The organism is Escherichia marmotae (assembly GCF_002900365.1).
GTDB lineage: Bacteria > Pseudomonadota > Gammaproteobacteria > Enterobacterales > Enterobacteriaceae > Escherichia > Escherichia marmotae.
This window is the reverse complement of the sequence record NZ_CP025979.1, coordinates 3501327-3558997: the sequence shown is the minus strand read 5'-3', so window position 1 is coordinate 3558997 and position 57671 is coordinate 3501327. Positions and strand designations below refer to the sequence as shown.

Annotated in this window: 45 protein-coding genes, 5 tRNA genes, 3 rRNA genes and 2 riboswitches (2 of these 55 cut by a window edge); of the genes, 13 read left to right on the top strand and 40 right to left on the bottom strand. The window is 51.8% G+C overall.

Going from position 1 to position 57671, the window contains the following annotated elements:
- A protein-coding gene (zraR, locus tag C1192_RS18305) for a sigma-54-dependent response regulator transcription factor ZraR (protein ID WP_038354685.1) crosses the window boundary here: on the bottom strand, positions 1–1260 show its 5' portion. The gene continues 66 nt to the left of window position 1, outside the view; the window shows 1260 of its 1326 coding nt (coding positions 1–1260); its start codon is at positions 1258–1260; its stop codon lies off the left edge, out of view.
- Positions 1257–2654 (bottom strand): two-component system sensor histidine kinase ZraS, encoded by a 1398-nt coding sequence (zraS, locus tag C1192_RS18300; RefSeq protein ID WP_001211947.1) that lies wholly within the window; start codon positions 2652–2654, stop codon positions 1257–1259. The genes zraR and zraS overlap by 4 nt, the downstream gene beginning before the upstream one ends.
- A 237-nt stretch (positions 2655–2891) precedes the next feature.
- Here zraS and zraP point away from each other — a divergent pair, with 237 nt between their 5' ends.
- Positions 2892–3320 carry a zinc resistance sensor/chaperone ZraP gene (zraP, locus tag C1192_RS18290; protein WP_000828219.1) on the top strand — a complete coding sequence of 143 codons (429 nt, stop codon included), beginning with the start codon at positions 2892–2894 and terminating at the stop codon, positions 3318–3320.
- Position 3321: 1 nt separating this feature from the next.
- On the opposite strand, the gene C1192_RS18285 is transcribed toward zraP, so the two are convergent.
- From C1192_RS18285 to nudC, 6 genes are all read right to left on the bottom strand, one after another.
- Positions 3322–4017, bottom strand: a complete 696-nt coding sequence (locus C1192_RS18285) for a DUF1481 domain-containing protein (protein WP_038354688.1) — start codon at positions 4015–4017, stop codon at positions 3322–3324.
- Positions 4018–4029: 12 nt separating this feature from the next.
- Positions 4030–4302, bottom strand: coding sequence for a nucleoid-associated protein HU-alpha (gene hupA / locus C1192_RS18280; protein ID WP_001044513.1), 273 nt, complete (start codon positions 4300–4302; stop codon positions 4030–4032).
- Positions 4303–4488: 186 nt separating this feature from the next.
- Positions 4489–5079, bottom strand: coding sequence for a YjaG family protein (locus tag C1192_RS18275; protein WP_038354686.1), 591 nt, complete (start codon positions 5077–5079; stop codon positions 4489–4491).
- A gap of 42 nt (positions 5080–5121) precedes the next feature.
- On the bottom strand, positions 5122–5793 hold the full coding sequence (gene nfi, locus C1192_RS18270; RefSeq protein WP_000362400.1) for a deoxyribonuclease V: 672 nt from the start codon (positions 5791–5793) through the stop codon (positions 5122–5124).
- 9 nt (positions 5794–5802) lie between these two features.
- Positions 5803–6867 (bottom strand): uroporphyrinogen decarboxylase, encoded by a 1065-nt coding sequence (hemE, locus tag C1192_RS18265; RefSeq protein ID WP_000137657.1) that lies wholly within the window; start codon positions 6865–6867, stop codon positions 5803–5805.
- A 39-nt stretch (positions 6868–6906) separates the two neighbouring features.
- Positions 6907–7680 (bottom strand): NAD(+) diphosphatase, encoded by a 774-nt coding sequence (nudC, locus tag C1192_RS18260; protein WP_000373924.1) that lies wholly within the window; start codon positions 7678–7680, stop codon positions 6907–6909.
- Positions 7681–7773: 93 nt separating this feature from the next.
- Between nudC and C1192_RS18255 the strand changes: the two genes are divergently transcribed.
- The 7 genes from C1192_RS18255 (at position 7774) to thiH (ending at position 13846) form a co-directional block, all read left to right on the top strand.
- A complete protein-coding gene (locus C1192_RS18255; RefSeq protein WP_000934291.1) occupies positions 7774–8250 on the top strand; it encodes an Rsd/AlgQ family anti-sigma factor in 477 nt (158 codons plus the stop codon).
- Between the two features lie 51 nt (positions 8251–8301).
- Positions 8302–8402, top strand: a riboswitch (TPP riboswitch).
- A gap of 79 nt (positions 8403–8481) precedes the next feature.
- Positions 8482–10377, top strand: coding sequence for a phosphomethylpyrimidine synthase ThiC (gene thiC / locus C1192_RS18250; RefSeq protein ID WP_038354687.1), 1896 nt, complete (start codon positions 8482–8484; stop codon positions 10375–10377).
- Positions 10377–11012: a thiamine phosphate synthase gene (thiE, locus tag C1192_RS18245; RefSeq protein ID WP_024191932.1), complete on the top strand. Its 636-nt coding sequence runs from the start codon at positions 10377–10379 to the stop codon at positions 11010–11012. The genes thiC and thiE overlap by 1 nt, the downstream gene beginning before the upstream one ends.
- Positions 11005–11760 carry a thiazole biosynthesis adenylyltransferase ThiF gene (gene thiF / locus C1192_RS18240; RefSeq protein WP_001517536.1) on the top strand — a complete coding sequence of 252 codons (756 nt, stop codon included), beginning with the start codon at positions 11005–11007 and terminating at the stop codon, positions 11758–11760. The genes thiE and thiF overlap by 8 nt, the downstream gene beginning before the upstream one ends.
- Entirely contained in the window at positions 11744–11944 is a 201-nt protein-coding gene (gene thiS, locus C1192_RS18235) for a sulfur carrier protein ThiS (protein ID WP_001166252.1), read from the top strand. Before thiF ends, thiS begins: the two co-directional genes overlap by 17 nt.
- Position 11945: 1 nt before the next feature.
- A complete protein-coding gene (thiG, locus tag C1192_RS18230) occupies positions 11946–12716 on the top strand; it encodes a thiazole synthase (RefSeq protein ID WP_000944086.1) in 771 nt (256 codons plus the stop codon).
- Positions 12713–13846: a 2-iminoacetate synthase ThiH gene (gene thiH / locus C1192_RS18225; protein WP_001517534.1), complete on the top strand. Its 1134-nt coding sequence runs from the start codon at positions 12713–12715 to the stop codon at positions 13844–13846. The genes thiG and thiH overlap by 4 nt, the downstream gene beginning before the upstream one ends.
- A 241-nt stretch (positions 13847–14087) precedes the next feature.
- Here thiH and rpoC read toward each other — a convergent pair whose 3' ends face one another.
- The 13 genes from rpoC to C1192_RS18150 all read right to left on the bottom strand — a co-directional run bounded on the left by rpoC (position 14088) and on the right by C1192_RS18150 (position 28151).
- The gene (gene rpoC / locus C1192_RS18215; protein ID WP_000653962.1) at positions 14088–18311 is read right to left on the bottom strand and encodes a DNA-directed RNA polymerase subunit beta'; all 4224 of its coding nucleotides are present in this window, start codon (positions 18309–18311) and stop codon (positions 14088–14090) included.
- A gap of 76 nt (positions 18312–18387) precedes the next feature.
- Entirely contained in the window at positions 18388–22416 is a 4029-nt protein-coding gene (gene rpoB, locus C1192_RS18210) for a DNA-directed RNA polymerase subunit beta (protein ID WP_001314338.1), read from the bottom strand.
- A gap of 318 nt (positions 22417–22734) precedes the next feature.
- Entirely contained in the window at positions 22735–23100 is a 366-nt protein-coding gene (rplL, locus tag C1192_RS18205) for a 50S ribosomal protein L7/L12 (protein WP_000028878.1), read from the bottom strand.
- Between the two features lie 66 nt (positions 23101–23166).
- Positions 23167–23664 (bottom strand): 50S ribosomal protein L10, encoded by a 498-nt coding sequence (gene rplJ / locus C1192_RS18200; protein ID WP_001207201.1) that lies wholly within the window; start codon positions 23662–23664, stop codon positions 23167–23169.
- Positions 23665–23956: 292 nt separating this feature from the next.
- Positions 23957–24661, bottom strand: a complete 705-nt coding sequence (gene rplA / locus C1192_RS18190) for a 50S ribosomal protein L1 (protein WP_001096679.1) — start codon at positions 24659–24661, stop codon at positions 23957–23959.
- Between the two features lie 3 nt (positions 24662–24664).
- On the bottom strand, positions 24665–25093 hold the full coding sequence (gene rplK / locus C1192_RS18185) for a 50S ribosomal protein L11 (RefSeq protein ID WP_001085926.1): 429 nt from the start codon (positions 25091–25093) through the stop codon (positions 24665–24667).
- A 158-nt stretch (positions 25094–25251) separates the two neighbouring features.
- Positions 25252–25797 carry a transcription termination/antitermination protein NusG gene (gene nusG, locus C1192_RS18180; RefSeq protein ID WP_001287521.1) on the bottom strand — a complete coding sequence of 182 codons (546 nt, stop codon included), beginning with the start codon at positions 25795–25797 and terminating at the stop codon, positions 25252–25254.
- Between the two features lies 1 nt (position 25798).
- Entirely contained in the window at positions 25799–26182 is a 384-nt protein-coding gene (gene secE / locus C1192_RS18175) for a preprotein translocase subunit SecE (protein WP_001275702.1), read from the bottom strand.
- 229 nt (positions 26183–26411) lie between these two features.
- Positions 26412–27596, bottom strand: coding sequence for an elongation factor Tu (gene tuf / locus C1192_RS18170; RefSeq protein ID WP_000031784.1), 1185 nt, complete (start codon positions 27594–27596; stop codon positions 26412–26414).
- Positions 27597–27710: 114 nt separating this feature from the next.
- A tRNA-Thr gene (locus C1192_RS18165) sits at positions 27711–27786 on the bottom strand.
- A gap of 6 nt (positions 27787–27792) precedes the next feature.
- Positions 27793–27867, bottom strand: a tRNA-Gly gene (locus C1192_RS18160).
- A gap of 115 nt (positions 27868–27982) precedes the next feature.
- Positions 27983–28067, bottom strand: a tRNA-Tyr gene (locus C1192_RS18155).
- Between the two features lie 8 nt (positions 28068–28075).
- A tRNA-Thr gene (locus C1192_RS18150) sits at positions 28076–28151 on the bottom strand.
- 361 nt (positions 28152–28512) lie between these two features.
- Between C1192_RS18150 and coaA the strand changes: the two genes are divergently transcribed.
- Positions 28513–29463, top strand: coding sequence for a type I pantothenate kinase (gene coaA / locus C1192_RS18135; RefSeq protein ID WP_000023077.1), 951 nt, complete (start codon positions 28513–28515; stop codon positions 29461–29463).
- Positions 29464–29497: 34 nt separating this feature from the next.
- On the opposite strand, the gene C1192_RS18130 is transcribed toward coaA, so the two are convergent.
- The 9 genes from C1192_RS18130 to btuB all read right to left on the bottom strand — a co-directional run bounded on the left by C1192_RS18130 (position 29498) and on the right by btuB (position 41084).
- Positions 29498–30826, bottom strand: coding sequence for an IS4-like element IS4 family transposase (locus C1192_RS18130; RefSeq protein ID WP_103194765.1), 1329 nt, complete (start codon positions 30824–30826; stop codon positions 29498–29500).
- Between the two features lie 102 nt (positions 30827–30928).
- Positions 30929–31894 (bottom strand): bifunctional biotin--[acetyl-CoA-carboxylase] ligase/biotin operon repressor BirA, encoded by a 966-nt coding sequence (gene birA, locus C1192_RS18125; protein WP_000654622.1) that lies wholly within the window; start codon positions 31892–31894, stop codon positions 30929–30931.
- On the bottom strand, positions 31891–32919 hold the full coding sequence (murB, locus tag C1192_RS18120; RefSeq protein WP_038354867.1) for a UDP-N-acetylmuramate dehydrogenase: 1029 nt from the start codon (positions 32917–32919) through the stop codon (positions 31891–31893). Before murB ends, birA begins: the two co-directional genes overlap by 4 nt.
- A 134-nt stretch (positions 32920–33053) precedes the next feature.
- Positions 33054–33169: ribosomal RNA gene (gene rrf / locus C1192_RS18115) — 5S ribosomal RNA — on the bottom strand.
- A 93-nt stretch (positions 33170–33262) separates the two neighbouring features.
- Positions 33263–36167, bottom strand: a 23S ribosomal RNA gene (locus C1192_RS18110).
- Between the two features lie 195 nt (positions 36168–36362).
- A tRNA-Glu gene (locus C1192_RS18105) sits at positions 36363–36438 on the bottom strand.
- 85 nt (positions 36439–36523) lie between these two features.
- A 16S ribosomal RNA gene (locus C1192_RS18100) occupies positions 36524–38065 on the bottom strand.
- Together the 16S, 23S and 5S rRNA genes with 1 tRNA gene alongside form the textbook arrangement of a ribosomal RNA operon.
- Positions 38066–38437: 372 nt before the next feature.
- The gene (gene murI, locus C1192_RS18095; protein ID WP_000201835.1) at positions 38438–39295 is read right to left on the bottom strand and encodes a glutamate racemase; all 858 of its coding nucleotides are present in this window, start codon (positions 39293–39295) and stop codon (positions 38438–38440) included.
- Positions 39240–41084, bottom strand: a complete 1845-nt coding sequence (gene btuB / locus C1192_RS18090) for a TonB-dependent vitamin B12 receptor BtuB (RefSeq protein WP_000591341.1) — start codon at positions 41082–41084, stop codon at positions 39240–39242. The genes murI and btuB overlap by 56 nt, the downstream gene beginning before the upstream one ends.
- A 65-nt stretch (positions 41085–41149) precedes the next feature.
- Positions 41150–41340, bottom strand: a riboswitch (cobalamin riboswitch).
- 113 nt (positions 41341–41453) lie between these two features.
- On the opposite strand from btuB, the gene trmA reads away from it, so the two are divergent.
- The gene (gene trmA, locus C1192_RS18085) at positions 41454–42554 is read left to right on the top strand and encodes a tRNA (uridine(54)-C5)-methyltransferase TrmA (protein WP_038354770.1); all 1101 of its coding nucleotides are present in this window, start codon (positions 41454–41456) and stop codon (positions 42552–42554) included.
- A 39-nt stretch (positions 42555–42593) separates the two neighbouring features.
- On the opposite strand, the gene C1192_RS18080 is transcribed toward trmA, so the two are convergent.
- The 4 genes from C1192_RS18080 to C1192_RS18065 all read right to left on the bottom strand — a co-directional run bounded on the left by C1192_RS18080 (position 42594) and on the right by C1192_RS18065 (position 46232).
- Entirely contained in the window at positions 42594–42953 is a 360-nt protein-coding gene (locus tag C1192_RS18080; protein WP_000806410.1) for a YijD family membrane protein, read from the bottom strand.
- A complete protein-coding gene (gene fabR, locus C1192_RS18075; protein WP_001309117.1) occupies positions 42953–43603 on the bottom strand; it encodes an HTH-type transcriptional repressor FabR in 651 nt (216 codons plus the stop codon). The genes C1192_RS18080 and fabR overlap by 1 nt, the downstream gene beginning before the upstream one ends.
- Positions 43604–43706: 103 nt before the next feature.
- Positions 43707–45023 (bottom strand): citrate-proton symporter, encoded by a 1317-nt coding sequence (locus C1192_RS18070; protein ID WP_000125454.1) that lies wholly within the window; start codon positions 45021–45023, stop codon positions 43707–43709.
- Between the two features lie 42 nt (positions 45024–45065).
- A complete protein-coding gene (locus C1192_RS18065) occupies positions 45066–46232 on the bottom strand; it encodes a M20 aminoacylase family protein (protein WP_016249363.1) in 1167 nt (388 codons plus the stop codon).
- A 329-nt stretch (positions 46233–46561) separates the two neighbouring features.
- On the opposite strand from C1192_RS18065, the gene sthA reads away from it, so the two are divergent.
- Positions 46562–47962, top strand: coding sequence for a Si-specific NAD(P)(+) transhydrogenase (gene sthA, locus C1192_RS18060; RefSeq protein ID WP_000019889.1), 1401 nt, complete (start codon positions 46562–46564; stop codon positions 47960–47962).
- On the opposite strand, the gene oxyR is transcribed toward sthA, so the two are convergent.
- The 6 genes from oxyR to argC all read right to left on the bottom strand — a co-directional run bounded on the left by oxyR (position 47945) and on the right by argC (position 55416).
- Positions 47945–48862 carry a DNA-binding transcriptional regulator OxyR gene (gene oxyR / locus C1192_RS18055; protein ID WP_001025929.1) on the bottom strand — a complete coding sequence of 306 codons (918 nt, stop codon included), beginning with the start codon at positions 48860–48862 and terminating at the stop codon, positions 47945–47947. The genes sthA and oxyR overlap by 18 nt on opposite strands.
- A gap of 249 nt (positions 48863–49111) precedes the next feature.
- A complete protein-coding gene (locus C1192_RS18050) occupies positions 49112–50395 on the bottom strand; it encodes an MFS transporter (protein ID WP_000382161.1) in 1284 nt (427 codons plus the stop codon).
- A gap of 83 nt (positions 50396–50478) precedes the next feature.
- Complete coding sequence (gene manD, locus C1192_RS18045) at positions 50479–51693, bottom strand: D-mannonate dehydratase ManD (protein WP_038354769.1); 1215 nt, start codon at positions 51691–51693, stop codon at positions 50479–50481.
- A 501-nt stretch (positions 51694–52194) separates the two neighbouring features.
- Positions 52195–53568 (bottom strand): argininosuccinate lyase, encoded by a 1374-nt coding sequence (gene argH, locus C1192_RS18040; protein WP_001240113.1) that lies wholly within the window; start codon positions 53566–53568, stop codon positions 52195–52197.
- A 59-nt stretch (positions 53569–53627) separates the two neighbouring features.
- A complete protein-coding gene (gene argB, locus C1192_RS18035) occupies positions 53628–54404 on the bottom strand; it encodes an acetylglutamate kinase (protein WP_001362445.1) in 777 nt (258 codons plus the stop codon).
- A 7-nt stretch (positions 54405–54411) separates the two neighbouring features.
- The gene (gene argC, locus C1192_RS18030) at positions 54412–55416 is read right to left on the bottom strand and encodes an N-acetyl-gamma-glutamyl-phosphate reductase (RefSeq protein WP_038354768.1); all 1005 of its coding nucleotides are present in this window, start codon (positions 55414–55416) and stop codon (positions 54412–54414) included.
- Between the two features lie 153 nt (positions 55417–55569).
- Between argC and argE the strand changes: the two genes are divergently transcribed.
- The gene (gene argE / locus C1192_RS18025) at positions 55570–56721 is read left to right on the top strand and encodes an acetylornithine deacetylase (RefSeq protein ID WP_038354767.1); all 1152 of its coding nucleotides are present in this window, start codon (positions 55570–55572) and stop codon (positions 56719–56721) included.
- Positions 56709–57671: the 5' portion of a hypothetical protein gene (locus C1192_RS18020; RefSeq protein WP_158650418.1), read on the top strand. 291 nt of this gene lie beyond the right edge of the window; the window shows 963 of its 1254 coding nt (coding positions 1–963); its start codon is at positions 56709–56711; its stop codon lies beyond the right edge, outside the window. Before argE ends, C1192_RS18020 begins: the two co-directional genes overlap by 13 nt.

The window sequence follows — 57671 nt, the reverse complement described above, 5'->3', positions numbered from 1 at the left end:
GTTGCCGCCCGTTTTCTCCAGCGCCGCCAGAATCACCTCCTTTTCCACTTCCACCAGCGGCTGAATATCCTGACTTTGCACCAGCGGAATCGACGTACTGGCAATCGCCAGCGGCAGCTCGCGTTCGGAAATATATTCCCCGGTCAGTAGCACCACCGCCCGTTCCACTGCGTTTTCCAGTTCACGAATATTCCCCGGCCAGTCGTAATGAATTAGCAGATCCATCGCCTGCGGCGTAAAGCCTTTTACCGCCTTGCGATTACGTTCAGCAAAGCGCTGCAGAAAATGATCTGCCAACAGAGGAATATCTTCCCGCCGTTGACGTAGCGCCGGCACTTCAATCGCCACCACGTTCAGTCGATAGTAGAGATCCTGGCGAAAACGCCCGGCATTCACCTCTGCGGCAAGATCGCGATGGGTCGCGGCAATCAGCCGGACATCGACAGAAATAGTCTGGTTGCTGCCAACACGCTGGACTTCACGCTCCTGAATGGCACTCAGCAGACGAACCTGCATCATTGGAGAAATATCGCCAATTTCATCGAGAAACAACGTGCCGCCGTCCGCCTCAACAAAGCGCCCTTCCCGCCGTTTATCGGCACCGGTAAACGCCCCTTTTTCATGACCGAACAATTCGGACTCCAGTAAGGATTCGTTGAGTGCCGCACAGTTGAGCGTTACCAGCGGTTTTTCACTACGTGCGCTACTGGCGTGAATTGCTCTGGCAACCAACTCTTTGCCGGTGCCAGAATCGCCGTGGATCAACACCGTTGCTTCCGATGGTGCGACGAGGGCTATTTCACTGAGTAAGTGTTGCATCGCCGGGCTTTTCCCAACCATCCCAAACTGGCTGGCTAGCACGGTAGGCGTTTCAGAAGCGACAATCTGCGTATGAGCAAGCGCCTTTTCCAGCGTTGCCTGCAAGTTATCGAAATCCAGCGGCTTGATGAGATAATCCAGTGCCCCGGTTTTCAGCGCTTCTACCGCCGTCTCGACGCTGGAGTAAGCGGTCATAATCAGCACCGGAATTGCCGGATTTAACGCTTTAATCTCTTTCAGCGTGGCGATGCCGTCCATCTCCGCCATTCGCACATCGCAAAGCACAAGATCAAAAACCTGTTCCCGCACCTGCTCCAGCGCCTGTCGCCCGCTGTTCGCCAGCGCGACGTTATAGCCCCAGCCACGTAGCAATGCCTGCAAGATGGTGCAGTGGCTAATGTCATCATCCACCACCAGAATATCGATGTTATCGTGCTTCATCCTTGTGGGTCCTTACGATTAATATTCACCGGAAGCCAGAGGGTGAATGTTGCACCTTTCCCCTCCTGGCTGGCGACCTGAATTGTACCACCGTGTTGTTCAACAATATTATGCACAACCGCCAGCCCCAGCCCGGTGCCTTCGGCTTTGGTGGTGAAGTACGGGGTGAAGATAGCCTCCAGTTGATCTGCCGCAATTCCCTTACCGCTGTCGGTAACGTTAATTTTCACGCCATTGCCGCTTTCACTTGCCGTCACACTAATCACGCCATGCTCACCAATAGCCTGAATAGCATTGAGATAAAGATTTAACAGTACCTGAGTCAGTCTGTCCGGGTCGGCCTGAATTTCCGGCAACCCGTTGTTAGCGTTAAAGCACAACTGTATCTCACGACTCTGAGCGTCCTGGCTCACCAGTTGTAATGAATGGTTAATCAGGGTATTGAGCTCCACCGCCTGCAAAGCAAGGTGCGTTGGCTTGACCAGTTCCAGCAGTTCGCTCACCACGCGATTCAAACGGTCGGCTTCTTTCGCCATCACCTGCGCCAGTTGATGCGCTTCGCCCCCCGCGGGCGTGCGCTCGGCAAAATATTTCGCCAGTCCTTTAATCGATGAAAGTGGGTTACGGATTTCGTGGGCGACGCCTGCCGCCAGATGCCCCAGCGCCACCAGCTTCTCTTTGCGCTTCATTTCATCCTGCAATAACTGGCGCGAGCGAAGGTAACGGCGATACCAGAAGAATGACAACACGCTCGCCAGCAATACCGTCGCCAGAGCAAAGAGAATAATCAGGGTATTGCGCTTCTCCCCAATCTGGGTTGCAACCAGATCACTGGCATCAACAGCGATAAAAATAGCCTGTTGTGCATCTGCCTGTGGCTCAGGTTTGCCGTTACAGCGCGGCATATTATGCATCCCATGCCTCCAGGAGGCTGACATGGGCTGAAACAAACGATAGACCTCAAGCGCAGGCGTTTTTTCCGCGTCCTCAAGCAGTCGCCAGCGGGAGTTTTCCTCTGGCTTTAACTGCCGCATTTCATCAGGCGAATAGAGTGCACGCCCGACCATTTCTGGGTCACTGTGAAGAATGATAATGCCCTGCGCATCGGTGACCGCAAACCACAACACCCCTGGCTGGCCTGCCATCTCTTCCAGAAGTGCCTGTTGCTGCACATGGTGCATTCGCATCCCCATCCCTACGCGACTTCCTGACTCCAGAGCGCGAATGAGCACATTACCTTTTTCCAGTAATGCCTGGCGGTCAGCCTCGCTTGCCCGCCCATAATCGCGAATCACCGTCACCGCAAACAATCCCACCAGCCCAACAATGACTACGGGGAGGATCGCGCTTAACCATTTGGCTAATGTGTCTTTAGAACGTTGCATAAAACGCATCTTCTTCTTTGCCTGTTCATCCCTTTTTGACAGCACAAATCATGCCATCTTTTATTGCCCCCTACCCTGCGCTGTAACACAAACGCTTATCTTTCAATGAGTAAAAATGACTCGCTACCCACCACAAGCGGGTCATTTTTACTCGCTAACCGCGCCAGATTGCCCGTTACATCGGTGTTTCATCGTTGGCACGAAAGATGCAATACGTAAAGTAAGACAACCACTGGAGGATTAACCATGAAACGGAACACGAAGATTGCCCTGGTGATGATGGCGTTTTCAGCAATGGCGATAGGCTCAACAACTGCATTTGCCCACGGCGGACACGGTATGTGGCAGCAAAATGCAGCGCCTTTGACCAGCGAACAACAAACTGCGTGGCAGAAAATCCATAATGACTTTTACGCCCAAAGCAGCGCGCTGCAACAACAACTGGTGACGAAGCGTTATGAATACAACGCCCTGTTAGCCGCTAATCCACCGGATAGCAGCAAAATTAACGCAGTCGCCAAAGAGATGGAGACTTTACGTCAGTCATTAGATGAATTGCGAGTTAAACGGGATATTGCGATGGCTGAAGCGGGTATTCCACGCGGTGTCGGAATGGGCATGGGTTACGGTGGCTGCGGAGGTGGTGGCGGCCATATGGGTATGGGCCACTGGTAAATCAGAACGTCTTCTCGTTGGGTTGCCAGCGACAAAAATCAGAGTTTGCCACTAACAGTAATTGTGAACCCTCGGGCGCTTCCAGCCATGCCACGCTCACATCAACAGAAGAGCGGCTCTGGCGGCGCTCGATATGCGCTATCGCCTGCGAATCTAAATCAGGCTTAATGGTTTGCCCTTCGCAGGTAGTCACAGTCTGTTCCATCGCATGCCAGCGTCCCTGACGCAGTACCACTCTCCCCTGACGTAAGGCGTCGCTAATCTGGCGGATCTGGTCTGCACGATAACGGTATAAATCGATTTGATCGTTAGAAAGCTGCTGCTTTTGCCCGTCGGATTCACGTTGCATAAAGCTCAGGTCACCGCGCTCGTCAAAGCGTGCGCGGATATTCACCGGCGGTTTGCTGTAAACGTTGATATTGATAAGCGTGAGGTTATCACCCTGCCAGCGGTATTCACGGGTAGTGGTATCGCCATTGCGCCACGGACTGAACACGGCAAGCAGATGGATATTATCGCCGCTGTCTTTTCGCCAGATGCGCACTGCACCCTGGTCTTCGGCAAACCCACTGGCGGTAAAAGGGGGAAGTGAAGAGTTGTGGCTACAGGCAGAGAGAAACAGCACGCCTGCCAGCATCAATGTGCGACGCCAGAAAGACAAAAGGGGTGAAATCACCCCTTCGTTAAAACTGTTCACTGCCACGCAATCTTACTTAACTGCGTCTTTCAGTGCCTTGCCAGAAACAAATGCCGGTACGTTAGCTGCGGCGATTTTGATTTCTTTACCGGTCTGCGGGTTGCGGCCAGTACGCTCAGCGCGGTGGTTCACTTTGAAGGTTCCGAAACCAACCAGTTGTACAGCATCGCCTTCTTTCAGAGACTCAGTAATTGCAGCCAGAGTGGACTCCAGAGCAGCTTTAGCCTGGGTTTTGGACAGTTCTGCTTTCTCTGCAATTACATCAATCAGTTGAGTCTTGTTCATAAGTTATCCTTACAATGTGTTTATCGCTTGCTAAGCATCGAGTGCGACGGAAATGCCAGAATAGCACTCTCCTGCATACACGCACCGATAGCCACTTTTTTTCGCCCCCCAAATGTAGACCAGACGGGGGGCGAAAGGGAAGACTCCAGGTACGACAAATCAGGCGTTAATTCACGTTTTCTGGTCTTATTGCTGAAAAATTATACCAATATTGCTCTCACCCGCCTCACGCAGGTCTGCCCTAAGGCCTTTTATCAGCTCAATATCGCGTTCTTCGCACTCGGCTAAAAGTCGGAATATTTCCCACTGAATGTCCCATTCTTGCTCAACGGCCGGGTTTTCTTTCAGCTCTTCATCGTTCATTTCGCGACCAGCCTGGGTCATTTCCAGCATCGCAACGGTGGTGATGGAAGTCTTACTGACTTCCACAGCGTGTTCCAGTGTTTCGCCACTCAAACGCGAATGAACCAGTTCACTTAACGCCACGCAGGCATCGATTGCCGGATAAACACCGTACAGATCGAAATCATCTGCTGAAGGGATAGCTTCCTCAAATTTCTCCAGTTGACTGTCGAAATTCACTTTTGCGTCTTTGACAGTCAGCGTTTCCCAGATGAGATCAAGAATGCGACGGTAAATCTGCCCATCACCGAAGCCGGTTTGCTGGCAGAACATGGCGTAATTGGGGTACATGCGTTCGCATAAGCAGGCCATAAAAGTAACGTGCTGCCAGCTTTCCAGGCGCTCCAAGCGCAGATGAATCGGGTTTTGTAACATGTTGAGTTCTCAAATACGGAAATTATCCGCAGTTTACCTGAATTAGGGCTGATTTGCTGTATAGCGCACGAACGCCGGACGTTCCGAGGCCACAGCATCCGCCCAGCGCGTTGGTTCTGGCAGACGATAGCCTTTCATGCAGCGTTGTACCCACGCCAGCGCGCTATCCACGCTGATCCGATGACCAGTAGCAATAAACAGCGGATTACAGCGCGCTTTGCTACGCCAGACCCAGGCCAGTTGCTCGCCTTTGTCCATCAACGGCGACAGTGCGCCCGGTTCGCTGGAGAGTGGTTCGAATTTACCGCATAGCCGTTTTTTCGCCACGCCAATGGTTGGCACATCGACTAATAAGCCAAAATGACTGGCGACGCCAAGACGACGCGGATGCGAGATCCCATGACCGTCGACAAACACTAAATCCGGTTTTTGCGACAGCATCTCCCACGCTGCCAGCAGCGCAGGATATTCGCGGAAGGAAAGAAAACCAGGAATGTAAGGCATGGTGGTGGCGATGCGAGCCACTTTATACTCCACCAGCTCAAGAGTGGGATATTTCAGCAGCACTATCGCCGCTCGCGTCACATCTCCGCCCTGCTCAAACCCAACATCGGCTCCGGCGATCAGATCCGGAGGATCTTTATCGAGTCGATCCTCGCGGATCACAGAAGAGGCCAGTTCAAGTTGTTGAGCGCGTAATGACGCGAGATCCATAATCACTCCTTAACGGTGGTACTGTTCGGACAACCGATGTACTGCCTCCACAAAGACACCGGCATGTTCTGGCGGTACATCCTGGTGAATGCCGTGACCAAGGTTGAAGACATGACCTTCACCATGACCGAAACCGGCAAGAATTGTCGCCACTTCTTCTTCAATGCGGGCTGGCGGCGCATACAGCATCGATGGGTCCATATTGCCCTGCAACGCGACTTTATTACCCACGCGGCGGCGCGCATCAGCGATATCCGTTGTCCAGTCGAGACCCAGCGCATCGCAACCAGTTTCCGCCATCGCTTCCAGCCACTGTCCACCGCCTTTGGTAAACAGTGTTACCGGCACACGGCGGCCGTCGTTTTCACGCAGCAACCCATCGACAATTTTATGCATGTAGTAGAGCGAGAACTGTTGATAGTCACGTCCGGTGAGCACGCCGCCCCAGGTGTCGAAAATCATCACCGCTTGCGCACCGGCTTTGATTTGCGCGTTCAGGTACAGGGTGACGCTTTTCGCCAATTTATCGAGTAGCGCATGCAGCGCTTGCGGATCGGCATACATCATTTTTTTGATCACGGTGAAAGCTTTGCTACTACCGCCTTCCACCATGTAGGTCGCCAGCGTCCACGGGCTGCCGGAAAAACCAATTAGTGGTACTTCGCCTTTCAGTTCGCGACGAATGGTACGTACTGCGTTCATCACGTAACCCAGTTCATCTTCCGGATCCGGAATCGGCAGTTTATCGACGTCTGCTTTACAGGTGACTGGCGAGGTGAATCGCGGGCCTTCTCCGGCTTCAAAATAGAGTCCTAACCCCATTGCATCCGGAACGGTGAGAATATCGGAAAACAGAATCGCCGCGTCCAGCGGATAGCGACGTAGCGGCTGCAAGGTGACTTCGCACGCCAGCTCGGCGTTTTTGCACAACGACATAAAATCGCCCGCCTGAGCGCGAGTAGCTTTATATTCCGGTAGGTAGCGACCCGCCTGGCGCATCATCCATACTGGAGTGACATCAACGGGCTGGCGCAGCAGCGCCCGCAGATAACGATCGTTTTTGAGTTCGGTCATTTTGGCTGTTCCTTAGTGCGTCAGGCGGTCAGTGTATCATCACTCATACTCTGCCCGACACATCGCCACCGTATCTTCTATCAGACGGCGCGCCACAGTGCCCGGTGGTGGCAATAATGGTAAATCGTCGTAGCGATACCAGTTCGCCTCCAGCAGTTCTTTCGGATCAATCACGATGTCACCACTGTCATACTCCGCCATAAACGCAGTCATCAGCGACTGAGGAAACGGCCACGGCTGAGAGGTCACATAACGCAAATTCCTGACTTTGATGCCACTCTCTTCCATCACTTCCCGCGCGACCGCCTGTTCGAGGGTTTCTCCGACTTCGACAAATCCGGCGAGTACCGTATGGACACCGTTACGATGCCGGGTATGCTGGGCAAGTAGGATCGAATCATCGCGACGGATGGCAACGATAATGCAGGGAGCGATTTGTGGGTAGTAACGCTCACGGCAGTGGCTGCACAGCATCGCCCATTCGGTTTTGCTTGGGTACATTTCATGCCCGCAATATCCGCAGTATTTATGCGAACGGTAAAATTCCGCCAGTTGCACGCCGCGTCCGGCTAATTGAAACAGCCCGACGTCCAGATCAATAACCTGGCGCACCGAGCCCATATCATGGCGACGCTGCTGTTGTACCAGCCAAACAGGTTCTCCTTGCCATTCGCCTATCTGCAGTGCGCGCTGACCCACAAGATCAAAATTTGCCGCTTTGCCATATGGCAATTCTCCCTTCGGCAACCATAATTTTTGCTCATGGCTGACTATCCACCAACCGTGATCTAATTTTTCAATTATACGATCCATAGCTCTTGCACTACCTTTGCTTCACTGGCATGTTTAACATGTTTTTTACATTCTCACTGAGCAGTTTTTGAAGACAAACTTGCGGAGTCAATCATGCTTAACCAGCTCGATAACCTGACGGAACACGTCAGAGGAAGTAACAAACTGGTTGATCGCTGGCTACATGTACGTAAGCATCTGCTCGTGGCTTACTACAATTTGGTTGGCATTAAGCCTGGCAAAGAATCGTACATGAGGCTAAACGAAAAAGCCCTTGATGATTTTTGCCAGAGTCTGGTCGATTACCTTTCTGCCGGGCATTTCAGTATTTATGAGCGCATTCTGCATAAACTGGAAGGCAACGGGCAGCTCGCTCGCGCCGCGAAGATTTGGCCGCAACTGGAAGCCAACACGCAGCAGATTATGGATTACTACGATTCCAGTCTGGAAACCGCCATAGATCATGATAATTATCTTGAGTTTCAACAGGTTTTATCTGACATCGGTGAAGCGCTGGAAGCACGCTTTGTGCTGGAAGATAAGCTAATTCTGCTGGTGCTTGACGCTGCCCGCCTCAAACATCTTGCTTGAGTTATGCGCTGTTAACGCGTAATTTACATTCAACGCCCCGTTTGCGGGGCTAATTTCTTGTCGGAGTGCCTTAACTGGCTGAGACCGTTCATTCGGGATCCGCGGAACCTGATCAGGCTAATACCTGCGAAGGGAACAAGAGTTAATCTGCTATTGCATCGCCTTTGCGGCGATCATCTCTTGCTTCATCCGTCGTCTGACAAGCCACGTCCTTAACTTTTGGAATGAGCTATGTCTGCAACAAAACTGACCCGCCGCGAGCAACGCGCCCAGGCCCAACATTTTATCGATACCCTGGAAGGCACCGCCTTTCCCAACTCAAAACGGATTTACATCACCGGCACACATCCTGGCGTGCACGTGCCGATGCGTGAGATCCAGCTTAGCCCGACGCTAATCGGCGGCAGCAAAGAACAGCCACAGTACGAAGAAAATGAAGCGATTCCGGTCTACGATACCTCCGGCCCGTATGGCGACCCGCAAATCGCGATTAACGTACAGCAAGGGCTGGCAAAACTGCGCCAGCCGTGGATCGATGCACGCGGCGACACTGAAGCACTCACCGTTCGCAGTTCCGATTACACTAAAGCGCGACTGGCGGATGATGGCCTCGATGAATTGCGTTTTAGCGGCGTATTAACGCCAAAACGCGCCAAAGCAGGCCATCGCGTTACGCAGTTACACTACGCCCGCCGGGGCATCATCACGCCGGAGATGGAGTTCATCGCCATTCGCGAGAACATGGGGCGCGAGCGCATCCGTAGCGAAGTTTTGCGCCACCAGCATCCGGGTATGAGCTTTGGTGCTCGCCTGCCGGAAAATATCACCGCGGAGTTTGTCCGTGACGAAGTCGCTGCCGGACGCGCCATTATCCCCGCCAATATCAATCATCCGGAATCTGAGCCAATGATCATTGGTCGCAACTTTCTGGTGAAAGTGAATGCCAATATCGGCAACTCAGCGGTCACCTCTTCCATTGAAGAAGAAGTGGAAAAACTGGTGTGGTCCACGCGCTGGGGAGCGGATACTGTGATGGATCTCTCTACCGGTCGCTATATTCACGAAACCCGCGAGTGGATTTTGCGCAACAGCCCGGTGCCGATCGGTACTGTGCCGATCTATCAGGCGCTGGAAAAGGTTAACGGGATCGCTGAAGATCTTACCTGGGAAACGTTCCGAGACACGCTGCTGGAACAGGCCGAGCAAGGTGTGGATTACTTCACGATTCATGCGGGCGTTCTCCTGCGCTACGTGCCAATGACCGCTAAACGTCTGACCGGTATTGTGTCGCGCGGCGGTTCGATTATGGCGAAATGGTGCCTCTCCCATCATCAGGAAAACTTCCTCTATCAACACTTCCGCGAAATTTGTGAAATCTGCGCCGCTTATGACGTTTCGCTGTCGCTGGGCGATGGCCTGCGTCCCGGTTCGATTCAGGATGCTAACGATGAAGCACAGTTTGCCGAGCTGCATACGCTGGGCGAACTGACCAAAATCGCCTGGGAATATGACGTGCAGGTGATGATTGAAGGCCCCGGGCATGTGCCGATGCAAATGATTCGCCGCAATATGACCGAGGAGTTAGAGCACTGCCACGAAGCACCGTTCTATACCCTCGGGCCGCTGACTACCGACATTGCGCCGGGCTATGACCATTTCACTTCGGGGATTGGCGCAGCGATGATTGGCTGGTTTGGCTGCGCGATGCTCTGCTACGTAACGCCAAAAGAGCACCTGGGTCTGCCCAATAAAGAAGACGTTAAGCAGGGACTTATCACCTATAAGATTGCCGCCCACGCCGCCGACCTGGCAAAGGGGCATCCGGGCGCACAAATTCGCGATAACGCCATGTCGAAAGCCCGTTTCGAATTTCGCTGGGAAGACCAGTTTAATCTGGCCCTCGATCCGTTTACCGCCCGTGCTTACCACGATGAAACCCTGCCGCAAGAGTCTGGCAAGGTCGCCCATTTCTGCTCGATGTGTGGACCGAAATTCTGCTCGATGAAAATCAGCCAGGAAGTGCGCGATTATGCCGCCGCGCAAACCATTGAAGTAGGAATGGCGGATATGTCGGAGAACTTCCGCGCCAGAGGCGGAGAAATCTACCTGCGTAAGGAGGAAGCATGATGTATCAGCCTGATTTTCCTCGTGTACCTTTTCGTTTAGGGCTGTATCCAGTAGTGGACAGTGTGCAGTGGATCGAACGCATGCTGGACGCGGGCGTGCGCACCCTCCAGCTACGCATTAAAGATCAGCGCGATGAAGAGGTGGAAGCTGATGTCGTAGCGGCAATTGAACTGGGTCACCGCTATAACGCACGACTGTTTATCAACGATTACTGGCAACTGGCGATCAGGCATCAGGCGTATGGCGTCCATCTGGGGCAGGAAGATTTGCAATCCACCGATCTCGCCGCTATCCGCGCGGCAGGCCTGCGGCTGGGCGTTTCGACCCATGATGACATGGAAATCGACGTCGCGCTGGCAGCACGCCCTTCTTATATCGCGCTGGGGCATGTGTTCCCCACGCAAACCAAACAGATGCCTTCCGCGCCGCAGGGGCTGGCGCAACTGGCTCGGCACATTGAGCGCCTGGCTGATTATCCCACCGTGGCGATTGGCGGTATCAGTCTGGCGCGCGCACCTGCGGTGATGGCGACGGGTGTCGGTAGCATCGCCGTCGTCAGTGCCATTACCCAGGCGACAGACTGGCGTGCGGCAACAGCTCAGTTGTTGGAAATTGCAGGAGTTGGCGATGAATGACCGTGATTTTATGCGTTATAGCCGCCAAATCCTGCTCGATGACATCGCCATTGAAGGCCAGCAAAAACTGCTCGACAGCCAGGTGCTGATTATCGGCCTTGGCGGGCTGGGTACGCCTGCTGCGCTGTACCTGGCTGGCGCTGGTATCGGAACTCTGGTGCTGGCAGATGACGACGATGTGCATTTGAGTAATCTGCAGCGGCAAATCCTCTTTACCACTGAAGATATCGACCGCCCGAAATCGCAGGTCTGCCAACAGCGACTGACGCAATTGAATCCCGATATTCAACTGATGGCATTACAACAACGGCTAACGGGTCATGCCTTAAAAGATGCGGTAGCACAAGCCGATGTGGTGCTCGACTGTACCGACAATATGGCGACTCGCCAGGAGATTAACGCCGCCTGCGTGGCACTCAACACGCCGCTTATCACCGCCAGCGCGGTCGGTTTTGGTGGTCAGTTGATGGTACTGACGCCGCCCTGGGAACAGGGGTGTTATCGCTGTCTGTGGCCGGATAACCTGGAGCCTGAACGCAACTGCCGCACGGCGGGCGTGGTTGGCCCGGTGGTCGGGGTTATGGGTACTTTGCAGGCACTGGAAGCAATTAAGTTATTAAGCGATATAGAGACACCTGCGGGAGAACTCCGTTTGTTCGACGGTAAATCGAACCAGTGGCGCAGCCTGGCGTTGCGCCGCGCCACAGAATGCCCTGTATGTGGAGGATGCAATGCAGATCCTGTTTAACGATCAACCGATGCAGTTCGCCGCCGGACAAACTGTTCACGAGTTGCTGGAGCAACTCAATCAACAACAAGCGGGCGCAGCGCTGGCGATTAATCAACAAATCGTCCCGCGCGAGCAATGGGCGCAACATATCGTGCAGGATGGCGACCAGATCCTGCTTTTTCAGGTTATTGCAGGGGGGTGAGATGTTACGTATTGCGGACAAAACGTTTGATTCACATCTGTTTACCGGCACCGGGAAATTCGCCTCTTCGCAACTGATGGTGGAGGCGATCCGCGCTTCCGGCAGTCAACTGGTGACGCTGGCAATGAAACGCGTCGACTTGCGCCAGCACAACGACGCTATCCTCGATCCGCTTATCGCTGCGGGTGTGACGCTGCTGCCGAATACTTCCGGGGCGAAAACAGCAGAAGAAGCCATTTTCGCTGCTCACCTGGCACGTGAGGCGTTAGGCACACACTGGCTGAAGTTGGAGATTCACCCTGACGCCCGCTGGTTGTTGCCCGATCCCATCGAAACCCTGAAAGCCGCCGAAACACTGGTGCAGCAGGGATTTGTCGTGCTGCCCTACTGCAGTGCCGATCCAGTATTGTGCAAACGTCTGGAAGAAGTCGGTTGCGCGGCGGTAATGCCGCTCGGCGCACCAATTGGCTCTAATCAGGGACTGGAAACCCGCGCCATGCTGGAGATTATTATCCAGCAAGCCACGGTTCCGGTGGTGGTTGATGCGGGCATCGGCGTTCCGAGTCATGCCGCGCAGGCGCTGGAAATGGGGGCCGACGCCGTATTAGTAAATACAGCGATTGCCGTCGCGGACGATCCCATCAACATGGCAAAAGCATTTCGTCTGGCAGTAGAAGCTGGCCTGCTGGCGCGTCAGGCTGGGCCTGGCAGCCGAAGTAGCTTTGCTCATGCCACCAGCCCACTGACCGGATTTCTGGAGGTTTCAGCATGAAAACCTTCAGCAATCGCTGGCGAGAACTGGACTGGGACGACATCCGTCTGCGCATCAACAGTAAAACGGCCGCTGACGTAGAGCGGGCGCTAAATGCGCCGTCACTCACCCGCGACGACATGATGGCATTGCTCTCACCTGCCGCCAGTGATTATCTGGAACCACTGGCCCAACGGGCGCAACGTCTGACACGCCAACGATTTGGCAATACCGTCAACTTCTACGTCCCGCTCTATCTTTCTAATCTTTGTGCTAACGACTGCACCTATTGTGGATTTTCCATGAGCAATCGCATCAAGCGCAAAACGCTGGATGAAGCAGACATCGCCAGGGAAAGCGCCGCTATTAAGGCAATGGGCTTTGAGCATCTGTTGCTGGTCACCGGTGAACATCAGGCGAAAGTAGGGATGGATTACTTTCGTCGCCACCTTCCTATCCTGCGTGAACAGTTCTCTTCGCTACAGATGGAAGTACAACCACTGACAGAAGCGGAATACGCCGAGTTAAAGCAACTTGGTCTGGATGGGGTAATGGTTTATCAGGAGACATATCACGAGGCGACGTATGCCCGCCATCATCTGAAAGGGAAAAAACAGGACTTCTTCTGGCGACTGGAAACACCAGACCGACTGGGTCGTGCGGGGATTGATAAGATAGGCCTTGGCGCGCTAATCGGCCTTTCCGACAACTGGCGCGTTGACTGCTACATGGTTGCCGAGCATTTGCTGTGGCTGCAACAGCATTACTGGCAAAGCCGCTACTCTGTCTCCTTCCCACGGTTGCGGCCATGTACTGGCGGCATTGAACCAGCGTCGATTATGGATGAACGCCAGCTAGTGCAAACCATCTGCTCCTTCCGCCTGTTTGCGCCGGAGATTGAACTCTCACTCTCCACGCGGGAATCACCGTGGTTTCGCGATCGCGTTATTCCGCTGGCAATAAATAACGTCAGCGCCTTCTCGAAAACGCAGCCAGGTGGCTATGCCGACGGTCACCCTGAACTGGAACAATTCTCACCGCACGACGATCGCAGGCCAGAAGTTGTTGCCGCCGCGTTGACCGCCCAGGGCTTGCAGCCGGTATGGAAAGACTGGGACAGCTATCTGGGACGCGCCTCGCAACGGTTTTGAAACTGAATGTAAGAACATAAATTTATTCCGAGCAGTTACGAAAGATGGAAAACGGAAACTTGTTGAAAGTCTTCCGTTTTTTTATGGTAGTGCCGTCAGCAGGAATGTTGTCCAGGGCGAAAAGCTTCTTCCTCGTTTCGCCCTGCCTTTCTTAATATTTCTGGTTAACTATATGAATTCTGAACTAAACCCATAAAAAAACCCGCCGAAGCGGGTTTTTAAGTTATTTGTGGATTAACGATTACTCGTTGTCAGAACCACCCAGACCTGCGTTCAGCAGTTCTGCCAGGCTGGCAGATGCGTCTTCTGCAGTCACCTGCGGTGCAGCCGGAGCCTCACCTGCGGCACGGCGGCGCATACGATCCTGGTGATACGCATAACCCGTACCGGCTGGGATCAGACGACCAACGATAACGTTCTCTTTCAGACCGCGCAGTTCATCACGTTTACCTGCAACAGCGGCTTCGGTCAGGACACGTGTAGTTTCCTGGAACGATGCTGCAGAGATGAAGGACTCGGTTGCCAGAGACGCTTTGGTGATACCCAGCAGATCGCGGGAGTAAGTTGCCCCCACTTTGCCGTTCGCTTCCAGTTCGCGGTTTGCGATCTTGACGCGAGAGTATTCAACCTGTTCGCCTTCCAGGAAGTCGGAGCTACCTGCGTTAACGATGGTGGCTTTACGCAGCATCTGACGAACGATAACTTCGATGTGTTTATCGTTAATCTTAACGCCCTGCAGACGGTATACGTCCTGTACTTCGTTAACGATGTAACGAGTAACAGCATGAACACCACGCAGACGCAGAATGTCGTGCGGTGCTTCCGGACCGTCGGAAATAACGTCACCACGTTCTACACGTTCACCTTCGAACACGTTGAGCTGACGCCATTTCGGAATCATCTCTTCGTACGGTTCGCTGCCGTCTACCGGGGTGATAACCAGACGACGTTTGCCTTTGGTTTCTTTACCGAAGGAAACGACACCGCTGATTTCAGCCAGGATTGCCGGCTCTTTCGGACGACGAGCTTCAAACAGGTCTGCAACGCGCGGCAGACCACCGGTGATGTCTTTAGTACCGCCAGATTCCTGCGGAATACGCGCCAGAGTGTCACCAGAGCTGATCTGTACGCCATCTTCCAGTTGAACAATCGCTTTACCCGGCAGGAAGTACTGCGCAGGCATATCAGTACCTGGGATCAGAACGTCATTACCCTGAGCATCAACGATTTTCAGTGCCGGACGCAGATCTTTACCACCTGCGGTACGCTCTGCAGAATCCAGAACAACCAGCGAAGACAGACCGGTCAATTCGTCGGTCTGACGAGTAATGGTCTGGCCGTCGATCATGTCAGTAAAGCGAACAAAACCGCTTACTTCAGTGATAACTGGCATGGTGTGCGGATCCCAGTTTGCAACGGTTTCGCCGCCAGCAACCTGTTCGCCATCGCCTTTCGCCAGTACCGCACCGTAAGGCACTTTGTAGCTTTCTTTGGTACGACCAAATTCGTCGATCAGTTTCAGTTCGGTGTTACGGGAAGTGATAACCAGTTTACCGCTGGAGTTCACAACCGACTTCACGTTGCTGAGTTTGATGCTACCTTTGTTTTTCACCTGGATGCTGGATTCAGCAGCCGCACGCGATGCCGCACCACCGATGTGGAACGTACGCATGGTCAACTGTGTACCCGGTTCACCGATGGACTGTGCCGCGATAACACCGATAGCTTCACCTTTATTGATGATGTGGCCACGCGCCAGGTCACGACCGTAGCAGTGCGCACATACACCAAAGTCGGTGTCACAAGATACAACAGAACGAACTTTAACCGCGTCGACAGAGTTCTCTTCCAGCAGGTCACACCACTGTTCGTGCAGCAGTGTGTTGCGCGGAACGAGGATGTCAGCAGTACCCGGCTTCAGAACGTCTTCAGCAGTTACACGACCCAGTACGCGATCGCGCAGCGGCTCTTTAACGTCGCCACCCTCGATAACTGGGGTCATCATGATACCTTCATGAGTACCACAATCATCTTCGGTAACCACCAGGTCCTGCGCGACGTCAACCAGACGACGAGTCAGGTAACCGGAGTTCGCGGTTTTCAGTGCGGTATCCGCCAGACCTTTACGAGCACCGTGGGTAGAGATGAAGTACTGGAGTACGTTCAGACCTTCACGGAAGTTCGCGGTGATTGGCGTTTCGATGATGGAGCCATCCGGCTTCGCCATCAGACCACGCATACCCGCAAGCTGACGAATCTGTGCCGCAGAACCACGCGCACCGGAGTCGGCCATCATGTAGATGCTGTTGAAGGAAACCTGCTTCTCTTCCTGACCGTCACGGTTAATAACGGTTTCAGTTTGCAGGTTATCCATCATCGCTTTGGATACACGATCGTTCGCCGCAGCCCAGATATCGATAACTTTGTTGTAGCGTTCGCCCGCAGTTACCAGACCAGACTGGAACTGCTCCTGAATTTCAGCAACTTCTGCTTCTGCCTCGGAGATGATTTCGTGTTTCTTCTCCGGGATGACCATGTCATCGATACCAACAGATGCACCGGAACGCGCTGCATATGCAAAGCCGGTGTACATGATCTGGTCCGCAAAAATAACGGTCGGTTTCAGACCGAGAATGCGGTAGCAGGTGTTCAGCATTTTGGAGATTGCTTTTTTACCCAGCGCTTGGTTGACGATGGAGTAAGGCAGACCTTTCGGTACAATCATCCACAGAATGGCACGGCCAACGGTCGTGTCTTTCAGGCTGGTTTTCGCGACTAATTCACCGTTAGCATCTTTTTCATACTCGGTGATACGCACTTTAACGCGCGCATGCAGAGAGGCCAGGCCAGCGCGATAAATACGCTCAGCTTCTTTCGGGCCAGTCAGCACCATGCCTTCGCCTTTGGCGTTAACACAGTCACGGGTCATGTAGTACAGACCCAGCACAACGTCCTGAGACGGAACGATGATTGGTTCGCCGTTCGCCGGAGACAGGATGTTGTTGGTAGACATCATCAGCGCACGCGCTTCGAGCTGGGCTTCCAGCGTCAGCGGTACGTGAACAGCCATCTGGTCACCATCGAAGTCGGCGTTATATGCCGCACAAACCAGCGGGTGTAGCTGGATAGCTTTACCTTCGATCAGTACCGGCTCAAATGCCTGGATACCCAGACGGTGCAGAGTCGGTGCACGGTTCAGCAGTACCGGGTGTTCGCGGATAACTTCGTCCAGGATATCCCAAACGACAGCTTCTTCACGTTCAACCATTTTCTTAGCAGCTTTGATGGTGGTAGCAAGACCACGCAGTTCCAGCTTGCCGTAGATGAACGGTTTGAACAGCTCCAGCGCCATTTTCTTCGGCAGACCGCACTGATGCAGACGCAGGTATGGACCTACGGTGATTACAGAACGACCGGAGTAGTCAACACGTTTACCGAGCAGGTTCTGACGGAAACGACCCTGTTTACCTTTGATCATGTCGGCCAAAGATTTCAGAGGACGCTTGTTAGAACCGGTGATCGCACGACCGCGACGACCGTTATCCAGCAGGGCATCAACCGCTTCCTGCAGCATACGTTTTTCGTTACGTACGATGATGTCCGGCGCTGCCAGATCCAGCAGACGTTTCAGACGGTTGTTACGGTTAATGACGCGACGATACAGATCGTTCAGGTCAGAAGTCGCGAAACGACCACCATCCAGCGGAACCAGCGGACGCAGATCTGGCGGCAGAACCGGCAGAACGGTCAGGATCATCCACTCTGGCTTGTTACCAGACTGAACGAATGCTTCCAGCAGTTTGATACGCTTGGTCAGTTTTTTACGCTTGGTTTCGGAGTTGGTTTCGTTCAGCTCTTCACGCAGAGTTTCACACTCTTGCTCCAGATCCATGCTCTTCAGCAGTGCCTGAATAGCTTCCGCACCCATCTTCGCGTCGAATTCATCACCGAACTCTTCCAGCGCATCCAGATACTGTTCTTCAGTCAGGATCTGTTGACGTTCCAGGTTGGTCATACCGCCTTCGATAACAACATAGGATTCGAAGTACAGTACGCGTTCGATATCACGCAGCGGCATATCGAGCAGCAGACCGATACGGGACGGCAGCGATTTCAGGAACCAAATGTGCGCAGTCGGAGAAGCCAGCTCGATGTGACCCATACGCTCACGGCGTACTTTAGTCTGGGTCACTTCAACGCCGCACTTCTCACAGATGACGCCGCGGTGTTTCAGGCGCTTGTACTTACCGCACAGGCACTCGTAATCTTTTACCGGCCCAAAGATACGGGCGCAGAAAAGGCCGTCACGTTCTGGTTTGAACGTACGGTAGTTGATGGTTTCCGGCTTTTTAACTTCACCGAAAGACCATGAACGGATCATGTCTGGCGAAGCCAGAGCAATTTTGATCGCATCAAACTCTTCGGTTTTAGTCTGCGCTTTCAGAAACTTTAATAAATCTTTCACGGATTTGCTCCCGTCGGAGTTAGCACAATCCGCTGCCGGGTTTTACCCCGACAGCAGTGACCTGTTTGAGCGAGAATTACTCGTCTTCCAGTTCGATGTTGATACCCAGCGAACGAATCTCTTTCAACAATACGTTGAAGGATTCTGGCATGCCCGGTTCCATCTGATGGTTGCCGTCCACGATGTTCTTATACATCTTGGTACGACCGTTCACGTCATCAGACTTAACGGTGAGCATTTCCTGCAGGGTGTATGCCGCGCCGTATGCTTCCAGCGCCCACACTTCCATCTCCCCGAAACGCTGACCACCGAACTGTGCCTTACCACCCAGCGGCTGCTGAGTAACCAGGCTGTAAGAACCGGTAGAACGCGCGTGCATCTTGTCGTCGACCAGGTGGTTCAGTTTCAGCATGTACATGTAACCTACGGTTACCGGGCGTTCGAACTGTTCACCAGTGCGGCCGTCGTACAGGGTGATCTGACCAGAAGTCGGCAGGTCGCCAAGTTTCAGAAGCTCTTTAATTTCCGCTTCTTTCGCACCGTCGAATACCGGCGTTGCGATCGGCATACCTTTGCGCAGGTTTTCAGCCAGGCGCATCACTTCTTCATCGCTGAAGGTACTCAGGTCAACTTTCTGACGAACGTCAGCGCCCAGATCGTAGGCACGCTGGATGAACTCGCGCAGTTTCGCGACTTCCTGCTGCTGTTTCAGCATGGCATTGATCTTGTCACCGATACCTTTAGCAGCCATACCCAGGTGGGTTTCCAGAATCTGACCGATGTTCATACGAGACGGTACGCCTAGCGGGTTCAGTACGATGTCTACCGGCGTACCGTTTTCATCGTAAGGCATATCTTCGATCGGGTTGATCTTAGAAATTACACCCTTGTTACCGTGACGACCTGCCATCTTGTCACCAGGCTGGATACGGCGTTTAACGGCCAGATATACCTTAACAATCTTCAGCACGCCCGGTGCCAGATCGTCACCCTGGGTGATTTTGCGGCGTTTCGCTTCGAGTTTCTTCTCGAACTCGTGTTTCAGTTCGTCATACTGCTCAGCCAGTTGTTCTAGCTGATTTTGTTTCTCTTCGTCGGTCAGGCCCAGTTCCAGCCAGCGATCGCGCGGCAGTTTGTCGAGCTTCTCAGCTTCAACACCACCGGCTACCAGCACAGCTCGGATACGGCTGAACAGACCCGCTTCGAGGATCTGCAGTTCTTCAGACAGGTCTTTCTTCGCCTGTTTGAGCTGCATTTCTTCGATTTCCAGCGCACGTTTGTCTTTTTCTACGCCATCGCGAGTAAAGACCTGAACGTCGATAACCGTACCGGATACACCGTTTGGTACACGTAGAGAAGAGTCTTTAACGTCAGACGCTTTCTCACCGAAGATCGCACGCAACAGTTTCTCTTCTGGGGTCAGTTGGGTTTCACCTTTCGGCGTTACCTTACCAACCAGAATGTCGCCACCGGTCACTTCCGCACCAATGTAAACGATACCGGATTCATCCAGTTTGGAGAGCGCAGCTTCACCCACGTTCGGGATATCAGCGGTGATCTCTTCTGGCCCCAGCTTGGTGTCACGAGACACACACGCCAGCTCCTGGATGTGGATGGTGGTGAAACGGTCTTCCTGAACAACACGCTCGGATACGAGGATGGAGTCTTCGAAGTTGTAGCCGTTCCACGGCATGAACGCCACGCGCATGTTCTGACCGAGCGCCAGTTCACCGAGGTCGGTGGACGGACCGTCTGCCAGCACGTCGCCACGTTCTACCGGCTCACCCAGAGAAACACATGGCATCTGGTTGATACAGGTGTTCTGGTTAGAACGGGTGTACTTGGTCAGGTTGTAGATATCGATACCTGCTTCGCCCGGGTACATCTCGTCTTCGTTAACTTTGATAACGATACGAGAAGCATCCACGTACTGAACGACACCACCACGTTTAGCAACCGCAGTTACACCGGAGTCAACGGCAACAGCACGTTCCATACCAGTACCAACCAGCGGCTTATCAGCACGCAGAGTCGGAACGGCCTGACGTTGCATGTTCGCACCCATCAATGCACGGTTGGCGTCATCGTGTTCAAGGAACGGGATCAGGGACGCACCGACGGATACCACCTGCTGGGTGGATACGTCCATGTAGTCAACCTGGTCGCGGCTGAACAAGCTGGATTCGCCTTTGCTACGGCAGGTTACCAGATCTTCTACGAAGTGGCCTTCTTCATCCAGGTTGGAGTTCGCCTGGGCGATAACGTAGTTGCCTTCTTCGATAGCAGACAGGTAGTGAATTTCGTCAGTTACAACACCGTCGGTTACTTTACGATACGGAGTCTCAAGGAAGCCGTATTCGTTAGTCTGTGCGTACACGGACAGGGAGTTGATCAGACCGATGTTCGGACCTTCAGGGGTTTCGATTGGACATACGCGACCGTAGTGAGTCGGGTGTACGTCTCGAACCTCGAAGCCTGCGCGTTCACGGGTCAGACCGCCTGGGCCGAGTGCGGAGATACGACGTTTGTGCGTAATCTCAGACAGTGGGTTGTTCTGGTCCATAAACTGAGACAACTGACTGGAACCAAAGAACTCTTTCACTGCTGCAGAAATCGGCTTGGCGTTGATCATGTCCTGAGGCATCAGGGTATCCAGATCGCCCAGAGACAGACGCTCTTTCACCGCACGCTCTACACGTACCAGGCCAACGCGGAACTGGTTTTCAGCCATTTCGCCAACAGAACGGATACGACGGTTGCCGAGGTGGTCGATATCATCGACTTCGCCTTTACCGTTACGGATATCAATGAGCTTTTTCATAACATCAATGATGTCGTCTTTGCTCAGGATACCAGAACCTTCAATTTCTTCACGCAGCAGAGAACGGTTGAACTTCATACGACCAACCGCAGACAGGTCATAGCGGTCTTCGGAGAAGAACAGGTTCTCAAACAGGCTTTCAGCGGCTTCACGAGTCGGCGGCTCGCCAGGACGCATCATACGGTAGATTTCTACCAGTGCGCTCAGACGGTCATTAGTTGGGTCGACACGTAAGGTTTCAGAGATATACGGGCCGTGATCCAGATCGTTGGTGAACAGCGTTTCGATACGCTTGTGACCAGACTGGCTCAGCTTAGCCAGCAGATCCAAGCTCAGCTCCATGTTCGCTGCGCAGATCAGCTCGCCGGTAGACTCATCAATATAGTCTTTAGCAACTACTTTACCTGCGATGTACTCAACCGGGACTTCGATCAGTTTTACGTCGTCTTTTTCCAGTTGGCGAATGTGGCGCGCAGTAATACGGCGGCCTTTTTCTACGTACACTTTACCGTTAGCTTCGATGTCAAAAGATGCGGTTTCACCACGCAGGCGTTCCGGCACCAGTTCCATCTGCAGCTTGTTATCACGGATTTCGAAAATAACTTTTTCGAAGAACAGGTCGAGGATCTGTTCAGTGGTGTAATTCAGGGCACGCAGAATGATGGTCGCAGGCAGTTTACGGCGACGGTCGATACGTACGAACAGGTTGTCCTTCGGATCGAATTCGAAGTCCAGCCAGGAACCACGGTAAGGAATAATACGCGCGTTATACAGTACTTTACCCGAAGAGTGGGTTTTACCTTTGTCGGAGTCGAAGAAGACGCCCGGACTACGGTGCAACTGGGAAACGATAACACGCTCAGTACCATTGATAACAAAAGTACCGTTGTCAGTCATGAGCGGAATTTCGCCCATGTAGACTTCTTGTTCTTTAATGTCTTTTACGGTGCCTTCCGGCGCTTCGCGCTCATAGATCACCAGACGCAGTTTAACGCGCAGCGGTGCGGAATAGGTCACGCCACGGATTTGACATTCCTGGACGTCAAACACTGGTTCGCCAAGGCGGTAGCTGACGTATTGCAGCTCGGAATTACCGCTGTAGCTCTGAATCGGGAACACGGAACGGAAAGCAGCTTCCAGACCATACTGCCCTTCAGGATCTTGCTCGATAAATTTCTGAAACGAGTCAAGCTGGATAGAAAGGAGATAAGGCACATCCAGAACTTGTGGACGTTTACCAAAATCCTTACGAATACGTTTTTTCTCGGTATAGGAGTAAACCATAGGGTTCCTCAGCTCGCTGACAAGTCGACCCATCTGTCCATTGAGCGGACAGTTTGTGCAACACTATTTTGTTGACCGGAAAATGGATACTTTCCGCAATGCCTGTTGCTATCACGCTTAAACCATTTCATTGCGATTTACACAGAGCGGACGCTCTGTCGCAGTATATTAAGTCGTCGATAGAAACAAGCATTGAAAGGCACAGCAGTAGTCAAACAGTGTGAAACGCTACTGGCGCCTTACAGCGCAAAAAGGCTGGTGACTAAAAAGTCACCAGCCATCAGCCTGATTCCTCAGGCTGCAACCGGAAGGGTTGGCTTATTTAACTTCAACTTCAGCGCCAGCTTCTTCCAGAGCTTTTTTCAGTGCTTCAGCGTCATCTTTGCTCACGCCTTCTTTCAGAGCAGCCGGAGCAGATTCTACCAAGTCTTTAGCTTCTTTCAGACCCAGGCCAGTTGCGCCACGTACTGCTTTGATAACAGCAACTTTGTTAGCGCCAGCAGCTTTCAGAATTACGTCGAATTCAGTTTTTTCTTCAGCAGCTTCAACCGGGCCAGCAGCTACAGCTACAGCAGCAGCAGCGGAAACACCGAATTTTTCTTCCATTGCAGAGATCAGTTCTACAACGTCCATTACAGACATAGCTGCAACTGCTTCAATGATTTGATCTTTAGTGATAGACATTTAAATTGTTCCTGAATATCAGAATAAGTTTATACGTAAGCGAATGCGTTAAACAGATAACTGCGATTAAGCAGCTTCTTTCGCATCGCGTACAGCAGCCAGAGTACGAACCAGTTTGCCAGCCGAAGCTTCTTTCATGGTTGCCATCAGGCGTGCAATTGCTTCTTCGTAGGTCGGCAGAGTTGCCAGGCGGTCGATCTGAGACGCCGGGATCAGCTCACCTTCAAAGGCAGCGGCTTTGACCTCAAATTTTGCATTCGCTTTCGCGAACTCTTTGAACAGACGAGCAGCAGCGCCCGGATGTTCCATAGAGTATGCAATAAGGGTCGGACCAACAAACGCATCTTTCAGGCACTCGAACGGAGTACCTTCAACAGCACGACGCAGCAGGGTGTTACGAACAACACGCATGTATACGCCAGCTTCGCGACCTGCTTTACGCAGTTCAGTCATTTTATCTACAGTTACGCCACGGGAATCCGCAACTACTGCAGACAGCGCGCCTTTGGCTACTTCGCTGACTTCAGCAACAATCGCTTGTTTGTCTTGAAGATTTAAAGCCATTAGCTTTGCTCCTGGATGTTTGCCAGAGAAAATCTCTGGAACTCACTTCACTCCTCCAAACGGAGAGAGCGTCTTAATTACGGTGAGCAGAAACAAGCCAGAATATAAAAGAATAATCTTAGCGTTCTGTCACCGTCTACGCAGGGTATTAAGTCTCTTACGAAACACCTGCGGTCTTCGACGGAGGCCTGGATTAGGCCAGGCTCCAACGAACAAATCTTTTTAGCCGCTAACTTTCGTTAACGTACGTGGGGGTAAGATTGTAGACAAAATCACCGCCCACGTAAAGGCATTAGTTTGCAGAAGCGCTCAGGCCAGCCTGGTCAACTGCAACACCTGCACCCATGGTGGTGGAGATGCTAACTTTCTTGATGTACACGCCTTTCGCCTGAGTAGGTTTTGCTTTTTTCAGCGCAACCAGCAGAGCTTCCAGGTTTTCTTTCAGTTTGTCAGCGTCAAAGTCCACTTTACCGATGGTAGTGTGGATGATGCCGTTTTTGTCGTTACGGTAACGGATCTGGCCAGCTTTAGCGTTTTTAACCGCTTCAGCTACGTTCGGCGTTACAGTACCCACTTTCGGGTTTGGCATCAGGCCGCGCGGACCCAGAACCTGGCCCAGTTGGCCAACAACGCGCATTGCATCCGGAGAAGCAATAACAACGTCAAAGTTCATTTCGCCTTTCTTGATCTGATCAGCCAGATCTTCCATACCTACCAGCTCAGCGCCTGCAGCTTTAGCAGCTTCAGCATTTGCGCCCTGGGTAAATACGGCTACGCGAACGGAACGGCCAGTACCGTGCGGCAGTACAGTTGCGCCACGTACGTTCTGGTCAGATTTACGAGCGTCGATGCCGAGGTTAACAGCAACGTCCACGCTTTCTACGAATTTAGCAGTCGCCAGCTCTTTCAGCAGAGCGATAGCTTCGTTGATGTCGTACTGTTTGGTCGCATCAACTTTCTCGCGGATAACACGCATGCGCTTGGTCAGTTTAGCCATTTCTTAGTCCTCCACTACCAGGCCCATGGAACGTGCAGTACCTTCGATGGAGCGAGTCATCGCTTCAATGTCGGCACCGGTCATGTCGGCAGCTTTGGTCTGCGCGATTTCCTGCAACTGAGCGCGGGAAATTTTACCCACTTTGTCTTTGTTCGGCTTACCGGAACCAGACTTGATACCAGCCGCTTTTTTCAGCAGAACTGCTGCCGGCGGAGTCTTGGTAACGAAAGTGAAAGAACGGTCAGCGTAAACGGTGATAACTACCGGAATCGGCAGACCTTTTTCGATGGAATCAGTTTTTGCGTTGAACGCTTTGCAGAATTCCATGATGTTTACGCCCTGCTGACCCAGAGCCGGACCTACTGGCGGACTCGGGTTAGCCATACCAGCCGCAACCTGCAGCTTGACATAGGCTTGTACTTTCTTAGCCATTATAAATTCCTCAAGTTGGGTAATAGCGCCTCAGAGAGGCTCCCCGTGATATAAAAAATCGTTTTACGGGCAAGGCCCATAAAAACAAAAGGCGCGAAATTGTATTCCAATCTCGCGCCTTGTGCAACGATTTAATCGCCGCTTTTTTGATCGCTGTGTTAGGCTTTTTCAACCTGGCTGAAGTCCAGTTCTACCGGGGTCGCACGACCAAAGATAGAAACAGAGACTTTCAGACGAGACTTCTCGTAATCAACCTCTTCAACGACACCGTTGAAGTCAGCGAACGGACCATCATTAACACGAACCATTTCACCTGGTTCAAACAGCGTTTTCGGACGCGGCTTATCACCAACCTGCTGCAGGCGGTTCATAATCGCATCGACTTCTTTATCGCTGATTGGCGCCGGACGATCGGAAGTACCGCCGATGAAGCCCATCACACGCGGTACGCTGCGCACCAGATGCCAGCTCGCATCGTTCATCACCATCTGAACGAGGACGTAGCCAGGGAAGAATTTGCGTTCGCTTTTGCGACGCTGACCGCCACGGATCTCAACGACTTCTTCAGTCGGGACCATGACTTCGCCAAACAACTCTTCCATGTTGTGTAATTTGATATGCTCACGCAGCGATGTTGCTACGCGGCCTTCAAAACCGGAAAACGCCTGAACGACGTACCAGCGCTTTTTAGGAGCTTCAGACATCTCAGAACCTCAGGCCAGTGATAAAGGATACCAGGCGAACCAGAATACCATCCAGTCCCCACAGGATCAGTGACATTACTGCGGTAACCGCAGCCACAATCAGCGTGGTGTGCAATGTTTCCTGGCGAGTCGGCCAAATGACCTTACGGACTTCGGTACGCGCTTCACGGGCAAAAGCAACGGTTGCTTTACCTTTTGTCGTTAACAGCGCGACACCACCCGCTGCAGCAATCAGAATTACTACGGCCAGCGCACGCAGCGGCAGCATAATGTCGCGATAAAGGTAATTGCCGACAATTGCCACCAGGAGCAATGCCACCACAACGACCCACTTCATCGCTTCCAGGCCGCGCCCGCTTCCTTGAGCTTCGGTATTCGCACTCATAAACCAACCTGTCAGAAGTATTCTACAAACATTTTCACCCCGCGATCGCGAGGCAAACCAAATCGAAACGCGTATTCGCTTTTCGGATTATACGCCCTCAACAGAGCCTGTCTCAGCAATGATTATGACAAAGAAAATCACTGATGAGCCAGGTTCTGGTACGAAAGCGTGCAAAAAGGGCATCAAATGATGCCCTTTTATTGCGCATTGCGTCAAATGTTATCGGCAATTAGCTCAGAACTTTAGCTACAACGCCCGCGCCAACGGTACGGCCGCCTTCACGGATTGCGAAACGCAGACCGTCGTCCATCGCGATCGGGTGGATCAGGGTAACAACCATTTTGATGTTGTCGCCCGGCATTACCATCTCTACGCCTTCCGGCAGTTCGATAGTACCAGTCACGTCAGTAGTACGGAAGTAGAACTGCGGACGGTAGCCTTTGAAGAACGGAGTATGACGGCCGCCTTCATCTTTGGACAGAATGTACACTTCAGATTCGAACTTGGTGTGCGGCTTGATGGTGCCCGGCTTAGCCAGTACCTGACCACGTTCGATTTCTTCACGTTTGATACCACGCAGCAGAACACCTACGTTCTCACCAGCACGGCCTTCGTCCAGCAGTTTGCGGAACATTTCAACGCCAGTACAGGTAGACTTCTGAGTCTCTTTGATACCAACGATTTCAACTTCTTCGCCAACTTTGATGATACCGCGTTCCACACGACCGGTAACAACAGTACCACGACCGGAGATGGAGAATACGTCTTCGATCGGCAGCAGGAACGGCTTGTCAATCGCACGCTCTGGTTCCGGAATGTAAGAATCCAGGAAGCCAGCCAGTTCCAGGATTTTCGCTTCCCACTCTGCATCGCCTTCCAGCGCTTTCAGTGCAGAACCACGAACGATCGGAGTGTCGTCGCCCGGGAAGTCGTACTGAGACAGAAGTTCACGAACTTCCATTTCAACCAGTTCCAGCAGCTCTTCGTCATCAACCATGTCGCATTTGTTCAGGAACACGATGATGTACGGAACGCCTACCTGACGACCCAGCAGGATGTGCTCACGGGTTTGCGGCATCGGGCCGTCAGTCGCAGCAACAACCAGGATCGCGCCATCCATCTGAGCAGCACCAGTGATCATGTTTTTAACATAGTCGGCGTGCCCCGGGCAGTCTACGTGTGCGTAGTGACGGGTCGGGGTGTCGTATTCAACGTGAGAAGTGTTGATGGTGATACCACGAGCTTTTTCTTCCGGCGCGTTATCGATCTGATCGAATGCGCGAGCAGCACCGCCGTAGGTTTTAGCCAGTACGGTAGTGATTGCAGCGGTCAGCGTTGTTTTACCATGGTCAACGTGGCCGATAGTACCGACGTTAACGTGCGGTTTTGTACGTTCAAACTTTTCTTTAGACATCGATTGTCCCTCTAAGACACGGATAAATCGGTGATATCACCACATCAACCAGGCAACATGCCCGACTTGTTGAATGCAATAAACAGAAGGAAAAAACAGGGAGGAGAAAAGAAGTGGTGCTGATAGGCAGATTCGAACTGCCGACCTCACCCTTACCAAGGGTGCGCTCTACCAACTGAGCTATATCAGCACATCTTGGAGCGGGCAGCGGGAATCGAACCCGCATCATCAGCTTGGAAGGCTGAGGTAATAGCCATTATACGATGCCCGCATCCTAGAACTCGGCTACCTGATTTTCATTCTGCACTGAATATCGAGAGAAGCTCTCTTTATTCGAGCCGGTAAGCGAACTTATCGTCTCGGGCTACGCATCGCGTGGCCGAAATTGGTGGTGGGGGAAGGATTCGAACCTTCGAAGTCTGTGACGGCAGATTTACAGTCTGCTCCCTTTGGCCGCTCGGGAACCCCACCGGACTTGATGGTGCCGACTACCGGAATCGAACTGGTGACCTACTGATTACAAGTCAGTTGCTCTACCTACTGAGCTAAGTCGGCATCAAGTAGCGCGCATTCTATGGAGACATGCGCGCTCATGCAACTAAAAAATTGCATAATTTGTTTTATCGGTCACATTTTACACAACTCGATGAAGAAACAGTCAAACTGGGGACAGATTAGCATACTTTTTCAGCATCATTCTGTTTAACAATGCACTCAAGCTAAAACACAATTCTTTTTAGTAGATGGAATATCTGTCACATTGCTTTTCAACGATAGCTTGTCGAAAGAGATTTTTTCTTATTATTCCTCCCAATCTGGTGTTACCCTCCTGCCCATTAACCCATTCAACAGAACTGTGACGCGCCATAGCAAATATCGCTTTGCCGATAGAGCTATGATCGCCAGAAACATGCTTATGAGTATAAAAGAGCAAACGTTAATGACGCCTTACCTACAGTTTGACCGCAACCAGTGGGCAGCTCTGCGTGATTCCGTACCTATGACGTTATCGGAAGATGAGATCGCCCGTCTCAAAGGTATAAATGAGGATCTCTCGTTAGAAGAAGTTGCCGAGATCTATTTGCCTTTATCGCGTTTGCTGAACTTCTATATAAGCTCAAACTTGCGCCGTCAGGCAGTTCTGGAACAATTTCTTGGTACTAACGGACAACGCATTCCTTACATTATCAGCATCGCGGGTAGCGTTGCGGTGGGGAAAAGTACGACCGCCCGTGTATTACAGGCTCTATTAAGCCGTTGGCCGGAACACCGTCGTGTTGAACTGATCACCACCGATGGTTTTCTTCATCCCAACAAAGTGCTTAAAGAACGTGGTCTGATGAAGAAGAAAGGCTTCCCGGAGTCGTACGATATGCATCGTCTGGTGAAGTTTGTTTCCGATCTAAAATCGGGAGTGCCAAACGTTACAGCACCGGTTTACTCGCATCTTATTTATGATGTGATCCCGGATGGCGATAAAACTGTCGTGCAGCCTGATATTTTAATTCTTGAAGGATTAAATGTCTTACAGAGCGGTATGGATTACCCACACGATCCGCATCATGTTTTTGTTTCTGATTTTGTCGATTTTTCGATATATGTTGATGCTCCTGAAGACTTACTGCAGACATGGTATATCAACCGCTTCCTGAAATTCCGTGAAGGCGCTTTTACAGATCCGGATTCCTATTTCCATAACTACGCTAAATTAACAAAAGAAGAAGCGATCAATACTGCCTTGACGCTTTGGAAGGAAATCAACTGGCTGAACTTAAAGCAAAATATTCTTCCTACTCGCGAACGTGCCAGCCTGATCCTGACCAAAAGTGCTAATCATGCGGTAGAAGAAGTCAGACTACGCAAATAATTTAAAGGGGGAGCTATTGCTTAATGCCAGTCAGTTAAGCAACTGACTGGCTCTTTTTCGGGGCTGTGGGGTATTTCCAGGGCCTCTCCTTTACCACTCTCGGGAAGGCTCTTTCCCTTCTTGTCGGTAATTTCACAAGTTGTCCCATACTTGCAAGATCGCGCATCAGCTCCGGTATACGTCCCGGTGAAGCGCCCTGCAATGTCATCAGCATTCTCATCACCATTCCGCATGATTCTGAGAAACTCAGTTGATTCGGCCAGTAACCTTTCAGATGTTCTGCCATTTTAATCATCTGATATCTCACCAGATTATAAGCCAGTAAGACACCCCACAGCTCTTGCTCCACAAGCTCCGGCTTTTTACTTCTCAGCGTCAGCCTGCTCAGTTGCATCGTCTGTTTTATCTCCCTGTATCCCAGTTCGATTTCCCAGCGATGACTGTACAGATCCGCCATTTCTCCTCCGGGGAAGCGCATGGCGTCCGTCATCGACGTCAGCAGATGGCAGACTTTTCCTTTGCGCGTCACGGTCAGCAGGCGGGCTGTCACCTCATTTCCCAGCCCCGGCCACTTTTTTCGTGCCTGCGGGCTGGTTTTCAGCTTCACCAGATGATCGCCTTTACCCAGTTTTCTGATCTCTTCATATTGCGCTCCCTTTCTGAGAGGGATCATCCAGTGGCGGTGTTCTCCCGCCTGGCTCCAGGCATTTAACAGTCCCAGTGAGTAATAACCTTTATCCATTAACGTCAGGGTGTTATCGCCGGTTTGTTCTATAAGTTGCTCAGCAAGCTCATTTTCGCTGTTCTTCATCGTGCCGAAGGCTGCAGCCGTCAGCAGATGGCTGGTCAGTTCCATCTGGCAGACCATTTTGACCTGCGGGTAGAGCGCCGGGTTCCCGGCATGTGTCTGGCGGGGGAAGGCTGCATCGTTCTCTGGTGTATCCGGTGTGCGCCAGAACACACCATCGATGGCCAGCAGGGTCAGGCCGCACCAGTGCGGATGCGGCGTGGTGTTATGCCAGAGCTGCGCTGTTTTCGTGAACACGCGGCGGACAGCCTCACTTCCCAGGCGCTGGCGGGCCTGAATAACGGCACTGGGGGCAACGAAGGGGCGATTGCCCGGTAGCATGATGTCCAGGCGATTCACAATCTGGTGAAGAGGTTCTTTACGCTCAAGCGCCATGCCAACAATACACCAGACCATCATTTCGAGGGGAAGACGGCGCTTGCGTAGCGTTACAGTACCTGATTCGGCAAGGCAACGAGAGATGAGTTCGGGGTCGAGGTAATCCCCCAGAGAAGTCAGTGGGTTACGCAGAGAATCGTAACGGGATACCAGATCAAGGGCCTGTCCAATGTGCATAAAAAAATCCGGAAACGAGTGAGCGTTTCCGGATTCTTACACAGCCACTGGATCGGTCAACTGATCCTTAACTGATCGGCATTAGAGCTATTGCTCCCTTTTTTATTTATCTGCGCTTCGTAGCGATATTTCACCGCCCATCCAGGGTTTAATTATCCCATCCTGTTCAAGCAATAATGCGCCTTGGTTATCTATCCCGCGCGAAATCCCAAATATTTCTTTATCACCAATGATAAGTTTCACTGGGCGATTAATAAAATTATCCAGTTTTTCCCAACGAGCCAAATAAGGAGTAAGTCCTTCTTGCTCGAAGAGTTCCAGCGCCGCCCGTAATTCACGTATAAGCGTGGCTGCCAGAGTATTACGATCCAGATTGATCCCCGCTTCTTGCAAGGTGATCCATCCCTGATTAACGACACTCTCTTCGACTCGACGCATGGCCATGTTGATCCCGGCACCGATGACAATTTGTGCCGCATCGCCGGTTTTGCCCGTCAGTTCAACGAGAATACCCGCCAGCTTGCGATCCTGCAGATAGAGGTCGTTTGGCCATTTAACACGAACTTTATCAGCTCCCAGCGTGCGTAGTACTTCCGCCATCACGATACCGATAACCAGGCTTAAACCAATCGCCGCAGCAGGGCCTTGCTCCAGACGCCAGAACATTGATAAATATAAGTTTGCGCCAAAAGGAGAAAACCATTTCCGCCCACGGCGACCACGACCCGCTTGCTGATATTCTGCGACACAGGCATCGCCCGATTTAAGCTCTCCTATACGGTCAAGGAGGTACTGGTTCGTAGAATCAATCACCGGTAACACAGCAACATTACCACCATCCAGGTGACTCAATATCTGTTCGGCATTAAGTAACTGGATTGGTTCAGGCAGGCTGTATCCTTTGCCCGGAACGGTAAATACATCAACACCCCAGTCACGCAGTGTCTGAATGTGTTTATTAATAGCCGCCCGACTCATTCCCAACGTTTCACCCAGTTGCTCGCCGGAGTGAAATTCGCCGTTCGCTAACAGGGCGATCAATTTCAGTGGAACAGTATTATCCTTCATGAAATTGTCTCCACTGCGCTCACTTCACCTGATGCACCAATAAAGCGGACTTCGGGGTCAAGCCAGACGTTAAATCTTTCACCGACTTTCTGCCTTACGTGATGTGCCAGTTGTACGACGTCTTCACTTTTCGCATTGCCTTCATTAATAAGAACTAGCGCCTGTTGACGATGTACCGCAGCCCCGCCAATCTGTGCCCCTTTTAGCTGACACTGATCGATGAGCCAGCCAGCAGCCAGTTTTACTGAACCATCCGCCTGGAGGTAATTAGGTGCCGTTGGAAATTGTGCCAGTAACGCTTTAGCCATTTCGACTGAAACAACAGGATTTTTGAAGAAACTACCGGCATTACCGTTCACTTTTGGATCGGGAAGTTTTGTAGTTCTCATATGACACACCGCATCAAATACTTGCTGTGGTGTCACCGTTGAAGGCTCCAGACGAGTTAAGTCACCATAGGTCAGTACAGGTTGCCACTCTTTTGGCAGGCGCAGACCTACGGCTACAATGGCGAAGCGATCCTGATATTCATGCTTAAAAATACTGTCACGATAACCAAAACGACACTCTTTAGCTGTTAAGCGCACTTGCTTGCCTGTCGTCAGTTCAACGCAGTCAACATAATAGCAAACTCGCTGTAATTCTACGCCATAAGCACCAATATTCTGGATAGGCGATGAGCCGACACAGCCCGGAATTAATGCCAGATTTTCCAGCCCGGGCATACCTTGCTGCAAAGTGTATTTCACCAGATGATGCCAGTTTTCTCCCGCCCCAACATGTAAATACCAAGCATCAGGCGTATCGTTAATTTCAATACCTTTGATCCGGTTGATAATCACCGTTCCGCAGTAATCTTCCAGGAAAAGTACGTTACTTCCTTCACCCAGAATAAGAACTGGCTGTCCTTCTGCGGTTGCATGCTGCCAGGCATTGAGTAGTTGTTTTTCGTCTTCCACGCATACAATGTGCTTCGCATTGCGATCAATGCCGAAGGTGTTCCAGGGTTTTAAGGAGTGGTTCATAGCTGCTTTCCTGATGCAAAAACGTGGCTAGTTTACCGTATCTGCGGGGGGATGGCTTGTAGATATAACGACAGGAAGAGTTTTCACCAGCGCAAAAAGGCCATCCTTACGGATGGCCTTTCGCTTTATTTGATGCCTGGCAGTTCCCTACTCTCGCATGGGGAGACCCCACACTACCATCGGCGCTACGGCGTTTCACTTCTGAGTTCGGCATGGGGTCAGGTGGGACCACCGCGCTATCTCCGCCAGGCAAATTCTGTTTATTAACCCGCTTTCGCCGGCTAATCTAATCTGTATCAGGCTGAAAATCTTCTCTCATCCGCCAAAACATCTTCGGCGTTGTAAGGTTAAGCCTCACGGTTCATTAGTACCGGTTAGCTCAACGCATCGCTGCGCTTACACACCCGGCCTATCAACGTCGTCGTCTTCAACGTTCCTTCAGGAGACTTAAAGTCTCAGGGAGAACTCATCTCGGGGCAAGTTTCGTGCTTAGATGCTTTCAGCACTTATCTCTTCCGCATTTAGCTACCGGGCAGTGCCATTGGCATGACAACCCGAACACCAGTGATGCGTCCACTCCGGTCCTCTCGTACTAGGAGCAGCCCCCCTCAGTTCTCCAGCGCCCACGGCAGATAGGGACCGAACTGTCTCACGACGTTCTAAACCCAGCTCGCGTACCACTTTAAATGGCGAACAGCCATACCCTTGGGACCTACTTCAGCCCCAGGATGTGATGAGCCGACATCGAGGTGCCAAACACCGCCGTCGATATGAACTCTTGGGCGGTATCAGCCTGTTATCCCCGGAGTACCTTTTATCCGTTGAGCGATGGCCCTTCCATTCAGAACCACCGGATCACTATGACCTGCTTTCGCACCTGCTCGCGCCGTCACGCTCGCAGTCAAGCTGGCTTATGCCATTGCACTAACCTCCTGATGTCCGACCAGGATTAGCCAACCTTCGTGCTCCTCCGTTACTCTTTAGGAGGAGACCGCCCCAGTCAAACTACCCACCAGACACTGTCCGCAACCCGGATCACGGGTCAACGTTAGAACATCAAACATTAAAGGGTGGTATTTCAAGGTCGGCTCCATGCAGACTGGCGTCCACACTTCAAAGCCTCCCACCTATCCTACACATCAAGGCTCAATGTTCAGTGTCAAGCTATAGTAAAGGTTCACGGGGTCTTTCCGTCTTGCCGCGGGTACACTGCATCTTCACAGCGAGTTCAATTTCACTGAGTCTCGGGTGGAGACAGCCTGGCCATCATTACGCCATTCGTGCAGGTCGGAACTTACCCGACAAGGAATTTCGCTACCTTAGGACCGTTATAGTTACGGCCGCCGTTTACCGGGGCTTCGATCAAGAGCTTCGCCTTGCGGCTGACCCCATCAATTAACCTTCCGGCACCGGGCAGGCGTCACACCGTATACGTCCACTTTCGTGTTTGCACAGTGCTGTGTTTTTAATAAACAGTTGCAGCCAGCTGGTATCTTCGACTGATTTCAGCTCCACGAGCAAGTCGCTTCACCTACATATCAGCGTGCCTTCTCCCGAAGTTACGGCACCATTTTGCCTAGTTCCTTCACCCGAGTTCTCTCAAGCGCCTTGGTATTCTCTACCTGACCACCTGTGTCGGTTTGGGGTACGATTTGATGTTACCTGATGCTTAGAGGCTTTTCCTGGAAGCAGGGCATTTGTTGCTTCAGCACCGTAGTGCCTCGTCATCACGCCTCAGCCTTGATTCTCCGGATTTGCCTGGAAAATCAGCCTACACGCTTAAACCGGGACAACCGTCGCCCGGCCAACATAGCCTTCTCCGTCCCCCCTTCGCAGTAACACCAAGTACAGGAATATTAACCTGTTTCCCATCGACTACGCCTTTCGGCCTCGCCTTAGGGGTCGACTCACCCTGCCCCGATTAACGTTGGACAGGAACCCTTGGTCTTCCGGCGAGCGGGCTTTTCACCCGCTTTATCGTTACTTATGTCAGCATTCGCACTTCTGATACCTCCAGCATGCCTCACAGCACACCTTCAACGGCTTACAGAACGCTCCCCTACCCAACAACACATAGTGTCGCTGCCGCAGCTTCGGTGCATGGTTTAGCCCCGTTACATCTTCCGCGCAGGCCGACTCGACCAGTGAGCTATTACGCTTTCTTTAAATGATGGCTGCTTCTAAGCCAACATCCTGGCTGTCTGGGCCTTCCCACATCGTTTCCCACTTAACCATGACTTTGGGACCTTAGCTGGCGGTCTGGGTTGTTTCCCTCTTCACGACGGACGTTAGCACCCGCCGTGTGTCTCCCGTGATAACATTCTCCGGTATTCGCAGTTTGCATCGGGTTGGTAAGTCGGGATGACCCCCTTGCCGAAACAGTGCTCTACCCCCGGAGATGAATTCACGAGGCGCTACCTAAATAGCTTTCGGGGAGAACCAGCTATCTCCCGGTTTGATTGGCCTTTCACCCCCAGCCACAAGTCATCCGCTAATTTTTCAACATTAGTCGGTTCGGTCCTCCAGTTAGTGTTACCCAACCTTCAACCTGCCCATGGCTAGATCACCGGGTTTCGGGTCTATACCCTGCAACTTAACGCCCAGTTAAGACTCGGTTTCCCTTCGGCTCCCCTATTCGGTTAACCTTGCTACAGAATATAAGTCGCTGACCCATTATACAAAAGGTACGCAGTCACCCCATTAAAGAGGCTCCCACTGCTTGTACGTACACGGTTTCAGGTTCTTTTTCACTCCCCTCGCCGGGGTTCTTTTCGCCTTTCCCTCACGGTACTGGTTCACTATCGGTCAGTCAGGAGTATTTAGCCTTGGAGGATGGTCCCCCCATATTCAGACAGGATACCACGTGTCCCGCCCTACTCATCGAGCTCACAGCATGTGCATTTTTGTGTACGGGGCTGTCACCCTGTATCGCACGCCTTTCCAGACGCTTCCACTAACACACACACTGATTCAGGCTCTGGGCTCCTCCCCGTTCGCTCGCCGCTACTGGGGGAATCTCGGTTGATTTCTTTTCCTCGGGGTACTTAGATGTTTCAGTTCCCCCGGTTCGCCTCATTAACCTATGGATTCAGTTAATGATAGTGTGACGAATCACACTGGGTTTCCCCATTCGGAAATCGCCGGTTATAACGGTTCATATCACCTTACCGACGCTTATCGCAGATTAGCACGTCCTTCATCGCCTCTGACTGCCAGGGCATCCACCGTGTACGCTTAGTCGCTTAACCTCACAACCCGAAGATGTTTCTTTCGAACCATCATCGTGTTGCGAAAATTTGAGAGACTCACGAATAATCTTTCGACTATTCAGTGTTTCAATTTTCAGCTTGATCCAGATTTTTAAAGAGCAAATATCTCAAACATCACTCGTAAGTGAGTTTTGAGATACAGTGGCCGGCGACTTTCACTCACAAACCAGCAAGTGGCGTCCCCTAGGGGATTCGAACCCCTGTTACCGCCGTGAAAGGGCGGTGTCCTGGGCCTCTAGACGAAGGGGACGTATCAGTCTGCTTCGCAAGACGCCTTGCTTTTCACTTTCTATCAGACAATCTGTGTGAGCACTTCAAAGAACGCTTCTTTAAGGTAAGGAGGTGATCCAACCGCAGGTTCCCCTACGGTTACCTTGTTACGACTTCACCCCAGTCATGAATCACAAAGTGGTAAGCGCCCTCCCGAAGGTTAAGCTACCTACTTCTTTTGCAACCCACTCCCATGGTGTGACGGGCGGTGTGTACAAGGCCCGGGAACGTATTCACCGTGGCATTCTGATCCACGATTACTAGCGATTCCGACTTCATGGAGTCGAGTTGCAGACTCCAATCCGGACTACGACGCACTTTATGAGGTCCGCTTGCTCTCGCGAGGTCGCTTCTCTTTGTATGCGCCATTGTAGCACGTGTGTAGCCCTGGTCGTAAGGGCCATGATGACTTGACGTCATCCCCACCTTCCTCCAGTTTATCACTGGCAGTCTCCTTTGAGTTCCCGGCCGGACCGCTGGCAACAAAGGATAAGGGTTGCGCTCGTTGCGGGACTTAACCCAACATTTCACAACACGAGCTGACGACAGCCATGCAGCACCTGTCTCACAGTTCCCGAAGGCACCATCCCATCTCTGGAATGTTCTGTGGATGTCAAGACCAGGTAAGGTTCTTCGCGTTGCATCGAATTAAACCACATGCTCCACCGCTTGTGCGGGCCCCCGTCAATTCATTTGAGTTTTAACCTTGCGGCCGTACTCCCCAGGCGGTCGACTTAACGCGTTAGCTCCGGAAGCCACGCCTCAAGGGCACAACCTCCAAGTCGACATCGTTTACGGCGTGGACTACCAGGGTATCTAATCCTGTTTGCTCCCCACGCTTTCGCACCTGAGCGTCAGTCTTCGTCCAGGGGGCCGCCTTCGCCACCGGTATTCCTCCAGATCTCTACGCATTTCACCGCTACACCTGGAATTCTACCCCCCTCTACGAGACTCAAGCTTGCCAGTATCAGATGCAGTTCCCAGGTTGAGCCCGGGGATTTCACATCTGACTTAACAAACCGCCTGCGTGCGCTTTACGCCCAGTAATTCCGATTAACGCTTGCACCCTCCGTATTACCGCGGCTGCTGGCACGGAGTTAGCCGGTGCTTCTTCTGCGGGTAACGTCAATGAGCAAAGGTATTAACTTTACTCCCTTCCTCCCAGCTGAAAGTACTTTACAACCCGAAGGCCTTCTTCATACACGCGGCATGGCTGCATCAGGCTTGCGCCCATTGTGCAATATTCCCCACTGCTGCCTCCCGTAGGAGTCTGGACCGTGTCTCAGTTCCAGTGTGGCTGGTCATCCTCTCAGACCAGCTAGAGATCGTCGCCTAGGTGGGCCGTTACCCCGCCTACTAGCTAATCCCATCTGGGCACATCCGATGGCAAGAGGCCCGAAGGTCCCCCTCTTTGGTCTTGCGACGTTATGCGGTATTAGCTACCGTTTCCAGTAGTTATCCCCCTCCATCGGGCAGTTTCCCAGACATTACTCACCCGTCCGCCACTCGTCAGCAAAGAAGCAAGCTTCTTTCTGTTACCGTTCGACTTGCATGTGTTAGGCCTGCCGCCAGCGTTCAATCTGAGCCATGATCAAACTCTTCAATTTAAAAGTTTGATGCTCAAAGAATTAAACTTCGTAATGAATTACGTGTTCACTCTTGAGACTTGGTATTCATTTAGCGTCTTGCGACGTTAAGAATCCGTATCTTCGAGTGCCCACACAGATTGTCTGATAAATTGTTAAAGAGCAGTGCCGCTTCGCTTTTTCTCAGCGGCGCGGGGTGTGCATAATACGCTTTCCCGCTACAGAGTCAAGCATTTTTTCGCTTTTCTCTGTCGAAGTTCTCAGGAGAACCCCGCTGACCCGGCGGCTTATTTGCCGTTGTTCCGTGTCAGTGGTGGCGCATTATAGGGAGTTATTCCGGCCTGACAAGAGGAAATTTAAAATAATTTTCCGAATGCGCAAGTTTCAATCAAATCAGCCTGAAACTGTCAGTTTTTCGAGCGTTTTAAAGCCGTAACGCTGTAAAACGGACAATAACTGTTCAGCTTCTGGCGTCATTGCCATACAAAAGGCAATATTCGCATCGACTGATTTTGCATCAGGGGCTTCATGCTCCAGTAACCAGGCCGTTCGGCGGGCAATCGCTGCGCCTGAATCCACCAACCGGGTTCCCTCTGGCAGCACCTGCAACAGTTCATCTTGTAATAGAGGGAAGTGGGTACATCCCAGAACAACAGTATCTGGCGGCTCTTTCATTCTTAACCACGGGCGCAAGATACGCTTTAGTGCATCCAGAGAAACTTCATTGCCATGCAGCTTCGCTTCAGCCAGCTCGACCATCTCTGCCGAACCGAGCATTTCTATCTGGCATTCATTGGCGAAACGCGCGATCAACTCATGGGTATAAGAACGTTTAACTGTTCCGCGAGTTGCCAGCAGTCCAACAATGCCATTAGCGGTCAGACGCGCTGCGGGTTTAATCGCCGGAACGACGCCGACAACCGGGAAGTCAAACTTTTCGCGTAATGCAGGAAGTGAAACGGTACTGGCGGTGTTGCAAGCCACCACCGCCAATGCAAGGGGATAACGTTCTTGCACTGCAGTGACAATTTCCACCACGCGCTCAACAATAAACTCTTCGCTTTTTTCGCCATACGGGAAAGCGACGTTATCAAAAGCATAAATGTAATGGAGATCCGGTAAGAGACGCCGGATCTCGTCATAGACCGACAGCCCACCGACGCCGGAGTCAAACACCAGCACGGTGGGACGTGGTTCAGAAGGTGTAGCTGCCAGACAAGGTGTATTCCCGTCCTGCAGTTTGGTAGCCATAGACTGTCTCGTAATCTTTGTCGAACAGGTTGGCTATTTTACCACGAACAGTCAGATGAGAGGTGACCGGATATGCAACCGCAATATCCCACAAGCTCACACCGCCCATTTTCACAGTTTGATAGGGATAAGATGAGTAATCCTTATCATAGCGAGTACCTAAATACTGGTAAGTAATACCCCAATCAAAATCATACAGTTGCCAGTCGAGCTGATATTTCACCTGCTGTTTAGCGCGACGTAATAACGGCGTGTCGGTAATCGCATTACGTGCGTCGACATAATCGTAACTCACCGTATGTGTCAGCGGTCCGGTATCAAAATTGGCGGTCGCCTCGACGCCTTTAATCCGCGCTTTCCCTTCGTTGTAGTATTTCAGGATGTGATCGTCATAATCGATCAGGTCACTGATATCGTTACGATACCCGGAGATACGCCAGTTCACCCCGGCGGTTAAACCCTCAAACGCACCTTCCCACTGTTTGCTTTTTTCGGGGTTCAGATCCGGATTACCGTAGAAACCGTACAGTTGCCCAAGATTAGGTGCCTTGTACGACGTGCCATAAGAAGCGATAAAGCGATAGCCTTCAATGAACTCCCAACCAGCACTGGTTTGCCAGGTGCCATGACGACCAAACTGTGAGTTATCATCGCTGCGTGCAGCACCTTCAAACGTAAAATCGCCAACTTGTTGTACCCCGGTCAGATAGATCCCCGTATTACGTTGATCATACCCATCTGCAACATATCCAGTGCCTGGCGTCGTAGTTTGCTTCTGCCAGTCAACACCCGCGCCGATATTACCGTGACCAACGGTGACGTTGTTTGCCCACTGGACGGTGTACTGCTTCATCTCATCGAGCGTCGCGGACGAATCATAACGACCATAATGCGGATCGTAGTTGTAATCTTTGCTGTGGCTGTAACTGGTAATCAGTTGTGATTTAATCAGCTCGCCGTTATAGCGCAGCCCGGTGTCCCAACTTTGGCTATAGAGTTTACGGGTATCGAGTAACGGTGAGCCGGGAGAATAATACGCGTCATAATTGGTACGATTATCATAGCCATAGCCGCGCACAAAGCCGCTCCAGGTGTCAGTAAAATTATGCTCCAGCGCACCATAAAGCGTTTTACTTAAAAAACCATCGTTATCTGGTTGTGCTTGCGTTCCGGTATTGCCATAGGCGACAACATCAAATCCATGGGTATGGGCATAATCGGCCAACAGAGTTACCCGTGTTTTATCCCCCAGTTGTTGCTGCGTAGAAACATCGTAGTTCTGATAACTATTACTTCCCCATCCCGCTGAAATTTCCGTGCCGGATTCATCACGCGTGGTGATGATATTCACCACTCCGCCTATTGCATCAGAACCATAAACGGCAGATCGCGGTCCACGGATATATTCAACTCGCTGGACAAGCGCAATAGGGAATTGGCTAAGGTCGGCAGAACCACTGACCCCCGCCAAATTCAGGCGTACGCCATCAATTAACACCAATACATGGCTGGCGTTTGTACCACGAATAAAAATAGAAGAGAGCTGACCTGAACCGCCATTCTGGGTGATATCCACGCCCGGCAGACGACGTAGAACATCGTTCACCGAGGCCGACTGCCAGCGGTCAATATCCTGACGTGTCACAACGGTAGTTGGAGCAAGCACAGTGCTGCGAGGCTGTTCAAAACGGTTAGCAGTAACAACGAGAGTATCCGGGCTGGTGTCCTGTGCCCAAGCGGAAAAGGCTGTGACGGAACACGCCGTCAGCAGCGAAGCTTTTTTAATCATTGTAAAGCATCCACAATAGAAGAAGGATGCCGCAGGTTTCATCAATATTACGCGATGATGAGAACCAGATGCGACGTTGGCCGGCAGGTCTTCGGGCTTGGAGGGGTATCTGAGGATACAAAGAGATGATGACTTCCCACCGGATGGCAGTGTCCGCATTACGCAATCATCGCACCTTTCCTTACCGCTGCGCGTCAGCTCCAGATTCGCACTGGATTCCCTATTAACTCACAGGACCGGCGAGTGGATGCTACAGGTTGTAACAAGTTGCTGTCCAGACGTCGCGCATAAATAGGAATTCATCAAGATCTGGACATCTGATGAGCAATCCCTACAATCGCCGCGTACATTTCATTTTCAGGATACATCATGACCCCCGAACACCTTCCAACAGAACAGTATGAAGCGCAGTTAGCCGAAAAAGTGGTACGTTTACAAAGTATGATGGCGCCGTTTTCTGACCTGGTTCCGGAAGTGTTTCGCTCGCCGGTCAGTCATTATCGGATGCGAGCAGAATTCCGCATCTGGCACGATGGCGATGACCTGTACCACATCATTTTCGATCAACAGACCAAAAGCCGCATCCACGTAGATAGCTTCCCCGCCGCCAGTGAACTGATCAACCAGTTGATGACGGCGATGATTGCGGGTGTGCGTAATAATCCCGTTCTGCGCCACAAGCTGTTCCAGATTGATTACCTCACCACATTGAGCAATCAGGCCGTCGTTTCTCTGCTGTACCATAAAAAGCTGGATGACGAGTGGCGTCAGCAGGCAGAAGCCCTGCGCGATGCACTGCGAGCGCAGAATCTGAATGTGCATTTGATTGGTCGGGCAACGAAAACAAAAATCGAGCTGGATCAGGATTACATTGATGAGCGTCTGCCGGTCGCAGGGAAAGAGATGATCTACCGTCAGGTAGAAAACAGCTTCACCCAGCCAAACGCGGCGATGAATATTCAGATGCTGGAATGGGCGCTGGATGTTACCAAAGGCTCAAAAGGCGATTTACTGGAGTTGTACTGCGGCAACGGTAATTTTTCATTAGCTCTGGCGCGCAATTTTGATCGAGTATTAGCCACCGAAATCGCCAAGCCGTCGGTCGCTGCCGCGCAATACAATATTGCTGCTAACCATATAGATAACGTACAAATTATTCGTATGGCGGCGGAAGAGTTTACTCAAGCGATGAATGGCGTGCGTGAGTTTAACCGTCTGCAAGGTATCGACCTGAAGAGTTATCAGTGCGAAACCATTTTTGTCGACCCACCGCGCAGCGGTCTGGACAGTGAAACCGAGAAAATGGTGCAGGCGTATCCGCGTATTTTGTATATCTCCTGCAACCCGGAAACGTTATGTAAGAATCTGGAAACATTAAGCCAGACGCACAAGGTTGAACGTCTGGCTCTGTTTGATCAGTTCCCCTACACGCACCATATGGAGTGTGGCGTATTACTAACCGCTAAGTAAAACCCATGCTGGATGCGCCAGCATCCAGCATGATACTGATTACTCAGCAATTTCCTGCTTACGGTTACGCATCTTCGCGCCAATCCAGAACACCATAATGACGGACAGCACGGCCGGGAAGAAGTTAGAACCGATATCCGGATATTCCGCACGAACCACCGTGCTGTACAGCAGAACACCGAGAATAAAACAGGCAGCAGCCAGACCCGGCAAACCTACCGGCATAGTGCGATTAAGATAACGTTGATGCAGGCAGTAGACCGTCAGCACCAGGGAAATAATCGGGAATACAGAAAATGGCACAATGGAGCTAAACAGCGCCGCAAAAGTACCATTGATCGATAAGCCTGCAACCAGCGCCAGCAGCAGCGTACCTCTATCTTGATTTGCTTGTTTCATTACTCGTCCTTCACATTTCCCGGAATAATTGCGGTTTTTTCTTGTTCACGGCGATACCAGTAATAAGCCCCTTTCGAAATCATTCGCAGTTGCAGTACCAGTCGCTCTTCTAATTGCCGACGTTGTTCGACGCCGACATCCAACGCCTCGGCACCCGCACTGAAGACAATCGTCACCATTGCTTCGGCTTGCGCTTCAGTAAACGCACGAGGCATATGGTTTTCAAGTTCCAGATAGTCCGCAAGTTCCGCAATGAAGTGCTGAATTTCACGCGCAACAGCGGCACGGAACGCAGCGGAGGTGCCGGAGCGTTCCCGCAATAATAACCGGAAGGCGTTCGGATTATTACCGATGAACTCCATAAATGTGGAGACCGAGGTGCGGATCACACTCCCGCCTTTAGCAATACGCTGACGCGCCTGGCGCATGAGTTGGCGCAGCATTAAACCGCTCTCATCAACCATGGTCAGACCAAGTTCGTCTACGTCGCGGAAATGCCGATAAAAAGAGGTGGGAGCAATGCCCGCTTCACGCGCCACTTCACGCAAACTCAGGCTGGCGAAGCTACGTTCAGCACTTAATTGGCTAAATGCGGCTTCCACCAGAGAACGGCGGGTTTTTTCTTTTTGTTGCGCTCTTACGCCCATCACGATGTCTAAATCCTTGCCAAAAGTACTGTTGGCACTATACCAGAGAATGAACATACTGGATTGCTCCAGTGTTGTGAATGAACGGTAACGCAATAAAACACATTTACTGCAACTCTTTAGCCGGTTCTTTCACAAACAACAACGCCAGCATCGACAACAACGTACCTCCGCCCAGATACCACGCTGGCGCCGTCAGGCTATCCAGTAACACAATGGATTGCGTGGCAAAGTATTGCGCAAACCCGCCGAAGATTGCTACGCCAATGCTATAAACCAGTGCGAAGCCCAATGCCCGAATCCGTTTCGGTAACAGTTCGGAAATCAGCAACATTACCGGTACACCGCCAAGCGTGGTGAAGCTGACCATCACGAAAACCACCGTCAGCAACATGCCGGGACTGGGATAATTCACCAACAGCCAGAACGATGGCCAGCTACAGATCAACACCATCACGCGGGAGATTAAAATCAGCTTTTTACGCCCGACCGAATCACACAGCATCCCCACCAACAACGCCCCCACAAACGTAATAACGCCCGCCAGTAACATCGCTGCATGAGAATAGTGTTGAGGCATCGCCAGATACTTCGCAGCCCAGGTGCCGTAGTAAAAGAGGGAGATATAGGTTGCAACCGTACTACCAATAGCGAGTAAAACACCATTAACGATGGTTGCTTTATGTTGCAAGAGCAGAGAAAACGCGCTTTCGCTGGCTGCGGCTTTTTTATGGTGCACAGGTTCAGGCACATCGTTTTCCAGACTCAGGCGCAGCCAGCAACCGATGGGCGCTAACAGCACACCAATAAAAAACGGTACACGCCAGCCCCACTCCGCCATTACGGTTTCTGAACCTGTGGCGAACGGCAGCCATGCGCTCAAACCCAAAGCGACGACACCACCAAAGGTCGTTGCCAGCCCCTGGGTCGCCAGCGACCAGCTACTGTAAAAGCCGCGACGATTTGCCGGAGCTGACTCAACCAGCAAAGACATTGAGGCACCGACTTCACCGCCTGCCGCAACGCCCTGAATCAGGCGCGCCAGCACCAGCGTCGCTGTTCCCCAATATCCCGCCGTCGCATATGTTGGCGCAATGCCGATCATCAGCGTACCGAGACTCATCAGGGCAATGGTAAACACCATCGCCGGTTTCCGCCCGAAACGATCGGCCCAGGCACCAACGATAATCCCACCAAGCGGGCGCATAAAAAAGCTCACGCCAAACGTTGCAAATGCCAGTAACAGCGCGACATTGTGATCGGCACTGGGTGGGAAGAAAAGCGTGCTGATATAGACCACAAAAAAGTTGTAAACGCCAAAATCAAAAAATTCGAGCGCATTGCCAAACGCCGAGGCAAAAATCACCCGTTTGCCGCTGGGCTTTTTCCTTACGTCCACTGTTTCATTTACGATCGCCGTCATTCCATGTTCCTTGCCAGATAGTGATGTTGTGTGTTGTTTTATTTATTGCAGCCAGGCTTCCACCAGTGCGCCCCAGTAGCTGCTTGCCGGAACCAGACTTGCATCGTTGAAGTCGTAACCTGGGTTATGCACCATGCATGCCCCTTCCCCGACATCGCCATTACCGAACAGCAAAAAAGCACCTTTCGGCTGGGCTTCCAGCATGAAAGAGAAATCTTCACTGCCCATCAGAGGCTTGATGCCAAACCCGGCCCGATCTTCACCAAACGTTTTACACGCCACCTGCCAGGCAAAGCGCGCCATCTCTTCATCGTTGACCAACACCGGAGTACCGTTAACATGCGTCACATCAGCCGTAGCACCAAAGCTGATAGCCTGGGCTTGTGCCAGAGCGGGAATACGGGCCAACAGAAGTTGCCGGGTTTCACGGCTAAGAGAGCGGACGCTAATTTTCATCTCAGCACTATCAGGAATGACGTTAGCGGCCTCACCCGCAACAATACTGCCGACGGTAATGACTGCTGCCTCCAGCGGATCGACATTGCGCGACACAATGCTTTGTAATGCGGTGGTGATATGTGCGGCAACCAGCACCGGATCAATCGCTTTGTGAGGGATCGCACCGTGTCCGCCACAACCACGAACCGTAATATGGAATTGATCCATTGACGCCATCAGCGCTCCGGGCTGGAAATAAAACTTACCCACTGGCAGACCGGGCATGTTATGCATGCCGAAAATGACATCGCAGGGGAAACGGTCAAAAAGCCCTTCTTTAACCATGATCTCGCCGCCGTTAATCATTTCTTCCGCTGGCTGGAAGATAAGGCGCAACGTGCCGTTAAAGCGGCGGGTTTCAGCAAGATAGCGCGCGGCACCCAGCAATATTGTGGTATGTCCGTCATGCCCGCAGGCATGCATTAAACCGGGATGTTTACTGGCCCAGGACTTGCCGCTATTTTCATAAATTGGCAGCGCATCCATATCGGCACGCAAGCCAATACTTTTCTCTCCGTCACCGACTTTTAAGGTAGCGACCACGCCCGTCGTCGCCAGCCCTTGTTCAACTTCATAACCCCACAGGCGTAGCTTTTCCGCCACCAGCGCACTGGTTTTAAACTCCTTTAACCCCAGCTCCGGATTTTCATGGATCTGATGGCGGATCTCGCGCAGTTCTTCCTCAAACCCACGAATAGAGTGTTCGATCATCGGCTATTCCTTTATTCACTGATAAACAGGCTAATTAACGGATTGCATTGATGGTATAAATACAAATAACCAATCAATATAAAATGTTTATCTATTTGTTTTATAAAATGATTTCACGGAGACAATAACAAAAAGGCACTTTTCAGCAAGATAAAACTATCTGCCATAAGAAAAAGCGTTTAATTGCGAATTAATGAGACAGGGAAGGAGCAGACAAAGCAAAGGCCGCTCACGATATAACCAGATAAATGACGGGGATCAATTGGCTTACCCGCGATAAAATGTTACCATTCTGTTGCTTTTATGTATAAGAACAGGTAAGCCCTACCATGTCACATTCCTACGATTACGATGCCATAGTAATAGGTTCCGGCCCCGGCGGCGAAGGCGCTGCAATGGGTCTGGTTAAACAAGGTGCGCGCGTCGCCGTTATCGAGCGTTATCAAAATGTTGGCGGCGGTTGCACCCACTGGGGCACCATTCCGTCGAAAGCCCTCCGTCACGCTGTCAGCCGCATTATAGAATTTAATCAAAACCCTCTTTATAGCGATCATTCACGGCTGCTCCGCTCTTCTTTTGCCGATATCCTCAACCATGCCGATAATGTGATTAATCAACAAACGCGCATGCGTCAGGGATTTTACGAACGTAATCACTGCGAAATATTGCAGGGAAACGCTCGCTTTGTTGACGAGCACACGTTGGCGCTGGATTGCCCTGACGGCACGGTAGAAACGCTGACCGCAGAAAAATATGTCATTGCCTGCGGTTCTCGCCCTTATCATCCGGCAGACGTCGATTTTACCCATCCGCGCATTTACGACAGCGACTCGATTCTTAGCATGCATCACGAACCGCGCCATGTACTTATCTACGGTGCCGGGGTGATCGGCTGCGAATATGCGTCGATCTTCCGTGGAATGGATGTGAAAGTCGATCTGATCAACACCCGTGATCGCCTGCTGGCATTTCTGGATCAGGAGATGTCAGATTCTCTCTCCTATCACTTCTGGAACAGTGGCGTGGTGATCCGTCACAACGAAGAGTACGAGAAGATCGAAGGCTGTGACGACGGCGTGATCATGCACCTGAAGTCAGGCAAAAAGCTGAAAGCAGACTGCCTGCTCTATGCCAACGGTCGCACCGGTAATACCGATTCACTGGCGTTACAGAACATTGGACTGGAAACTGACAGCCGCGGTCAGCTAAAGGTCAACAGCATGTACCAGACCGCGCAGCCGCACGTTTACGCGGTGGGCGACGTGATTGGTTATCCAAGCCTGGCGTCGGCGGCCTACGACCAGGGACGCATTGCCGCACAGGCGCTGGTGAAAGGCGAAGCCACCGCGCATCTGATTGAAGATATCCCTACCGGCATCTACACCATTCCGGAAATCAGCTCGGTCGGTAAAACGGAACAGCAACTGACCGCGATGAAAGTGCCGTATGAAGTGGGCCGCGCCCAGTTTAAACATCTGGCTCGTGCGCAAATTGTCGGGATGAACGTGGGCACGTTGAAAATTTTGTTCCATCGGGAAACAAAAGAGATTCTGGGAATTCACTGCTTTGGTGAGCGCGCTGCCGAAATTATTCATATCGGTCAGGCGATTATGGAACAGAAAGGTGGCGGCAACACGATTGAGTACTTCGTCAACACCACCTTTAACTACCCGACTATGGCGGAAGCCTATCGGGTCGCGGCGCTAAACGGCTTAAATCGCCTGTTTTAACGTTTTACCGAAATGGCCATCCATTCTTGCACGGATGGCCTCTGCCAGTTGCTCATAGCGACTGCGCAGCGGCGAACCCGGACGGTAAACCAGGCCAACAGTGCGGCGTGGTTCCGGCTTAATGCACGGCAGATAAACAACGCCATCACGTTTACGCTCCGGCGGCACGGCCAGCGCAGGCAGTAAAGTGATACCGCTACCAGCCGCCACCATGTTACGCAGCGTCTCCAGACTGGTCGCGCGGAAGTGTGTATCTTCATCCGCCCCCGCTTCAAAGCAGAAGCCCATTGCCTGATCGCGCAGACAGTGACCATCTTCCAGCATCAGCAGTTTTTCCCCGGCCAGATCGGCCATCGGTACACATTCACGATCAGCCCACGGGTGATCTTCATAGATTGCCAACAGCATTGGCTCATCAAACAACGGCACTTCAATGAATGCTTCGCTCTCCTTCACCAGTGCGAGGATCACACAGTCGAGTTTGCCGCTGTCCAGTTGCGCCAGTAATTGATGGGTCTGGGCTTCATGCAGATACATTTCCAGCTTCGGAAAAGCCTGGTGCAGCATCGGGATAATATGCGGTAGCAGGTAAGGCCCGACCGTTGGAATCAAACCAATGTGCAGCGGCCCGGACATGGTCTCGCCCTGCTGGCTTGCCATCTCTTTAAGGACTTTCACCTCACGCAGCACGGTACGCGCCTGATCCACCAGCAGCATTCCCGCCTGGGTGAATAACACTTTACGGCTGGTCCGCTCCAGCAACATCACGCCCAGCTCATCTTCCAGCTTACGAATTTGCCCACTCAGGGTTGGCTGGCTGACGTGGCAGGAATCTGCCGCACGGCGAAAATGGCGGTGTTCGGCCAATGCCACCAGGTACTCAAGATCACGAATATTCATTATCCATCCTCCATCGCCACGATAGTTCATGGCGATAGGTAGCATAGCAACGAACGATTATCCCTATCAAGCATTCTGACTGATAATTGCTCACAGAAACGGAGCGGCACCTCTTTAACCCTTGAAGTCACTGCCCGTTTCGAGAGTTTCTCAACTCGAATAACTAAAGCCAACGTGAACTTTTGCGGATCTCCAGGATCCGCTTTTTTTTATTTCGCCCGGCTCCCACAAGAGAGCCAGACCCAATATTTATTCAATGCGATCTTTGACGATAAAGAAGTAACACAGCGCGCCGATGAAGGTCACGCAGGCCGCAATAACCAGCGCCAGATTAAACGAGTGCGTAGTATCCACTACCCAGCCGGTCACGATCGGGGCAAAGGAAGCAAAGACAAAACTGCCAAAGTTTTGAATACCAGCGATGGAAGCCACTTTTGTTTCTGACACCATCACCTGCACCAGTCCCCATGCCGATGTTCCCGCGAAATGCACGCAGAACAGCGCCATTGAGATAAACGCCACCGCCTGCGCAGGCGAGGAAGATTGCACCACCAGCAACGTCCCTAATGCCGACATCATCAAACCGCAAACAATGGCCGTTTTACGCGTCTTCGCCAGGTCGTAGCCTTTTTTCGCCAGTCTATCGACAACAATACCGTTGATCCACATCCCGACTGCCGCCGCAAGGAAAGGAATCGCCGCCACCCAGCCGGTTTTTGCCAGACTGAAACCTTGCGCAGCCTGCAAATAACCGGGTAACCACGCAATGTAGAGCCAACCGGTATAGTTGACACCAGCGAAACCTAAAATCATCCCCCAGGTTGTCCGATGTTTAAACAGCGCCAGCCACTCGCTAAATTGCAATTGTGGACGCGGCTTAACCGGTGCAGAGAGATACGCTCGTTCTTCATCGGTCAGGACAAACTGCGCCCGGTTGCGATACCATGCGTACCAGCAAATCCCAACCAGAATCCCCGCCAGGCCGATGATGACAAACATCGTCCTCCAGCCCCACGCCAGTTGCATCAATACAAGAACAGGGGGCGCGATGGCCTGACCGATAACGGTAGATGAGTTAAGGATCCCCAGCGCCGTGCCGCGTTCTTTTTGCGCATACCAGTCGGTGATAGATTTCACCCCCGCAGGCATAAACGGCGCTTCACCAATACCCAGTCCAATACGCATAATAATAAAGTGGCTAAAGGAATTAACCATTCCTGTTAATGCCTGCATTAATGACCAGAATATTAATCCTGCGCCTAACACAATTCGTGGACCAAAACGATCTAACAAAATACCGGAAGGCAGTTGTGAAAAACCATAAGACAGAGAAAATGCAGAAAGTAAAACGCCAAACTCTGTGGCTGATAATCCTAACTCGCCACGAATCGCCTCGCCTGCCACGCTCAATGATGAGCGATCGAGAAAATTAACGATTCCCGCCATAAATAATAAAACCAGCGCCACCGTCTGAATACGGCGAATCCGTTGCGGTTTATTACCCGCAACACTACCTGGCAAATCAACATCCATTTTTATACTCCTTGAGAAAATTGAATAGATTTGATTACTCAATAAATAAATTAAGCGACAGATATACGGTTTCGCTTAAATCACTACCAATTCCACAATGTACCGTCTTCCAGACGCGCAACGGGGAGATACGCCGGATCATACGGATATTTCGCCGCCAGCTTCTCATCAAAGGAGATACCCAGCCCTGGTTCATCGCCTGGGTGCATATAACCCGCGTCGAAGCGCCAGCTATGCGGGAAGACCTCAAGCATTTGTTCGGAATAACCCATGTACTCCTGAACACCGAAGTTAGGCACCCAGAGATCAAAATGCAGCGCTGCCGCATGGCAAATGGGCGATAAATCAGAAGGGCCATGCGAACCGGTACGCACCTGATAAAGCGATGCAAAATCGGCAATCCGTCGCATCCCGGTAATTCCACCAGCATGGGTAATCGTCGTGCGGATATAGTCAATTAACTGCTCTTCGATTAACTGCTTACAATCCCAGATACTATTAAAGACTTCTCCGACCGCAATTGGTGTCACGGTATGCTGGCGAATCAAACGGAAACATTCCTGATTCTCGGCAGGTGTCGGGTCTTCCATCCAGAACAGGCGGTAATCTTCAATGCTCTTACCAAAGCGCGCCGCTTCAATAGGGGTAAGGCGATGGTGCATGTCATGCAACAGATGTTCATTAAAACCGAACTTGTTGCGCACGGCCTCAAAGAGCTTCGGCGTAAAATCGAGATACTTTTCTGAAGACAACAATTGTTCTTCCGGCCACTGGCCTTTGGTTGCCGGTTCGTAAGCCAGCCCTTTTCCCTTCGCCAGGCCATAGGTAGTTTGCATACCCGGCACGCCGCACTGCACCCGAATCGCCTTAAAGCCCATTTGCTGGTGTTTTGCATAGTCTTCAAGGACTTCATCAATTGTACGCCCGGTGGTGTGGCAATAGACCATCACGCCCTCGCGAGAAGCGCCACCCAGCAGTTGATACAGCGGCATATTGGCTGCTTTAGCTTTGATATCCCATAACGCCATATCAATGGCAGAGATTGCCGACATCGTGACGGGGCCACGCCGCCAGTAAGCACCTTTATAAAAGAATTGCCAGATATCTTCGATACGGCTGGCATCGCGACCTATTAATTGTGGACAAAGATGATCTTTCAGATAGGAAGCGACCGACAATTCACGACCATTTAATGTGGCATCTCCCAGCCCACAAAGTCCGCTTTCAGTGGTTATTTTAAGCGTAACGAAATTACGCCCGGGGCAAGTGACAAAAACATCCGCAGCAATAATTTTCATTATTGCACTCTCCTGTGTTTTAAATAGACGTTTTAAACTTAATTTTATACCTACTACCATACAAGGAAGAAAAAGTGATTATTCAACCGTGATCACATTAAAAATAAAATTTTCCGCCGAGGAACAGAAATATCCTCAAATATTGTCTACAATATTAACCATCATCGTTAAAACAACACGTTAAATAATCACATAACAAATTCCATTAATCTTAAAAATGAACACAGCAATAGAAATTAATTATATTCAATTAATTAAAATATGTATTGTTTGATGTATTTGAAAATGATTTTTATAGGAAAAGTAAACGTAAAGAAGACGCAAGAATTAAAAGGAATGTGACGAAGAATGGCTGTGGCTGGACGTAAAACTCAGGGGCATCAGGATGATGATAAATTCCTGCCAGATGCGGCGTAAACGCCTTATCTGGCTTACAAAGCGCAACACTACGTAGGCATGATAAGGCAAACTCCCCGTTTTCAGGGGAGCGATATAAACAAGTTACACCAACCGCGCCTTTGCAAAAGCAATCGCCTGCGCCACCTGCTGCGGTGAGACGCCGCCTTTTGCCGCACGTTTGTCGAGGCACGATTGCAACGACAGAATCGGATACACATCTTCTCCAATCACCTTGCTGAATTTCTGCAACTCAGCCAGCGGCAGTTCTTCCAGTGGTTTGCCTTGACGAATGGCTTCCACCACCGCTTCACCCACAATATGGTGCGCCTCGCGGAACGGTACGCCTTTTGCCACCAGATAATCCGCCAGTTCAGTGGCGTTAGCGTAACCCTGCTGCGCCGCTTCCTGACAACGTGGGCGTTTCACCTGAATCCCATCCAGCACCAGCGCCGCCATATGCAGGCAATCCAGCCAGGTGTCGAGTGCGTCGAACAAGCCCTCTTTGTCTTCCTGCATGTCTTTGTTATAGGCCAGCGGCAACCCTTTCAGAGTCATCATCATGCCGGTTAATGCGCCCTGGACACGACCACATTTCCCACGAATCAGCTCCAGCGCATCCGGGTTTTTCTTCTGCGGCATTAAGGATGAACCGGAAGTCACGCGATCGGACAGCTCGACAAAACCCGCTTCGCCGGTGTTAAAGAAAATGAGATCTTCGGCAAAACGCGACAGATGCACCATGCCGATGGCGGCGGCAGAAAGCAGTTCCAGTACGTGATCACGGTCAGAAACGCTGTCCAGGCTGTTACGCGTTGCCGAGGCAAAACCCAGCCAGCCAGCCAGTTGTTCACGGTCAATGTCATAGGCCGTTCCCGCCAGCGCACCACAACCTAACGGGCTGACATCCAGACGCTTAAGCGCGTCCTGCAAACGGCTTTCATCACGCGCCAGCATCTCAACATAGGCCAGGCACCAGTGAGCGAACGTCACCGGTTGAGCGCGTTGCAGGTGGGTATAACCCGGCATCACTGCGTCCTGATTATTTTGCGCCGTTTCCACCAACGCCGATTGCAACTGGCGGTTAGCTGCCAGCAACTCGCTGACCATCTCTTTGCACCACAATTTCAGGTCAGTCGCTACCTGGTCATTACGGCTACGCCCGGTATGCAGTTTTTTGCCTAACTGACCCACTTTGTCGATCAGTTTACCTTCCACCCAGCTATGGATATCTTCGGCGTCGCTTTCGAGGATTTGTTGTGGCCTGGCGCGAACGTCTTCCAGCAGCACGTTCAGCGCCTCTTCTAGTTGCACCTGCTCTTCTGCGGTCAACACACCTACCGTTACCAGGGCTTTGGACCAGGCTACAGAGCCGACAATATCCTGCTCCGCCAGACGGTAATCAAAGCGCAATGAGTCATTAAATTGTTTGAACCGTTGATCTGCTGCCTGAGTAAAACGCCCGCCCCAAAGTGCCATAACTCTGTTTCCTTATTTTGAAATTCAATGCCGGAAGCTGTGCCTCCGGCCAACAAAAATTAAGCTAAAATCCGCGTCCCCATCGGCATACCGTTAAACAGTGCCGGAAGCTGTTCCGCATGACGCCAGGAGGCGATGTCCACCGGGCGGCCCAGCGTGCGTGCAGCGTCCAGCGCCGCATTCACTTTCACAATCATGCCGTCAGTAATAATGCCCTGCTCAATCAGTTGTTCTGCTTTCGCCGCGGTCATCTCAGCAATTCGTTGCCCTTTACCGTCGAGGATGCCACTGACATCAGAAAGCAAAATCAGATCCGCACCCAGCGTTGCCGCCAGTGCCGTCGCGGCCTGGTCAGCATTGACGTTCATCAGTTGCCCTTCGTCCGTCACACCAATAGAGCTGACCACCGGCAAATAACCGTTTTCCAGCAACGTGTTGATAAGCTTAGGCGAACCTGGCTGCGCCAGTCCAACATGGCCCAACTCTTCATCGAGCTGGGTCACTTTGACGCTGTCGCCATCACCGAGAAACAGCCCCACAGCAGCAATCTGATGTTTCTTCGCCCACGCCAGCAGGGTTTTATTTGCCGTTCCCGCCAGTGCGCCAGTGATAATGTCTATCTGATCCGCAGGCGTCACGCGCAGGCCGTTTTTCTTTTTCACCGGCAGATTCAACCCTTTCATCAACTCATCCACCACGCAGCCGCCGCCGTGAACAATCACCAACGGACGCTGATGAGACTCGCGATAATTCACCAGTGCGCTAAACAGCCGTTCCAGCGCCTCTTCACTATCCAGCAATACGCCGCCCAGTTTGATAATTAATGGATTCATCATTGCACCCTTAAATAAGAGACTGCGTTTCCGCATAGCCGAAACGAATATTGGCACACTGGATTGCCTGTGCCGCCGCACCTTTCAATAAGTTGTCTTCGGTCGCCACCACAATCAGATGCTCGCCCTGAACGGCAAAACCGATATCGCAGAACGGTAGCCCGACAACGTTTTTCAGCGCCGGAACGCCTTTGTCATACAACCGTACCAGCGGTTTATGCGCATATGCCTGTTGCAACACTTGTGCTACTTGCGCCTGGGTCACGCCCGGTTTCAGACGGCAGGTAATCGTTTCCAGAATGCCGCGCGGGAAATTGCCCAGATGCGGGGTGAAGATCACGTCAGCACCAAGGTGTGTAGCGATCTCCGGTTGATGGCGATGGGTAAAGACACCGTATGGTTGCAGGCTGACTTCACAAAAGCTGTTAGAAATCGCTGCCTTACGTCCTGCACCGCTTACACCGCTGGTGGCGTTGATGACCGGCCACTGATTGAGATCTAGAAGATCGGCATCAATCAACGGTTTAAGCGCCAACTGCGCTGCCGTCGGGTAACACCCCGGCACCGCAATCAAATTCGCTTCTTTTAATTTATTGCCGCACCACTCCGCCAGACCATAAGCGGCTTGCTCCAGCAGTTCCGGGTATTGATGGGTAAAGCCGTAATATTTTTCATAGAAGGCGGCGTCGTTAACGCGGAATACGCCGGAAAGGTCGAATACCACACAGCCTGCATCAAGAAACTGCGGTGCTAAATCGTGGCTAACTTCATGGGCAGTGGCGAGAAACACCACATCCACCCCTGGGCTAAACTCGCTGATATCCGACATCGGCTGCAGCGGCAGATCAACGATGCCTTTGAGCTGCGGATGCAAATCGGAGATTAACTTTCCCGCATCATTGCTTTGCGCTGAAACAGTCAAAGCGGTTATGTTCATATGCGGATGGCGATTTACATAGGTCACTAGCTCTGCGCCAGCGTAACCACTGGCACCCACAATCAGCGTATTCAACATCGGGGCTATTCACCTTCTTATGTCTGTTTGCCTGGCTAAACGTAAAACATTCACCTTACGGCTGGTGGGTTTTATTACGCTCAACGTTAGTGTATTTTTATTCACAATTAATGCATGAATATTGATACTATCATGACCAGAGGTATGTCAACAATGAAAAACAAATTACCGCCATTTATCGAGATCTACCTTGCTCTGATTGCCACACCTTCAATAAGCGCCACGGAAGAAGCGCTCGATCAAAGCAATGCAGATTTAATCACTCTGCTGGCGGGTTGGTTCAAAGATTTGGGCTTCAATGTGGAAGTGCAGCCCGTGCCGGGAACACGCAACAAATTTAATATGCTGGCAAGTTGCGGACACGGCGCTGGCGGCTTGTTGCTGGCGGGGCATACCGATACCGTGCCGTTTGATGACGGGCGCTGGACGCGCGATCCGTTTACGCTGACTGAGCATGACGGCAAGCTCTATGGTCTGGGCACCGCCGACATGAAAGGCTTCTTTGCGTTTATCCTTGATGCACTACGCGATGTCGACGTCACGAAGCTTGCAAAGCCGCTCTACATTCTGGCGACTGCCGATGAAGAAACCAGTATGGCCGGAGCGCGTTATTTTGCCGAAACCACCGCCCTGCGCCCGGATTACGCCATCATTGGCGAACCGACGTCACTGCAACCGGTACGCGCACATAAAGGCCATATTTCTAACGCCATTCGCATTATGGGTCAGTCGGGGCACTCCAGCGATCCGGCACGCGGGGTGAATGCCATCGAGCTGATGCATGACGCCATCGGCCATATTTTACAATTACGTGACGACCTTAAAGAACGCTATCACTATGAAGCGTTTACCGTACCGTATCCCACGCTCAACCTCGGGCATATTCACGGCGGTGACGCATCTAACCGAATTTGCGCCTGCTGTGAGTTGCATATGGATATTCGTCCGCTGCCTGGCATGACGCTCAATGAACTTAACGGCTTGCTCAACGACGCGCTGGCACCGGTAAGCGAACGCTGGCCGGGTCGTCTGACGGTCGAAGAGCTGCATCCGCCGATCCCTGGTTATGAGTGCCCGCCGAATCATCAACTGGTTGAAGTGGTTGAGAAATTGCTCGGCGCACAGACCGAAGTGGTGAACTACTGTACCGAAGCACCGTTTATTCAGACGCTATGCCCGACGCTGGTGTTAGGACCAGGTTCAATCAATCAAGCCCATCAGCCTGATGAATATCTGGAGACACGGTTTATTAAACCCACCCGCGAGTTGATCACCCAGGTGATTCACCATTTTTGCTGGCATTAAAACGTAGGTCGGACAAAGCGCTCGCACCGCATCCGGCACTGTTGCCAAACTCCAGCACCGCAGTAATGTCGGATGCGATGCTTGCGCATCTTATCCGACCTACAGTGACTCAAATGATGCCCAACCGTAGGCCGGATAAGGCGCTCGCGCCGCATCCGGCACTGCTGCCAAACTCCAGCGCCGCAGTAATGTCGGATGTGATGCTTGCGCATCTTATCCGACCTACAGTGACTCAAATGATGCCCAACCGTAGGCCGGACAAAGCATTCGCACCGCATCCGGCACTGTTGCCAAACTCCAGCGCCGCAATAATGTCGGATGCGATGCTTACGCATCTTATCCGACCTACAGTGAATCAAATGATGCCCAACCGTAGGCCGGATAAGGCGCTCGCGCCGCATCCGGCACTGTTGCCAAACTCCAGCGCCGCAATAATGTCGGATGCGATGCTTACGCATCTTATCCGACCTACAGTGAATCAAATGATGCCCAACCGTAGGCCGGACAAAGCGCTCGCGCCGCATCCGGCACTGCTGCCAAACTCCAGCGCCGCAATAATGTCGGATGCGATGCTTACGCATCTTATCCGACCTACAGTGAATCAAATGATGCCCAACCGTAGGCCGGACAAAGCGCTCGCGCCGCATCCGGCACTGCTGCCAAACTCCAGCGCCGCAATAATGTCGGATGCGATGCTTACGCATCTTATCCGACCTACAGTGAATCAAATGATGCCCAACCGTAGGCCGGATAAGGCGCTCGCGCCGCATCCGGCACTGTTGCCAAACTCCAGCGCCGCAATAATGTCGGATGCGATGCTTACGCATCTTATCCGACCTACAGTGAATCAAATGATGCCCAACCGTAGGCCGGATAAGGCGCTCGCGCCGCATCCGGCACTGCTGCCAAACTCCAGCGCCGCAATAATGTCGGATGCGATGCTTGCGCAT

What these genes read in the sequence shown, in the direction of transcription:
- zraS (WP_001211947.1), bottom strand. Translation starts at nt 2,654, where the DNA reads ATGCGTTTTATGCAACGTTCTAAAGACACATTAGCCAAATGGTTAAGC.
- zraP (WP_000828219.1), top strand. Translation starts at nt 2,892, where the DNA reads ATGAAACGGAACACGAAGATTGCCCTGGTGATGATGGCGTTTTCAGCA.
- hupA (WP_001044513.1), bottom strand. Translation starts at nt 4,302, where the DNA reads ATGAACAAGACTCAACTGATTGATGTAATTGCAGAGAAAGCAGAACTG.
- C1192_RS18275 (WP_038354686.1), bottom strand. Translation starts at nt 5,079, where the DNA reads ATGTTACAAAACCCGATTCATCTGCGCTTGGAGCGCCTGGAAAGCTGG.
- nfi (WP_000362400.1), bottom strand. Translation starts at nt 5,793, where the DNA reads ATGGATCTCGCGTCATTACGCGCTCAACAACTTGAACTGGCCTCTTCT.
- hemE (WP_000137657.1), bottom strand. Translation starts at nt 6,867, where the DNA reads ATGACCGAACTCAAAAACGATCGTTATCTGCGGGCGCTGCTGCGCCAG.
- nudC (WP_000373924.1), bottom strand. Translation starts at nt 7,680, where the DNA reads ATGGATCGTATAATTGAAAAATTAGATCACGGTTGGTGGATAGTCAGC.
- C1192_RS18255 (WP_000934291.1), top strand. Translation starts at nt 7,774, where the DNA reads ATGCTTAACCAGCTCGATAACCTGACGGAACACGTCAGAGGAAGTAAC.
- thiC (WP_038354687.1), top strand. Translation starts at nt 8,482, where the DNA reads ATGTCTGCAACAAAACTGACCCGCCGCGAGCAACGCGCCCAGGCCCAA.
- thiE (WP_024191932.1), top strand. Translation starts at nt 10,377, where the DNA reads ATGTATCAGCCTGATTTTCCTCGTGTACCTTTTCGTTTAGGGCTGTAT.
- thiF (WP_001517536.1), top strand. Translation starts at nt 11,005, where the DNA reads ATGAATGACCGTGATTTTATGCGTTATAGCCGCCAAATCCTGCTCGAT.
- thiS (WP_001166252.1), top strand. Translation starts at nt 11,744, where the DNA reads ATGCAGATCCTGTTTAACGATCAACCGATGCAGTTCGCCGCCGGACAA.
- thiG (WP_000944086.1), top strand. Translation starts at nt 11,946, where the DNA reads ATGTTACGTATTGCGGACAAAACGTTTGATTCACATCTGTTTACCGGC.
- thiH (WP_001517534.1), top strand. Translation starts at nt 12,713, where the DNA reads ATGAAAACCTTCAGCAATCGCTGGCGAGAACTGGACTGGGACGACATC.
- rpoB (WP_001314338.1), bottom strand. Translation starts at nt 22,416, where the DNA reads ATGGTTTACTCCTATACCGAGAAAAAACGTATTCGTAAGGATTTTGGT.
- rplL (WP_000028878.1), bottom strand. Translation starts at nt 23,100, where the DNA reads ATGTCTATCACTAAAGATCAAATCATTGAAGCAGTTGCAGCTATGTCT.
- rplJ (WP_001207201.1), bottom strand. Translation starts at nt 23,664, where the DNA reads ATGGCTTTAAATCTTCAAGACAAACAAGCGATTGTTGCTGAAGTCAGC.
- rplA (WP_001096679.1), bottom strand. Translation starts at nt 24,661, where the DNA reads ATGGCTAAACTGACCAAGCGCATGCGTGTTATCCGCGAGAAAGTTGAT.
- rplK (WP_001085926.1), bottom strand. Translation starts at nt 25,093, where the DNA reads ATGGCTAAGAAAGTACAAGCCTATGTCAAGCTGCAGGTTGCGGCTGGT.
- nusG (WP_001287521.1), bottom strand. Translation starts at nt 25,797, where the DNA reads ATGTCTGAAGCTCCTAAAAAGCGCTGGTACGTCGTTCAGGCGTTTTCC.
- secE (WP_001275702.1), bottom strand. Translation starts at nt 26,182, where the DNA reads ATGAGTGCGAATACCGAAGCTCAAGGAAGCGGGCGCGGCCTGGAAGCG.
- tuf (WP_000031784.1), bottom strand. Translation starts at nt 27,596, where the DNA reads ATGTCTAAAGAAAAGTTTGAACGTACAAAACCGCACGTTAACGTCGGT.
- coaA (WP_000023077.1), top strand. Translation starts at nt 28,513, where the DNA reads ATGAGTATAAAAGAGCAAACGTTAATGACGCCTTACCTACAGTTTGAC.
- C1192_RS18130 (WP_103194765.1), bottom strand. Translation starts at nt 30,826, where the DNA reads ATGCACATTGGACAGGCCCTTGATCTGGTATCCCGTTACGATTCTCTG.
- birA (WP_000654622.1), bottom strand. Translation starts at nt 31,894, where the DNA reads ATGAAGGATAATACTGTTCCACTGAAATTGATCGCCCTGTTAGCGAAC.
- murB (WP_038354867.1), bottom strand. Translation starts at nt 32,919, where the DNA reads ATGAACCACTCCTTAAAACCCTGGAACACCTTCGGCATTGATCGCAAT.
- murI (WP_000201835.1), bottom strand. Translation starts at nt 39,295, where the DNA reads ATGGCTACCAAACTGCAGGACGGGAATACACCTTGTCTGGCAGCTACA.
- btuB (WP_000591341.1), bottom strand. Translation starts at nt 41,084, where the DNA reads ATGATTAAAAAAGCTTCGCTGCTGACGGCGTGTTCCGTCACAGCCTTT.
- trmA (WP_038354770.1), top strand. Translation starts at nt 41,454, where the DNA reads ATGACCCCCGAACACCTTCCAACAGAACAGTATGAAGCGCAGTTAGCC.
- C1192_RS18080 (WP_000806410.1), bottom strand. Translation starts at nt 42,953, where the DNA reads ATGAAACAAGCAAATCAAGATAGAGGTACGCTGCTGCTGGCGCTGGTT.
- C1192_RS18070 (WP_000125454.1), bottom strand. Translation starts at nt 45,023, where the DNA reads ATGACGGCGATCGTAAATGAAACAGTGGACGTAAGGAAAAAGCCCAGC.
- C1192_RS18065 (WP_016249363.1), bottom strand. Translation starts at nt 46,232, where the DNA reads ATGATCGAACACTCTATTCGTGGGTTTGAGGAAGAACTGCGCGAGATC.
- sthA (WP_000019889.1), top strand. Translation starts at nt 46,562, where the DNA reads ATGTCACATTCCTACGATTACGATGCCATAGTAATAGGTTCCGGCCCC.
- oxyR (WP_001025929.1), bottom strand. Translation starts at nt 48,862, where the DNA reads ATGAATATTCGTGATCTTGAGTACCTGGTGGCATTGGCCGAACACCGC.
- C1192_RS18050 (WP_000382161.1), bottom strand. Translation starts at nt 50,395, where the DNA reads ATGGATGTTGATTTGCCAGGTAGTGTTGCGGGTAATAAACCGCAACGG.
- manD (WP_038354769.1), bottom strand. Translation starts at nt 51,693, where the DNA reads ATGAAAATTATTGCTGCGGATGTTTTTGTCACTTGCCCCGGGCGTAAT.
- argH (WP_001240113.1), bottom strand. Translation starts at nt 53,568, where the DNA reads ATGGCACTTTGGGGCGGGCGTTTTACTCAGGCAGCAGATCAACGGTTC.
- argB (WP_001362445.1), bottom strand. Translation starts at nt 54,404, where the DNA reads ATGATGAATCCATTAATTATCAAACTGGGCGGCGTATTGCTGGATAGT.
- argC (WP_038354768.1), bottom strand. Translation starts at nt 55,416, where the DNA reads ATGTTGAATACGCTGATTGTGGGTGCCAGTGGTTACGCTGGCGCAGAG.
- argE (WP_038354767.1), top strand. Translation starts at nt 55,570, where the DNA reads ATGAAAAACAAATTACCGCCATTTATCGAGATCTACCTTGCTCTGATT.